The organism is Pseudoalteromonas sp. 20-92, assembly GCF_030847595.1.
GTDB classification, from domain to species: Bacteria; Pseudomonadota; Gammaproteobacteria; order Enterobacterales; family Alteromonadaceae; genus Pseudoalteromonas; species Pseudoalteromonas fuliginea.
This window is the reverse complement of sequence record NZ_JANJGQ010000016.1, coordinates 1-57,671: the sequence shown is the minus strand read 5'-3', so window position 1 is coordinate 57,671 and position 57,671 is coordinate 1. Positions and strand designations below refer to the sequence as shown.

Sequence of the window (57,671 nt, the reverse complement as noted above, 5' to 3'; positions counted from 1 at the left end):
GCGAATGGGAATAACTCAACTTCAACTAAATCTTCTAATAAAAGTTGATTAGCTCTGTCTTCGATCCATTTAGTGACGTCGGTATCAGCAGGTCCGCCATTAGGTGGGTTGTACTTAAAGCCACCATCTTCAGGAGGGTTATGCGACGGGGTAACTACAATCCCGTCTGCAAGCTCATTTGGGTGTAGCTTGTTATGACTTACGATGGCATGACTGATTACAGGTGTTGGTGTAAAGTCACCGTTTTCTTGCGTTATCACTTGCACTTCGTTAGCAACTAAAACTTCAATAGCTGAATTAAATGCAGCCTCACTCAATGCGTGCGTATCTTTACCTAAAAATAACGGACCAAAAATATCATTTTGTTTTCTGTAATCACAAATAGCTTGAGTAATCGCCAAAATGTGTGATTCGTTAAATTTAACATCGTAAGAACACCCACGGTGGCCTGATGTACCAAAAGCAACGCAATGCTCAGGGTTCTGCTCAAGATCTGGTTCATTTAAATAATAGGCAGATACTAATTTTGGAACATTAACCAGTGCCGATTGTGGAGCAGTTTTACCTGCGCCTGAGTGAATAGCCATTATATTTCCTTACAGGTAATCGCGAATTTTTTCAGCTTGCTCTGCACTGTAACCAAGGCAAAGAGCCACTTCATGAAGCATCATTTTTTTACGCGTTGTATTAGAATTCGTCATAACCCAATATTCACTATCAGTTATGTTTTTAGGATTCATGCTACTGCCGCTATTAACTAAGTCTTCTTTGCTGGTAGCAAAGTAAACACGGTCGCGGCCTTTTATATCTAATACAGCCGAAAAGTCAGTTTTATGTGTACGGTAAAATGCACTTAAAATAAACAAAAAACGTCCAACAACGCCCTTTTGCATTGCCAGCTCTTCTTTATTTAGTACATTAAAAATATTATCACTTTTTTGCTGCACAGGTGCGTGAGCTACAGGTGTTTGTTTTTTTGTAGTCTCAGCAGCCGTTGGGTCTGAGCTTTTTAATGTGGCAGTGGACGTAGTCGCAGTTTGATTGTTTTGAGTTAGTTCTACGTTTGCGGTTAGAATTTTTTCGCCGCTCAGATTTAATAAACGACGTAAAATAGTGGATGCACTTTCACCAATACTTTGCGTATTGCTTGCAATATATTGATATAATTCGTCGTCTATGTCGATTTGTTTCATGTTATTCCTGTCATTACGGGTCACATTTCTTTCTCCCGTGTGATTATACCCAAACCAATCAGAAATGCGAGTTACAACAAGCACTCCCGTAAACATATTAATATTTACTTGATTGTTGTTGATTTAACAAACAAAAGCCCAATTGAATAAATAGTCGCTGTATTTTTTGCTTTTTAGAGCAATGCTCGGCAAACTATGGCCAAATTTTCAGGAGGCGTGTATGCAGTTAAATTACAAGCAACAAGGGCAAGGTCCTAACGTTATTTTGATCCACGGGCTTTTTGGATCATTAGAAAACTTAAATGTTATTGCAAAGCCATTAAGTGAACACTTTAATGTTATAAACGTTGATTTGCGTAACCATGGTCTGTCACCTCATAGCGATGAAATGAATTACCCAGCAATGGCACAAGATATTGTTGAGTTATTAGCCCGTTTAAACATAGACAAGGCCCATTTAGTTGGCCACTCTATGGGTGGTAAAGTGGCAATGGAATTAGCGCTTACCCGTCCTGAGCTGGTAAATAAATTGGTTGTACTTGATATTGCACCTGTTAGTTACCCCGCTCGCCACACAAAAATACTGCAAGCATTAAAAGCAGTTTCAGCACAATCAATCGACGATCGAAAACAAGCTGATGCAATTATGCAGCCTTTTATCGAAGAGCTTGGAGTTCGACAATTTTTACTTAAAAGCCTCGCTAAAAATGAAGAAGGTCGTTTTGCGTGGCGATTTAACTTAAATGTGCTTAATGAAAAATATTCGACAATCACATCCAATGTTAATGAAAACAATTCTTGTTTATGCGATACTCTTTTCATTAAAGGCAACGATTCTGACTATATTTTGCCCGAACATCGTACTGCAATTACAACACGCTTTAAAAACACCAAGGCTAAAATTATTCATGGAGCAGGTCATTGGCTTCATGCTCAAAAGCCCCTTGCTGTTAATAAAGCGATAAATGACTTTTTAACTGCGATTTAAAGTAATTTTAATCGCGTGTTTTTGATTCTGCGCACTAAATATATCAATATTTATATGCTATAGTACGCGCCGTTTAATTTAAAGGTTATACGTTGATGGTCAGTCAGTTAATTAACGAATTTGATACCCTAGGGTTGTATTTTGGCTTAGCCGGTATTTTCATATTCATCGGCATGGCAATTAAAGACGTACTAAAAAGTGGTAATGTACCAAAGTTCGGACAATACATTGTCTGGGGCGTGCTCTTTTTAGGTTGTTCAGGCTTTATTGCTAAAGGGCTTATTCAAGTATTTTGGCAAGGCGCAGGTGTAGGTTAAGCATGGCGAAGTCAGAAACAGATAGAACTACACTCGATTTATTTGAATACGAAAAACGCCCAGGCAGGCCTAAAACCAATCCCCTTTCACGGGATATGCAGTTAAAGGTAAATAAACGTAATCAAATAAAAAGAGATAAAGCACGTGGTTTAAAACGTGTTGAATTTAAAGTTTCATCACAGTTATATCAAGCATTAAGTGATATGGCAGATGCACAAAATATTAGCCGCAGTGCGCTGATTGAAACGATTTTACAAGAAAGATTGGCTATTGATACATAAAAGGTTTTAAATCCATGGCAAGTGTAGGCATTTTTTTCGGAAGTGACACAGGTAACACAGAACACGTAGCAAAAATGATCCAAAAAGAATTGGGTAAAAAGCTAGTGGCTGTTCATGATATTGCAAAAAGCTCTAAAGAAGAGATAGCTGAATTTGATTTAATCTTATTCGGTATTCCGACTTGGTACTACGGCGAAGCGCAATGTGACTGGGATGACTTTTTCCCTGAGCTTGAGGAAGTGGACTTCGAAGGTAAGCTTGTGGCTATTTTTGGTTGTGGAGACCAAGAAGATTACGCAGAGTACTTTTTAGATGCAATGGGCATGATCAACGATATCGTTACTGAGCGTGGCGCTATTGTTGTGGGCCATTGGCCAAGCGAAAGCTATGACTTTGAAGCGTCTAAAGGCATGGCTGATGAGAAGCACTTTGTAGGCCTGGGTATCGACGAAGACCGTCAACCAGAGCTAACTGAGCAACGTGTTAAAGCATGGTCGGCTCAAGTGTATGAAGAAATGTGTTTAAGTGAATTAGCTGACTAATTTTCTACATATATCGCGAGCTGTTTAAATAACTATCAAACAGTTAGCGATTTAAGCTTTAATAGCAATATAAATCAATTGTTCTTTGCACTTAACGCTTAGGCACGTTATCCTGTTTATTGCTAATGTGTCGTGTACATCTTTGCAAGATGTCTAGTATAACCAAATAAAATTGAGACAGATTTAATGACTGATCATAACTTGGAACTTAAAAAAGCCGGTTTAAAAGTAACTTTACCGCGTATAAAAATATTAGAGATTTTACAATCTCCAGATAACCAACACATCAGTGCTGAAGATGTTTACAAAATTCTTTTGGATCTAGGTGAAGAAATTGGTCTTGCAACTGTATACCGCGTACTTAACCAATTTGATGATGCAGGTATTGTAAGCCGTCATCACTTTGAAGGTGGAAAATCAGTATTTGAACTTTCAGGAAGCACGCACCACGATCATTTAGTATGTCTGAAATGTGGTAAAGTTGTAGAGTTTGAAGATGATATGATTGAACGTCGTCAACTTGAGATTGCTGAAGAAAATGGGATTACCCTTACAAATCATTCTTTGTATTTATACGGTGAGTGTAATGATAAAGCAGCGTGTAAAGAGTTTAGCGACGCAAACAGCTAATAGCGCTTTTTAAAGCAATAAAAAACCTGCTAATTGCAGGTTTTTTTGTGTCTAAATTACGATAGTATATAGTGAGCCGGTATAAATACAGGCTCATTATTAAACGTAGCTACTGTGTTTTAGACCATGAATCACGAAGACCCACTGTTTGGTTAAATACAACGTTCTCTGATTTAGAATCACGAGAGAAATAACCCGTACGCTCAAACTGAAAGCCCTGCTCTGTTTGAGAATCAGCAAGCGATGGCTCTAATTTAGCGTTTGGCAAAACAACCAATGACTCTGGGTTTAGTGTTGTTTCGAACTCATCAGCAGCTGCTGGGTTTGGTACGCTAAACAAACGGTCGTATAAACGCACTTCTGCAGTGATAGACTCTGGTGCTGAAACCCAGTGAATAACGCCTTTTACTTTACGTCCATCACTTGGGTTTTTACCAAGTGTTTCGCTGTCGTAAGTACAGAAGATAGTTGTGATTTCGCCATTTTCGTCTTTTTCAACACGCTGCGCTTTAATAACATAAGCACCACGTAAGCGTACTTCTTTATCAAGTACTAAACGTTTGAATTTGTTATTTGCTTCTTCTTTGAAGTCTTCACGTTCGATATAAATTTCACGCGTAAACGGTACATCACGACGACCCATTTCTTCTTTATTTGGGTGATTAGCCACAGATAAAATTTCAACCTTGTCTGCATCGTAGTTTTCAATAACTATTTTAACAGGATTGAGTACAGCCATTGCACGTGGTGCATTTTCGTTTAAGTCTTCACGGATACACGCTTCAAGCATGCCCATTTCGACCATATTCTCTTGTTTTGTTACACCAATACGCAAACAAAATTCACGAATTGAACCTGGTGTATAGCCACGACGACGTAAACCTGCAATTGTAGGCATACGTGGGTCGTCCCACCCTTCTACATGGTTATTAACCACTAAATCACTAAGCTTACGCTTAGACATAATTGTATATTCAAGATTTAAACGTGAGAACTCAATTTGCTGCGGGTGACATTCTAAACTGATGTTATCAAGTACCCAGTCGTATAAACGGCGGTTATCTTGAAACTCTAATGTACATAACGAATGTGTAATACCTTCAAGCGCATCAGAAATACAGTGCGTGAAGTCATACATAGGGTAAATGCACCACTTATCAGCTGTTTGATGATGGTGAGCAAAACGCACACGGTAAATAATTGGATCGCGAAGCACCATAAATGAGCTTGCCATATCAATTTTAGCACGCAGAACACATTCACCCTCTTTGAATTCACCAGCACGCATTTTTTCAAATAACGCTAGGTTTTCTTCAACTGACGTGTCTCTATATGGACTGTTTTTACCTGGCTCTTTTAATGTACCACGGTACTGTCGCGCTTCGTCTGCAGTTAAAAAACAAACGTACGCTAAGCCTTTATTTATTAGCTCAACTGCGTAACCATATAAAGTATCAAAATAGTTAGAAGAATACTTTATATCGCCATCCCAATTAAAACCTAACCACTGTACATCCTCTTTAATAGAATTTACGTAGTTAATGTCTTCTTTTTCAGGGTTTGTATCGTCAAAACGTAGGTTACATAAACCGTTGTAGTCTTTTGCGATACCAAAATTTAAGCAAATTGATTTTGCATGACCAATATGTAAAAAACCATTTGGTTCAGGTGGAAAACGTGTATGCGTTGTAGCATGTTTCCCGCTTGCTAAGTCTTCATCAATTCGGGTTCTAATAAAGTTACTTGGGCGATTCTCAATTTCCGCCATAGGAGTGTGATCCTCTAATATTACGTAATAACAAAACTAATGCATTATTACAAAAACATACACTAACATACAGCAATAGATTAAGGTTTATTTTAGATATTGATTAACTTTAATCCACAGGTTCCATTGTTTACGAATAAAATTTGTTTTAACGCAATATTTAAGTCATCAAAACCGATTATAGTAATCGAATAACCTACTTTATAAGGATCCGAAGATGGCTACACTTAATCAACACCGCGTATATATTCCAACAAACGCACGCGCTAATCACTATTTATTGGCTGAAATAACACCTAGTGAAGCGTTTTACAGTAGTTTTACCACTATAGATTGTTGCTACGAGCGCATTGCGCGTCAACTATTTGCATGTTGTGATGAATATGAGCTTCATAATGTACATTTACTTGCCAACGATAAGCTACCGGTTGTACGATTTCATGATGAGTCATACCAGTTAGAAACGGATAAGCAGATGCTGTTTTTTTATAATCCTCGCTATCACGAAGCGCATAAACTTTATTACACACCAAACACGAAAAGTAAAAAAATACGTTTACTTTTTTTAGCCACCGGTGAGGACTTACGTGCGAATTCAGCTTTGTTTCACAATAAAGTACAAAAAGTATTGACCCTTTTACAAGAGCAATTATTTCTAAATCAACCTCAATTTAAACTTCGTGATCACCAGCATCTTACTTACGATTTGTTTGCTAAAGACAAAGGCAATAGAGAAAGTTATGGTTATAAGCTAAGAAGCCTCTACCCTCGTTATCAGTCGAGGCAATGCAATATACCGGGTGACTATGCTGAAATGACTTACACGACTTTTACTATTCCAATTTCTCGTGCAATCAAAACACAGTTTCAAACAATGGTAAACGATCAGGATTTTAAAAAGTTTTATGACTACTTTGCTGATAGCTTTAAACGCGCATGTGAAATTAATAAACTAACGCATGGCGCAATGGTTGCCAATGGTGCAATACCAATTATCCGTAACAGTAAAATAGATAAAAATGAAGGCAATGTAGAATTGCAGAAATTAAGTTTTGATGTTGAATCAAATGAAAGTCAGATTAAATATTTTTATGATGAAACTAAACTAGTAGAAACCATCCATTTCGTTGTCGTTGCGACAAACCAAGATAAGCATGAGATTGGGTATGGGCGCTTCATGAACCAAGTAGAAAAAACGGTTCACGCTTTATGTGAAGAGCTTGCTATAAATAAACAACGACAAGATTTGTCTGTGCGCTTCTTTCAGCACATTAGTTATCCATTCTAAATTTAACCCAATAACAAAAAGGCCCGCATAAGCGGGCCTTTTCAGAGGGAACAAGCAATTACCAGCCTGTTTTCTCTTTAAGTGCTTTACCGATTTCAGCAAGTGAACGTACAGTTTTTACGCCCGCAGCTTCTAATGCAGCAAATTTCTCATCAGCAGTACCTTTACCGCCTGCGATGATTGCGCCAGCGTGACCCATACGCTTACCTTCTGGTGCAGTAACACCAGCAATGTAAGATACTACAGGTTTAGTTACGTTAGCTTTGATGTACTCTGCAGCTTCTTCTTCTGCAGTACCACCAATTTCACCAATCATTACGATTGCTTCAGTTTGTGGATCTTTTTCGAACATTTCTAAAACGTCGATAAAGTTAGTACCTGGAATTGGATCACCACCAATACCAACACACGTAGACTGACCAAAACCAGCATCAGTAGTTTGCTTAACCGCTTCGTACGTTAAAGTACCAGAGCGAGAAACAATACCTACTTTACCAGGTTTGTGGATGTGACCAGGCATGATACCAATCTTAGTTTCACCAGGAGTAATAACACCTGGACAGTTAGGACCGATCATGCGAGTACCTGTTTGATCTAGTTTAACTTTAACGTCAACCATATCAAGTGTAGGGATACCTTCAGTGATACAAACAATCAGCTCGATGCCAGCATCGATAGCTTCTAAAATTGCATCTTTACAAAAAGGAGCTGGTACATAGATAACTGAAGCAGTTGCGCCAGTTTCTTGAACAGCATCACGAACTGTGTTGAATACAGGAAGACCAAGGTGCGTTTGACCGCCTTTACCAGGGCTTACACCACCAACCATTTGTGTACCGTACTCAAGCGCTTGCTCAGAGTGGAAAGTACCTTGGCCACCAGTGAAACCTTGACAGATAACTTTTGTATCTTTATTGATTAATACAGACATTATTTGCCCTCCGCAGCAGCAACAACTTTCTCAGCAGCGTCTGTTAGTGATTCAGCAGCGATGATGTTAAGGTCAGAATTAGCTAGAACTTCACGACCTAGTTCAGCATTAGTACCTTCTAAACGTACAACTACAGGTACGTTTACGCCAACTTCTTTAACTGCGCCAATGATGCCTTCAGCAATCATGTCACAACGAACGATACCGCCAAAGATGTTAACTAAAACAGCTTTAACATTGTCGTCAGAAAGAATGATTTTGAATGCTTCAGAAACACGTTCTTTAGTAGCACCGCCACCAACATCCAAGAAGTTAGCCGGCTTGCCGCCATGTAGGTTTACGATGTCCATAGTACCCATTGCTAGGCCTGCACCGTTAACCATACAACCAACATTGCCATCTAGGGCTACGTAGTTAAGCTCAAAGCTTGCTGCATGCGCTTCACGTGCATCTTCTTGAGATGGATCGTGGAACTCACGGATTTTAGGTTGACGGTAAAGTGCATTACCATCAATACCAATTTTTCCGTCAAGACAGTGAAGGTTACCTTCGTCTGTAATTACTAACGGGTTGATTTCAAGTAGTGCGAAATCAAAATCAGTAAACATTTTACCAAGACCCATAAAGATCTTAACAAACTGCTTCATTTGTACTGGGTTAAGACCCAATTTGAAGCCTAGTTCACGTGCTTGGTAAGCTTGAGGACCTACTAACGGGTCGATTTCAGCTTTGTGGATAAGCTCTGGTGTTTCTTCTGCAACAGTTTCAATTTCAACGCCGCCTTCAGTAGACGCCATGAAAACTACTTTGCGAGATGCACGGTCAACTACTGCACCTAGGTACAATTCGTTAGCAATGTCAGTACAGCTTTCAACTAAAATTTTAGCTACTGGCTGGCCTTTCTCGTCTGTTTGGTAAGTAACTAGGTTTTTACCCAACCAGTTAGCTGCAAACGCTTTTACTTCGTCGATAGTTTTTACTAGCTTTACACCGCCAGCTTTACCACGTCCACCTGCGTGAACCTGAGTTTTAACAACCCACATATCACCGCCGATTTTTTCAGCAGCTGCTGCAGCTTCTTCAGGTGTATCGCAAGCGAAACCTTGAGAAACTGGTAAACCATATTCGGCAAAAAGTTGTTTTGCCTGATACTCATGCAAATTCATGATGCTTTATCCAATTTTTTATACTAAAAGAGCTGAATATTTTTGAAAATAAACAACTATCCCAAATTGCGCACCTAGTATAGATCCCAAGGCTTAACATGAAAACCCCAGTACGACCAAAGGCGCAAAAAAAAAGCTGTGAATGTTCATTCACAGCTTACATTTCATACAACTAGATTAAACATCTAGCAATAAGCGTGTTGGATCTTCAAGTAACTCTTTAATAGTTACTAAGAAACCAACAGATTCTTTACCATCAATGATGCGATGATCATAAGAAAGTGCTAAATACATCATAGGTAGTATTTCAACTTTACCATTTACAGCCATTGGACGATCTTGAATTTTATGCATACCCAAGATTGAAGACTGTGGCAAGTTAATGATAGGTGTAGATAGTAATGAACCAAATACGCCACCATTAGTGATAGTGAAATTACCGCCAGTCATATCTGCAAGCGTTAGCTTACCATCACGACCTTTAAGTGCTAATTCACGAATACCCTTTTCGATTTCAGCAACAGATAGTTTGTCACAATCTTTAAGTACCGGAGTAACTAGTCCACGTGGAGTAGATACTGCAATGCTGATATCAAAATAGTTATGGTAAACAATATCGTCACCATCAATTGATGCATTAACATCAGGGAAGCGTTTAAGTGCTTCAGTTACCGCTTTCACGTAGAAAGACATGAAACCTAAACGAATACCATGGCGCTTTTCAAATACTTCTTGGTACTGCTTACGAAGGCTCATGATTGGTTCCATGTTCACTTCGTTGAATGTTGTTAACATTGCAGTTGAATTTTTAGCTTCAAGAAGGCGTGTAGCAATCGTTTTACGTAAACGAGTCATAGGAACACGTTTTTGAGTGCGGTCGCCCATCGGTGCTGCAGGAGCTGAAGCTTCTGCTTTTTTAGCCGCTGGTGCTGGTGCTTTTAAGAATGTATCAACGTCTTCTTTAGTTACACGGCCATTTTTACCCGTGCCGTTAATTTTAGAAGCGTCTAGGCCTTTCTCAGCTATTAAACGACGAACTGATGGTGTTAACACATCAGAGCTTTCGCTTGAATCTGCTGCTGGCGCTGCGTCTGCTTTTGCAGCTGGAGCCGCTGGTGCACCGCCTGCTTTAACCGAACCAATTACTTGCTCGCCTAGTACAGTATCGCCTTCGTTGTGAATGATATCACCCATGATGCCATCTTCTTGAGCTACTACTTCAAGAACAACTTTATCTGTTTCAATATCTACCAAGTTTTGGTCGCGTGTTACTGCGTCACCTGGTTGTACATGCCATGTAGCAATTGTTGCGTCTGCAACTGATTCTGGAAGTACAGGTACTTTAATGTCCACTTCTTTACCTTCTGGTGCTGGTGCTGATTGCGCCGCTGGCGCGTCTTCTGATTTAGCGGGTGCTGATTCTTCTTTAGATGAACCTTCACTTGCTGGCGCTGCATCAGCATCACCAAGTAAACCCATAACTTGATCGCCAAGTACGGTTGCACCTTCTTCTTGTGATATTTCTGTAATTACACCGTCATGCTGTGCAACAACTTCTAAAACCACTTTATCTGTTTCAATGTCTACTAAGTTTTGATCGCGAGTTACTTTGTCGCCAACACTTACATGCCATGTAGCAACGGTAGCATCTGCAACCGACTCAGGAAGAACAGGAACTTTAATTTCTGTGCTCATTGCTTATCCTTTATTTTCTATAGTAAGCGCGTCGGCAACGAGCGCTTGTTGTTCTTTAGTATGTACTGACATGTAACCACACGCTGGTGATGCAGACGCTTTACGCCCTGCATATTTTAATTTAGCACCTTGTGGGATTGCATCAATAAAGTGATGTTGTGAACAGTACCATGCACCTTGGTTTTGTGGCTCTTCTTGACACCATACAAAATCAGTTACGTGTTGGTAACGCTCCATAATTGTTTGCATTTCGTCGTGTGGGAACGGATATAACTGCTCAACACGAACAATAGCAACATTATCTTGTTCAAGTTTGCGACGCTCTTGTAATAGCTCGTAGTAAACTTTACCACTACAAAATACAACACGTTCTACTTTCTCAGGGTTAATATCATCAACTTCGTCGATCATATTATGGAAAACACCGTGCGAAAGCTCTTCAAGCGATGAAGTAGCAAGAGGGTGGCGCAGTAACGACTTAGGCGTCATAACAATCAGTGGACGACGAAGTGGTCGAACTGATTGACGACGAAGCATAGCGTAAACTTGTGCCGGAGTAGACGGAACACAGACTTGCATGTTGTGATCAGCACATAATTGTAGAAAACGCTCTAAGCGTGCTGAACTATGCTCTGGACCTTGACCTTCGTAGCCATGTGGTAACAAAATTGTCAGACCACATAAACGGCCCCACTTTTGCTCACCAGAACTTAAAAATTGGTCAAATACAACTTGTGCACCGTTGGCAAAGTCACCAAATTGCGCTTCCCAAAGTACTAATGACGTAGGCTCAGCAGTTGCATAACCATATTCAAAAGCAACGACAGCTTCTTCAGATAAAACAGAGTCGAATACTTGGAAAGTACCTTGATCTTCACTTAAGTGCTGTAGAGGTGTATAAGTAGCACCATCTGATTGACTGTGAACAACAGCATGACGATGAAAGAATGTTCCACGACCTGAATCTTGACCCGTCAAACGGATGTCAGTACCTTCAGTTGCAATTGTTGCATAAGCAAGTGTTTCTGCCATACCCCAATCAAGAGGCTTCTCACCAGAAGCCATTAACTTACGATCATCGTAAATCTTTTTAACGCGTGACTGTGCTTTATATTGCTCAGGATAAGAAGCAATTTTCTCACCAAGTGCCTTAAGCTCTTCAACAGGTACGCTGGCATCGTAATCAACATCCCATTCATGGCCAACATACTTTGCCCAATCTGAAGAATGTGATGTCTCTGGCTGAATTTCTGAAACAACACAATTTCCTTCATCTAATGCGTTACGATACTCATCGGCTAAGGCTTTTATTTCTTGTTCAGAAAAAGAACCTTCAGCAATAAGTTGATCGGCATAGATTAAACGTGGAACTGGATGCTTTTTAATTTTTTGGTACATTAAAGGCTGCGTAGCATTAGGCTCATCAGCTTCGTTGTGACCATGGCGACGGTAACACACTAAATCGATTACTACGTCACGCTTAAACTGGTTTCTGAAATCAAGTGCAAGTTGAGTAACAAATGCAACTGCTTCAGGGTCATCAGAATTAACGTGGAAGATAGGTGACTGAACCATTTTAGCAATATCAGTACAGTAATCAGTAGAGCGAACGTCGTCTTGTTTTGATGTAGTAAAACCAACTTGGTTATTTACAACAATACGAATACTACCACCACAACTAAACGCGTTAGTTTGTGATAAATTAAATGTTTCTTGTACAACACCTTGACCTGTAACCGCAGAATCACCATGAATTGTGATTGGTAGCGCTTTAATACCAGAGCTATCACCTAAGCGATCTAAACGAGCACGAACTGAGCCCATAACTACTGGATTTACAATTTCAAGATGAGACGGGTTAAACGCAAGCGCCATATGAACATTGCCACCTTTAGTAGCAAAGTCAGATGAATAACCCATGTGGTATTTAACATCACCAGAACTTAATGTTTCTTTGTGTTTACCAGCAAACTCATCAAACAACTCTGATGGATTTTTACCTAGTACGTTCACAAGCACATTTAAACGACCACGGTGAGCCATACCTATAACAGCTTCTTGTTGGCCGCTTTCACCAGCGCGGTGAATAAGCTCTTTTAACATTGGAACTAATGCATCGCCACCTTCAAGTGAGAAACGCTTGGCACCTGGGAACTTAGCCCCTAAATATTTTTCAAGACCATCAGCTGCCGTTAATCCTTTTAGGATGCGCAGCTTTTCTTCTTTTTCGAATTTAGGCCTAGACTGAACAGATTCTAAACGCTGTTGTAACCAACGTTTTTCTTCTGTCGATGTGATGTGCATATACTCAGCGCCAATCGAACCACAATATGTAGTTTTTAGTGCTTGGTATAGTTCACCTAAAGGCATAGTATCGCGGCCAACGGCAAACGATCCTACATTAAATTCGCGGTCAAAATCAGCTGCTGATAAGTCGTGGTAATCTAGCTCTAAATCTCGTACACGTTCTCGTTGCCAAATACCTAATGGATCTAGGTTTGCATTTTGGTGTCCACGAAAACGGAAAGCATTAATAAGTTGTAGAACTTTAACCTGTTTAAGGTCACCGCCACTACCCTCTGCTACCACTACTTCTCTATGCTTGTTTTTGGCAAGCTGTGCAAACTGCGCTCGAACTTCTGAATGTTTTACTTCAACATCCACACCATCAACTTTAGGTAATTGTTCGAACACTTCTCGCCATTCTTCTGGCACAGAAGTCGCATCGTCTAAATACGCTTCATAAAGCTCTTCTACATAAGCAACGTTACCGCCGTTTAAATGTGAAGATTCTAGCCATGCCTTCATCACACCTTCGTGCATTTATAAGCCCTTTTCTTTAGCGCAGAAATTAATAGTTATCATAACAAGATGGCTAATAATCTGTATTAGCCATCTTACGTTTACTAAGTAATCAAACCGCTCGGTTTAATAACATAGATTTGATTTGCCCAATTGCTTTAGTCGGGTTAAGACCCTTAGGGCAAACGCTAACACAGTTCATGATACTGTGGCAACGGAACACACTGAACGCATCGTCTAAATCCGCTAAACGTTCTTCAGTTGCTGTATCTCGGCTATCAGCCAAGAAACGGTAAGCGTGAAGAAGCCCTGCTGGACCAATGAACTTGTCTGGATTCCACCAGAACGAAGGACACGATGTCGAACAACATGCACACAAAATACACTCATAAAGCCCATCTAATTTATCACGCTCTTCGATGGTTTGAAGGCGTTCGCCTGCAGCAGGCTGATCATTAATTAAATAAGGTTTTACTTTTTCGTATTGAGTGTAGAACTGACTCATGTCAATAACAAGGTCACGAACCACAGGTAAACCTGGTAATGGACGTACTACGATTTTACCTTTGCCATTTTTTTGTAGCGTAGATAAGGGAGTAATACATGCTAAACCATTTTTACCATTCATGTTAACACCATCAGATCCACACACACCTTCACGGCATGAACGACGGAAAGATAATGTAGGATCTTGTTCTTTTAAAAGAATGAGTGCATCCAACACCATCATGTCGTGACCTTCCTCTGTTTGCAAGGTGTATTCTTGCATACGAGGAGCGTTGTCAACATCTGGATTATAACGATAAACTGAAAATTGTACTTGTGCCATCGTCTATCTCCTAGTAAACACGTGCTTTAGGTGGGAAAGCTTCACGCGTTTTAGGCGCATAGTTTACATCACGCTTGCTCATTTCATCCGTTACAGGATTGAATACTGAGTGACATAACCAGTTTTCGTCATCACGATCTGGGTAGTCAAAGCGAGAATGTGCGCCACGGCTTTCTGTACGGAAGTTTGCAGCTACTGCAGTTGAGTAAGCTGTTTCCATTAAGTTATCTAGTTCAAGACATTCGATACGCTGCGTATTGAAGTCTGATGATTTATCATCAAGACGAGCATGTTGCAGGCGTTCACGAATTTCTTTAAGTTCTTGAAGACCTGCAGCCATTGAGTCACCTTCACGGAATACCGAGAAGTTAAGCTGCATACATTGTTGTAGGTCTTTTTTGATTTGAACTGGATCTTCACCTTGGCCAGCCGTTGAATTTTCCCAACGATTGTAACGTGCAAGAGACGCTTCTAAGTCTGATTCTGAAGCAGCTTTAGATATTTCAACGTCATTTAGGTACTTACCTAAGAAGTTACCCGCAGCACGACCAAACACAACTAAATCAAGTAATGAGTTACCACCTAAGCGGTTTGCACCGTGTACAGATACACATGCAATCTCACCTACTGCAAATAAACCTTGAACTACTGTTTCGTTGCCTTGAGCATCGATTTGTAGCGCTTGTCCATTTACATTAGTAGGAACACCACCCATCATATAATGACACGTTGGAATTACTGGAATTGGCTCTTTTGCAGGGTCAACGTGAGCAAATGTTTTAGCAAGGTCACATACGCCAGGAAGACGTAAGTTAAGTGTTTCTTCACCTAAGTGGTCAAGTTTTAACTTAAGATGTGGACCCCAAGGACCATCACAACCACGACCTTCACGGATTTCAGTCATCATTGAACGTGCAACAACGTCGCGAGACGCTAAGTCTTTTGCGTTTGGTGCGTAACGTTCCATGAAGCGTTCGCCATCTTTATTTAAAAGATAACCGCCTTCACCACGACAACCTTCAGTTACTAGCGTACCAGCACCTGCGATACCCGTTGGGTGGAACTGCCACATTTCCATGTCTTGCATAGAAATACCAGCACGTGTTGCCATACCAACACCGTCACCAGTGTTAATGTGAGCATTAGTGGTTGATGCGAATATACGACCTGCACCACCAGTAGCTAATACAACAGCTTTAGATTTGAAGAAGGTAACTTCACCTGTCTCAATCTCAATTGCAGTACACCCTACCACATCACCATTATCGTTTTTAACTAAATCAAGTGCATACCATTCAGAGAATACATTTGTTTTGTTTTTAACGTTTTGTTGATATAGAAGGTGTAATAGCGCGTGACCAGTACGGTCAGCAGCTGCTGCAGTACGTGCGGCTTGTTCACCACCAAAGTTTTTCGATTGACCACCGAAAGGACGTTGGTAAACACGGCCATTTTCAAAACGAGAAAATGGTAAACCCATGTTTTCTAATTCGGTAATCGCTTCTGGGCCAGTTTGACACATGTATTCAATAGCGTCTTGGTCACCGATAAAATCGGAACCTTTAACGGTATCGTACATATGCCATTCCCAGTTGTCTTCGTGTGAATTACCAAGCGCTACTGTAATACCACCTTGTGCAGATACAGTGTGTGAGCGAGTTGGAAATACTTTAGAAATTAATGCACACGTTTTGCCAGATTCAGTAATTGCTAAAGCAGCGCGCATACCTGCACCACCTGCACCAATTACTACGGCGTCAAATTCACGAACAGAATATTTCACTTAAACACCCCATAATACAATTAGACCAATAGCTACGTACGCAACGGCCATTAGGTTTAATATAAAACCTAAAACAGCACGTAACTTCGCACACTTAACATAGTCTGTAAGAACTTGCCAAAGGCCAATGCGGGTATGAACCATAACGCACACAAGGGTAATTAATGTAAACCCTTTCATTGCTAGGTTAGAGAAGAGGCCTGTCCAGGCTTCGAAAGTGACTTCTGGCGTCGCTAAAAAATAGCCGATAATAAAAATCGCATAAGCGCTGATTATTAATGCCGTGGTACGTAAAGATACGAAATCTTGTACACCATCACGTTTAAGAGTTGCTTGATTTAAAACCATATCCACACCCCTGCCAATACGGCAAACACAACACCAAGAGCCATTGAAACTTTAGCGCTGAGGTTTCCTGATTCGAGTTCTTCCCAATGTCCCATATCCATAATCATATGACGGATACCACCAATAAGATGATAACCTAATACAGAAACAGTGCCCCAAGCTATAAATTTGGCAATGAATCCGTTAAACAGACCCTTGACGAATTCAAAACTTTCAGCTGAAGAGAGAGACTCAGACCAAGCCCAAATGACAAACGTTAAAGCAAAAAATAATGCAACACCGGTGACGCGGTGAAATATTGACGCTTTAGCCGTTGCCGGCATAGATATAGTTGTTAGATCTAGATTTACAGGTCTTTGCTTTTTCACAGTTACTTGCCCATCTTGCTCGCAGTGGAGCTCATCTACTTGCTTTTCTAAAAACCCACCAAATATTACTGGTGGAACTATCAAAGTAAACGTATTAAAACAGTTAAAGTTCACATTTAAGCAAAAGTTAAGCTGTAAAAAAATGTTTACCCAAATACAATGCGGTTTAAAACCACTGTTAGTATATATACCCACAGGGCTTTTTACAATTCTTGTTTATTTATAGATGTTTGCGAATTAGCCAATGGTATTATATTTAATTAATACAGAATATTTATTATACATATATGCATAATGTTTATAAAAATTGACTTTACACCCCTCTTTCACGTTAAAATGCAAAGATGTGCTTAAAACAGATTTCAGAACTTTAAAAATCTAAAAATCAGAATAGATATCTTAATAGGAGATACATAACGATGGCAGATAAAAAAGCCACAGTCCAAATTGATGGACTAGATCCAATCGAACTTCCAATTTATCAAGGCACTGCTGGCCAAGATGTAATCGACGTACGAACGCTCGGTTCACATGGTCACTTTACTTATGACCCAGGTTTCATGTCGACTGGTTCTTGTGAATCTGCAATCACCTACATTGATGGTGGTAAAGGCATTTTACTTCACCGCGGTTACCCAATCGAACAATTAGCTGACGACTCAAACTACATTGAGTTATGTTATTTACTGTTAAATGGTGAATTACCTTCTAAAGAACAATACGAAGTTTTTAAGAATGAAATCACTACAAGCACTATGCTTGACGAGAAGATTGCTAACTTTTTCCAAGGTTTCCGCTTTGACGCTCACCCAATGGCAATGCTTTGTGGTGTAGTGGGTGCGTTATCATCTTTTTATCATGAAGATCTTGATATTACTGATGCAGAACAACGTAAAACAAGCGCAGTTAAGCTAGTTGCTAAGTTACCAACTATTGCTGCAATGGCTTATAAAACAAACATCGGCCAACCGTTTGTATACCCACGTAATGATTTAAGTTATGCAGAAAACTTCTTACATATGATGTTCTCTGTACCTGCTGAAGAATATAAAGTTAACCCTATAACAGCTAAAGCAATGGATAAAATATTCATGCTTCATGCTGACCATGAACAAAATGCATCAACGTCTACAGTACGTCTTGCAGGTTCATCTGGTGCTAACCCATACGCTTGTATTGCTGCTGGTATTGCTTCTCTTTGGGGCCCTGCTCACGGCGGCGCTAATGAAGCATGCTTAAACATGTTAGAAGAAATCGGTTCTGTTGACCGTATCGATGAATATGTAGCAAAAGCTAAAGATAAAGCTGACCCGTTCCGCCTTATGGGCTTTGGCCACCGTGTTTACAAAAACTTTGACCCACGCGCTACAGTAATGCGTCAAACGTGTCATGAAGTTTTAGCTGAGCTTAATATCCAAGATCCATTGCTTGATATTGCAATGAAACTTGAGAAAATCGCGCTAGAAGACCCGTACTTCGTAGAGAAGAAACTTTACCCTAACGTAGATTTCTACTCAGGTATTATCTTAAAAGCGATTGGTATTCCAACAAGCATGTTCACTGTTATTTTTGCAATGGCACGTACTGTTGGTTGGATCACTCACTGGGACGAGATGTTATCTCAACCTGGTCATAAGATAAGCCGCCCTCGTCAGCTTTATACTGGTTACACTGCACGTGACTACGTATCAACTGATAAGCGCTAATCCGCTTTAGTATTGTTTGAATATTTTAAAAGGCCGCTTTGCGGCCTTTTTTATTATTTGTTACTTGAGAATAATAAAAAAGTGTCTACAATTCTCGCCTTAAAATGACTACATTGATGAAGCTAATGACTGTTTTAGAGTTTGACATAAATAAAATTCGAAGTGACTTCCCTACCTTAAATCAAACTATAAACGGCTACCCGCTTGTTTATTTAGACTCAGCTGCAACCTCGCAAAAGCCTCAATCAGTTATTAATGCAATTACTGAGTTTTACACTTCTCAAAACGCAAATGTACACCGTGGCCGTCACTCGCTCAGCGAACAGGCTACTAATTTATACGAGCAAGCACGAGATAAAATGGCTCAGTATTTTAATGTGTTCAGCCACGAGATTGTTTGGACAAAAGGCGCTACAGAGGCAATAAACTTGGTCGCTAACGGCTTAAAAAAGCGTTTAGATAAAAGTCATACCATAATGATATCTCCACTTGAGCATCATGCAAACATAGTGCCTTGGCAAATAGTGAGTCAACAAACAGGTGCTAAATTAGTATCGCTGCCGCTTAATAAAAACGGCACGCTAAACACACAAGAATGCTGTGAATTTATAAAAGAAACAGAACCTGCCTTATTAGCTATTACACAAGTATCTAACACACTTGGTAATATCACTGACTTATCGCCATTGATTAGAGTAGCAAAAGAGGTAAATTCACTTGTTTTAGTCGATGGTGCGCAAGGTGCACTGCATTTAAAGCCTGATTTACGGAAATTAAACTGTGATTTTTATGTCTGCTCAAGCCATAAAATGCTTGGTCCAACAGGCTTAGGTGTACTTTATGGTCGATATGAGGAATTAAACGCCTTAGATATATATCAATCAGGCGGTGAAATGATCGATAAAGTATATTTAACCCACAGTACTTATCGCCCAGCACCTGCAAAATTTGAAACCGGCACACCGAATATTTCCGGCGTTTTAGGCTTTAGTGCTGCATTAGACTATTTAAATGAATTAGACCACGGTAAAATTCAGCGCTACGAGCAAAAATTATTTAATTATGCAGCAAAAAAATTGGTAATGATTGAGGGTATTACAATATATAGTAACCTATCTGACAATATTGGTACGCTCTGTTTTAACTTTAATAATGAACATCCTTACGATTTGGCAACTTTACTTGACGGATATGGGGTTGCAGTAAGGAGCGGACACCATTGTACACAACCTTTAATGGCACATTTAGGCGTTAATGGAACAGTTAGAGCTAGTTTAACCTTTTACAATACCTTTGAAGATGTAGATATATTTATCCATTCGCTTAAAAAATGTATCGCTTTATTGGATTAAACGTCACTTTAATAGAATTAATTAGGATAACTCATGACAAATACGTTTAAAAAAGTCACTGAATCTATAAAAAATGCACCCGCTTGGCAGCAAAAATATCGTGAAATAATGCTGTTGGGTAAAACATTACCTATATTACCAGAATCGCTGAAAATTGATGATGCCCTTGTACCAGGCTGCGAAAGTAAAGTGTGGATGTTTGTAGAGTTTGATTTAACAGAGAGCTCTTTAGTCGTTATAGGTGACTCAGATACACGTATTGTAAAAGGCTTACTAGCCTTAATATTAGCGCTGTATAACGGTTTAACACCAGAGCAGGTAATTAAAATTGATGCGTATGAAGAGTTTGAAAAATTAGGCTTAATTAGTCACTTAAGCCCTTCTCGTGGCAATGGAATTAAAGCCATGATTGAAAAAATAAAAACCATGGCACAACAAAAAGTGCTCTAAGCTCTATCACAATCAAGCGTTGTAAGTAGACGCTGCTTTTTATCCAAATATTTTCGAACAGCTTTTGCCGCAACAAAAAAGCCGAAGCTTCCTGTGATCATAGTCACAGATCCAAAACCGTTATTACAGTCCATATTCATCGAGCCATCAGCACTTTGCTTAGCATGACATACACTGCCATCGCTTCCTGGGTAAACCAATTGCTCTGTTGAGTAAACACAATCAATATTGAACTTACGCTTAGGGTTATTACTAAAATTATACTGCTTGCGCAAAATATAGCGCACTTTTGCAAGTAATGGGTCTTGCGTAGTTTTAGCTACATCACCAAAAGTTATTTGGCTAGGATCAGTTTGCCCGCCAGCACCACCGGTTGTAATTATAGGGAGTTTATTACGTTTACAATGCGCTATTAATGCCGCCTTTTCTTTAACTGCATCAATACAATCAATCACATAATCAAAACCTTGAATATGTTCTTGAATATTATCAAGTGTAATAAAATCATCTATTACACTAATTTGGCATTCTGGGTTAATAAGCTCGCAGCGCGCTTTCATTGCATCGACTTTAGCTTGACCAATAGTGCCCGTTAACGCATGAATTTGCCTATTTACGTTAGTGGCGCAAATATCATCCAAATCAATCAATGTTATTTTACCAACACCAGTACGCGCGAGCGCTTCAGCCGCCCAGCTTCCTACACCACCAATACCTACTACACAAAAGTGTGCTTCTTGAAGCCAATCAAACTGTTGATGACCATATAAACGTTTAATACCGCCAAAACGTATATCTGTAACTTTTTCGCTCATTTACCAATCCAGTTGCCATGGCGATTGCCATGCTTGAAAATCTTGATGTTTAATTAACGCCAAATACTCATCACCACTATCGGGTAATAAAGTTAGCTGTATTTGTTCACCTTGCCATAAAAAGCTTAACGCATATGCATGTAAATAGGTACGATTTGAAGGCGTGCCTGAATACATTGCATCGCCAAAAATAGCTGCGCCCACACTTTTTAGTGCCACTCTTAATTGATGCGTCTTTCCTGAATAAGGTTTTAAAATATACCCTCTAAATCCTGGCTTATAACTCAGAGAATAGAATCGGGTGATTGCAGGGTTAAGTGTACTCGTTAGTAACTTAAATGAGCCACGGCGAGATTTAGCCATATCGCCTTTTATCCACCCTTGCTTCTTTTTAGGTTTAGCATCACTAATCGCTAAATAAAATTTATTAATCGCATGCTCAGTAAACATAACAGTAAAGGCGGCTGCAGAGGCTTTGTTTCTTGCTAAAATAATAAGCCCTGATGTCACTTTATCTAAACGATGAACACCATAAAGTTTTTGCGATAATTGTTGTTCGGCTAACACAACAAAACCAGGCCCCTCCTCTGAATGAAAATTAAGACCTGCTGGCTTTTCTAAAATATAAAAATCGTTATGTGTATAAACAACGTTTAATATCTTACTTACTTGCTCACTCACACGTTTTTACTTTTAATATGCGCTATCACTTTAGCTAAGTCATCGGGCGTATCGACACCTGCATGGGGAGCTATTTGAGCTTGTTCTATTTTGATTTTATAACCATGATACAAAACACGTAACTGCTCAAGCGATTCAAGCAATTCAAGTGGTGATACACTCAGTTCTATATATTGTTTAATAAAACCCGCTCTGTACGCATAAATACCTACATGGCGTTGGAACGGTGATAAATTAAGAGCAGTGCTATCATCCATCATTGTATTTCTATCAAACGGTATACTTGCACGAGAGAAATACAGGGCATTTTTATTTATATCACTCACCACTTTAACGGCATTAGGATTAAATACTTCATCACGCTCTTCAATAGCAACACTTAACGTTGCCATTGGTGCTGTTGAATCACTTAATAGTGCAGCAATTTGAGATACGTTTTCTGGTGCAAGTAATGGCTCATCGCCTTGTACGTTAACCACAATTGTATCGTTATCAAGTTCAAGTAAATCAACTACTTCTGCTAACCGTTCAGTACCAGACTGGTGATCTTCGCGAGTCATTACTACGTCGCTAGTAAATAAACTTACTGCATCAAATACTTTTTGATGATCGGTTGCTACAATAACTTTGCTAGCCCCTGATAAACATGCTTTTTCGTAAACATGTTGAACCATTGGCTTACCGCATATATCGGCAAGTGGTTTTCCTGGTAGTCGGGTTGATGCAAAACGCGCAGGTATAACAACTACGAATTCCACTTTTCAACCTCTTCTAAAGATAACTCACGCGCTTCATTTTCAAGCAATACTGGAATATCATCTTTTACAGGATAAGCAAGTTTAGCTGCCGTGCTAATTAGTTCGTTATTTTCTCTATCAAAACGTAATTTACCCTTGCCTACTGGGCAAGCAATTATCTCGAGTAGTTTTGTATCAAAGGCCATTGAGTATTCCTTTTTCTTTTAATAATGAATTTAGTTTATTTATAACGCTATCGGTAGGTTGTGCATCTACTGGTAAATAATACCAATTAGGTTTGGCAAAGGACTGACATTTAACGGCGTCTTTTTCGGTCATTATAATGTAATCATCGCCAAACTGGACAAAATCATCGGCTGTATAAGCATAATGATCTTTAAAATGATGAGTCGATAATAACGTAATGCCTTGTGCTTCAAGTGAGTTTTCAAAGCGTTTAGGATTACCAATTGCACTTATTGCATGTGCATGAGCCACTGTGTGTTTTACATCATCACTTGAATTAACTAATCGTAAGTTACTTACTTTTAGCGTGTAGCTATTATTAGCCTCACCACCATTTTCAATTACTATATCCACATTTTGTAAGCGTTTAGTTGTTTCGCGAAGTGGCCCTGCTGGCATAACAAAGCCATTACCAAAACGGCGTTCACTATCAACAATACAACACTCAATGCTACGTGGCATTTTATAATGCTGCATTCCGTCATCAGAAATAATGACATCTAGCGTATAGTTATTTTCTAATAAATCGATATTGTGTTGTCTATTAGGACCAACCGCTATTGGGCATTTTAAACGGTGGTATAAAAGTACAGGCTCATCTCCAGCCTGTTGGGCGTTAACAACTGAAGTAACTAACAGCGGGTAATTATCTGATTGCCCACCGTAGCCTCTACTAATAATACCCACTGATAAACCTTGCTCGGTCAAATACTCATACAACCACAAAACAAAAGGTGTTTTACCATTGCCGCCTACACTTATATTGCCGACTACAATAACAGGCGTTTTACACTCAAACGCTTTAATTATTTTAGCGCTGTACAAGCATTTTCGAAATGTCGATACAATCCAAAACAGAGCACTTAATGGTAATAACAATAAAGTAATTAGACCAAATGGTTTATACCAACTTTGTTCTATTTTGCTCACGCCTGATCACCAAACTGCATTTTGCAAAGGGCTGAATACGTACCGTCATTTGCTAATAAGCTATTGTGATCGCCACTTTCTATTACACGACCGTTATCAATAACATAAATTCGGTCACTGTTTTCAATAGTAGATAAGCGATGCGCAATAACAATTGAGGTTTTGTCTTTCATTAGCGTTTCTAACGCTTGCTGAATAAGCTTTTCAGACTCTGTATCAAGTGCTGATGTTGCTTCATCTAAAATCAAAATAGGTGCATCTTTTAATATTGCACGCGCTATAGCTATTCGCTGGCGTTGACCACCAGAAAGCATTACGCCATTTTCACCTACCATGGTGTTTAATTGTTCTGGAAGATCTTTAACAAACTCCCAAACATGCGCTTGTTTTGCTACTTGTACTAATTCGTCATTAGTTACATCATGCTTTATGCCATAACAAATATTGTTGGCAATCGTATCGTTAAATAACACGACTTGCTGAGAAACCAAAGCAAATTGGCGACGCAAATCTGTTAATTTATAATCCTGCAGGGCTATGCCATCAAGTAATATTTCACTCGGCAGATCTAAATCATAGTAACGTGGCAATAAATTAGAAATAGTTGATTTACCCGAACCTGAGCGCCCTACTAAGGCAATACTTTCACCCGCTTTAATCGTTAGCGACAAATCGTTTAATACGGCTTCATCTTTAGTTGGGTACTTAAAGGTTACATTTTTTACTTCAATTAACCCTTTAACTTTATCAACAGCGACTGTGCCAGTATCTTTCTCTACGTTTTCATCAAGTATTAAAAATATACTTTGAGATGCAGAAATGCCACGTTGCATATCGCTATTAACATTAGCCAATTGTTTAAGTGGGCGCAGCAACATCATCATTGATGATATCAAAACAACAAAATCCCCAGAGCTTATAGTATCAATCATAGAAGGCATCGATACCACCCACAAAATAACAGCCATAGCACTTGCGGCGAGTATTTGAATAATGGATACACTTAAGGCTTTTGTCGCATCCATTTTAATGCGCTGCTGACGGTTATGATTATTAATTTTAGAAAATTTATTTATTTCTTGCTCTTGTCCACCAAACCCGTGAATTACTTTATGTCCGCTAAGCATTTGTTCAGAGCTACGTGTAACCTGCCCCATAGCTGATTGGATACTTTTAGAAATATGACGAAAACGTTTCGATACAACCGCTACAATAATAGCGACAAGAGGGATGATGACTAGAAATATAAGTGAGAGCTTCCAACTGGTATAAAACATTACACCAAGTAAAAAGACGACAAAGGCCCCTTCACGTACAACAATAAGTAGCGCTTTAGTTATTGCTTGTTGAACTTGCTCTGTGTCAAAAGTGATTTTTGAAATTAAATCGCCCGTAGAGTTTTTGTCATGAAAAGAAACGGGTAAATGCAATATGTGCTCAAATAACTCTTGGCGTAAAGATCGTACAACTTGTGAACCTACATAGCTTAAACAATACGATGACATAAAATTAAAAATACCACGCCCAATCACCAATGCAATAACAACAAATGGAGCATACTTTAATACATCGCTGTTTCGTTGGTTCAAACCTTCATCAATAAATGGTTTCATTAATTGAATAAATAGCGCGTCCATTCCTGAATAGCCAATCATTCCTATAATAGCGACGAAGGCTACACTCTTATATGCACCGACGTAAGAAATTAACCGTTTATAAATTTGTGTAGTACTTTGATCCATAACACTCTCTTCATACAATTACAGACTCTATTGTATCCTTAGGCACACTAAAACAAAACGTCAATTTTTGATAAACCAGTAACTTTCATCCTCGCGAGCCGCTTTTACTCGAACATTATCATTGTAAAATTCAATACTTATTTGTCCTTGTTGACCTGTCACATATTGAGTTGCCTTTATTTTGTCGTAACGATCAACAACCTCCTCCTTCGGGAAGTGCCATTGTCCTTTGTAAGCACTAGAATGAATAACAATTTTAGGATTTACATCACTTATAAACTCATTACTAGACGATGTATCACTCCCATGATGTGGGCTTAGCATAACGGTACTTTTTAAAAAATAGTTCTCTTGCAATAATTGCAACTCTCGTTGTTTAGATATATCACCCGTTAATAAGACACTGTGGGTTTTATCAGCAACACGAATAACGCATGAATCATCATTCTCATTTTTGAAGTTTAACGTTTTAAAGCTTTCAATTTGAAGGCCAAAAATATCTATTTTGGTTACTTTGCAAATGTCTTGTAAGTTATTGGGATGAAATGTGGTAAAACGAGTTTCGTAGCCTGCTTTTATAAAATGATCTACACCGCCCGCATGATCGTTATCTTCATGACTTAAAATAGCTGTTGATACAGTAAGATTGTTTGACTCAATAAAGGGCAGTAAAATACTACGGGTACGACTAAAACGATTAAAATAACTAGGCCCAAAATCATAAATTAGTGCATGTTTATCTTTTTCTATTAGCACCATTAATCCATGTCCTACATCAAAAACATGTAATTGCCATTTTGGCTTATCCACTATTAAGTAGTTAAACAATATGACACTTAATGGGATACCTGCTAGCCATTTATATGGGACTAAATAAAAAATCGAAATAGTAATGTATGAAAAAACAACAACAATAGCGTCAATATTACCTATATTTAACCAACGAATATAACTAGGTATTTTCAATAGCCATTCGAATAAATAACTTAAGCTTTCATCAAAAACACTAATAATTATGCCTATATCAAGTAAGCTGCTAATAAATGTGATAATAATTAGACAAGGCATAACGACTAAAGAAAGTAATGGGATAGCAATTAAGTTCAGTACTAAACCAACTAAGCTCACGCCATTAAAGAAGTATAATGAAAGTGGTAATAAACCAATAAATAAAGCAATTTGAACGACAGTTAATGCAACGACCTTATTTAGAAATGATGTATTAAAAATCGGTATTTGCTTAACAACTAGAAATATAATAACCACAGCAATAAACGAGAAATACAGCCCAGCGTTTAATACATTAAAAGGATTAATTATAAGCAGAATAACAAGTGCATATAAAATACTTCGCCAACGTAATGGTTGTTTTGCCAAAAAGTAGAGTGCTAAATAACACCCAAGCATGATTAAGGCGCGTGTAGCTGAAACTAAAAAGTCACTCAAATATACATAGATAAACGATCCAATAAAGCCAACTAGACTATAAATAACAGACAGGTTTTTAGTCTGCTTACCAGCGTATTTTATTTGTTTAAATAAAAATCGCGTAATTATATAGCAAAAACCAAATATTAACCCGATGTGTAATCCGGATATTGCCAGTAAATGGCTCAACCCCAATGATTGCATTAATTGCTTATCTGTAAAGCTCATTAACGACTTATCACCCGTTAATAGTGCATAATATAGCCATTTAAGTTTTGTATTACTGTAAGTCCTTTTTATATATTCCCTATAATTTATAAGGTGGCTGTGTTTTTTATTACGCGCAACAATAAGTTCTTTATTGAGTATTTTTCCTTTAAAAAATATTCGTTGTGTAAAAGCATATCTCTCGTTATCAAATACATTAAAATTTTTAGTACTTCGAAAGTTTTTTATAGCTATTGTTGCTTTAAAAGTATCACCAACAAAAAGTATTTGTTCAGAATTCACACTCAGCATTGCACTCGGTGCCCTAAAATATGCGTATTGAGCAGTATCAAGTTCTATTATTTTTACTCTTATGTATTGAGGTTGCTTATTTGAAATTATATCTTCGACAATTAGATCAGCTGCATATGCATACTTTTCATCCTGTTTTGGGCTTTCAAAATTATAAAAAGTATAATAATGCAGTGATACACAGCAAATAGCGCAAATAAAGCCTAACAATACATTTAAAAACGGCTTAAAATACAAACTCACAATAAGGACTGATATTGTGAATATTATAAATTCGAGAGTTTGATAATAAAATACGGTTGCGATACAGCCAATTACAAACCCAAGACTTATCCACACTGATGTAAATGGTTGCTTTAAATGGCTAAAAAAACGATCCAAAGATTTTTACCTGATCCAAATAAAATTAGACATCATAAATATCTAAGAATTTTTGGGCACCTTTTGCAAGATGCAAATCTTTGGCACTTAAATAGACGGTCCGCTCGAGGAGCATTTGCTGTTGGGCTATTTTTTGCTTTCATCCCTGTTCCCTTTCAAATGGTCTTAGCCGCAGCTGGAGCTATTGTATTTAGAGTTAACTTACCTATTTCGGTTGCTTTAGTTTGGCTTACAAATCCATTAACTATGCCCCCTATATTCTACGGGTCGTATTTAGTTGGTACATTAATTTTAAACCAGCCAGAGCAACACTTTGCCTTCGAACCTAGCTGGGCTTGGTTTCTAGAAAGTATAGAAACCATTGGACCCGCTTTTTTAATTGGCTCATTGGTATGCGCCTCTATCGCGAGCATAATTGCTTACTTTAGTATAGATATTATTTGGCGACGTTCGGTAGTCAAAGCGTGGGCAACACGCAACAAATAACCAAATATTTATAAGCTCTAATTACTATAGACGAAAAAAATCCCAACTTAATGAAGTTGGGATTTTTTATGCAAATCACTTTAGTTAATTAAAAACGGAATATACGTCTTATGCCAACTAAGGGTAGTAATAATAATGTGAACCAAGGAAAGCTCGCAGAGTTACGTTCATAAACTTCTGCTTCAGGAGGTGCACAGTTTTCAACTTCACCATTAGCAATAGGAGTTAACTTTACTGCAACTGCGACACTTTCAAATTCAATATTGCCTTCAATATCAGTAACAATTCCACCTAACGAATCACGTTTTTCAACTGTTTTGGTTGCTACACCAAAAATCTCATTATTTTCGTTAATTACTTTAGCTTCAGCCATTGTATAAGCATAATTTGTCTCACCATCAGTTTCATAGCATGGTAATAAGTCATTTAGGTTGGTTATTTTATCTTCGCCAATCTTGTATACAAATGCCTCTTTACGACGTGAGCTATCTGAAACACCTACCTCACCTTCCCCAACAATATAACCTTGGCTATTTATATCATTACCATAAGAACTTGAACTAGAAAAATAGTCATTAGGAAATACCGTATTGCCTGTTGCTATATCATGATAAAAAAACTTATTTCGAAGTGTTCCTTCAATTCGTTTAATAGCATAACCCGTAACAACATCATTATTACTTATTGCTAATGCTTTACCGCCTTGCCAATCATCTTCTTGATTTATAAAATCAACTACCGCACCATCTTTATAATAAACGGGCATGGTTAATATAATGTCATCATCTTTGTAGTATCGCGTATGCGATGAACCTACAGCAACACCATTACTATTAACCGCAAGTGCAGTACTTATAAATGCATCATCTTCAGTTTCACCTTCATCAGGTGTCAGTGCTAAACCAAGTTCTTCGACAGAAGTAATATTTAACGATTCATCAAGTTCCCATTTAACAGCACGCTTATTAAATAAGCCTCGTGAAATATTAGAATTTAATAAATTAACACATACAGATATAGGTTCATCTTCATTATCACAACTATCTTCAATATTTTCTAACCTATCTGCTGGAATATCTATTGATATATTTCCAACAACCGTGTATCCGCTGTTTGTCTTTATAATATCGTTAGCACGACTTGTACCGCCATGTTCATTAAACTCAGGGATTAACGGAACTTGTAAACCATCTGCGCCAATTACGATGCCTCGTTCAATAAATTCATGAGTGAACCATGTTTCAGCTTCGTCATCTCCATCAGGAGTGAATAAAACTTTATCGTAGGGTGCACTGCCCCAACCAACTGAAACACCATCTTCGCTAACAGCATTATACAAATTCGTAGTAGAGCGCGTTAATCCATCGTAATCAACTGAAGCTATATCAAATAAAGGCTGCTCTGTTAAAGTAGAATCATTAAAATTAACGCCTATTAATGAACTTATTTTCTGATACTCAAAATTTGTAGAAATCGATGATAAAAAGCTAATCATAAAACTATGAGCGTCAGAGTTAGTCGCAACAGCATCATTGTTTTCGATATCATCAAGCGTAAAGGTAATTACTTTATCGCTTAACTCAAATACATCTTCTGTATTACTGTAACTATTCTTGATAATACTTTCTGAAAAATCTATATAGCTTGTATCAATTGGTAAATTATATAAACCATTAGCGACACCAATAATATGGCCGCTTTCACTAACATCGGTAACGTAAGAGTGTTTAGCGTTTTCAGAAGACCCTAACTCAGTTAATTGATATGTCGCACTTATTGCTGAAGTGCTTAATGTCGCTAAAATACTGGCAGCGAGTAATTTATATTTCATTTTAGTCCTTACTACTGATTCTGTAATTCTTCAAGTTCTTCCCAGCGCTCAAGGGCAGCTTCAAGGTCAGACTCAAGTTGTGCTAAATGGTTCAATGCTTTAGTTGTTACATCACTCTCTTGTTTAAAAAAGTCTGCGTCACTCACTACAGCTTGTTGAGCTTCAATTTCAGCTTCTAGTTTTTCCATTTTATTCGGTAGTTGCTCTAATTCAAGTTTTAATTTGTAAGAGAGTTTATTTGTCTTAGCTGCAGGTTTGGCAGCTGGAGTTACTACTTTTTCAACTTTTTTTACTGGTTGTTGCTGAATTTTTTTTTCTTGTTCAGCTAAGTAACTAACATAAGCTTCATAGTCGCTATAACCACCAACGATATCTGTTACTTTACCATTGCCTTCAAATGCCCATACACTAGAACATGTATTATCAATAAATTCTCGGTCATGGCTTACAATCAGCACTGTACCTTGATATTGATTAATAATGTCCTCTAGTAACTCTAACGTTTCAATATCCAAGTCATTCGTTGGCTCATCAAGAACAAGTATATTAGATGGTTTTAAAAACAGTTTAGCTAATAGCAGTCTATTTTTTTCACCACCAGAGAGTGCTTTAACCGGTGTACGAGCGCGTGCTGGCGGGAATAAAAAGTCTTGCAGATAACCTAAAACATGACGTGAACGACCGCCCATCATCACTTCTTGTTTACCTTCGGCAACGTTATCTTGAACTGTTGCTTCTTCGTCAAGTTTTTCACGGTACTGATCAAAGTAAGCAAATTCTAAATTAACACCTTGCTTAGTTATGCCGCTATCTGGTTCTAAATCACCAAACATTAGTTTTAATAGTGTTGTTTTACCAATACCATTTGGACCTACTAAGCCGATTCTGTCACCACGCATAACAAGTGTCGAAAAATCATCAGCAATAACTTTGTCTTTAAATGCATGGCAAAGGTGCTGAGCTTCAAATACTAATTTACCAGAGCGGTCTGCTGTTTCAATATTAAAGTCAGTTTTACCAACTTGATCAACACGTTGTTTACGCTCATTACGTAGCTGTTTTAGCTCTCGAACACGCCCTTCGTTACGTGTTCTTCGCGCTTTAACACCCTGGCGAATCCACGTTTCTTCTTCAGCTAAACGCTTATCAAACAATGCATTTTGCGCTTCTTCTACTTTTAAATCATGCGCTTTTTGCTCGAGATAAGTCGCGTAATCACCTGGGTACGAAATAAGTTTACCGCGATCTAAATCTAAAATACGCGTAGCAACAGCGCGAATAAACGCACGGTCATGTGATATAAATACAATGCCGCCTTTAAATTCTTTTAAAAACTGTTCAAGCCACATGACACTTGCCATGTCTAAATGGTTTGTCGGCTCATCTAGTAGCAATAAATCAGGCTCACTTACAAGTGCACGCGCAAGTGCCACTTTGCGTAACCAACCACCAGAAAGAGACTCAAGTTTAGCCTCTGGCGTTAGTTCTAATTGTGTTAAGACTAATTGAATTCGGCTATCAAAGCGCCAGCCATCAGCGGCTTCAAGTTGGTTTGATAAACGTTCAAGCTTGTTTAATAACTTATCAGTACACTGTGTTTGCAATTCGTTACTAACATGATGAAAGTCAATGAGTAAGTTAGCAATTTCTGGCATACCTTGCGCAACGTAATCAAATACAGTGCCACTTGCACCTTTTGGTGGATCTTGCTCTAAGCGAGAAATTCGAATGCCACCGAGTTGATTTATTTCGCCATCATCTAAAACAACTTGTCCATCAAGTACTTTTAGCAGCGTTGACTTGCCCGCGCCATTTCGACCAACAACACACACTCTTTCGCCACTTTCTATAACCGCATCTGCTTTGTTAAGCAAAGCATGTGTACCAAAAGCAAGTTGTGCTTTTAAAATTCTAATTAAATCCATAGTTCTTATTTGCTCTTATTCTGCTTGTGCTAAAAATTCGCGCACAGAGTGTAAAGTAAAAGGCCAATATAATTTCTCGCCTTTTTCACTTTTTAATACAGGAATAGTAATTTGATACTCAGCAATAAGCTGCTCATCAGTCATAATATCGATTAGTAATAACTCACTGTTGTCATTTAGTACATCAGTGATAAGTTGCTCAGCTTGCTCGCACAAGTGGCAACCATCAGTATGATATAAAATCCATTTAGCCATGCGTAATTAGCCAGCTATTATGGATTTTTTTATTACGTTTGAAGTCTGGTGATAGTGTTTTATCTGAGATATTAACGGCTTTTAAACCTAAACCAATCAGGCCAACTTCATCCATTACAAAACCACGTTTGTTATTAGAGAAAATCAAAGTACCTGATGGACTTAAAATCTTTTTAACCCACGTTAATAATTTAATGTGATCGCTTTGCACATCAAACGCGTCTTTCATACGTTTTGAGTTTGAGAACGTTGGAGGGTCTAAAAATATCAAATCATATTGTGCTGTCGCATGCTCTAACCACTTTAAACAATCTGCTTGTTCAAAACGGTAACGTGTATTACTGATATTGTTTAAATCGAAGTTATCTTGGCCCCATTTTAAATAGGTTTTAGATAAATCAACTGTTGTAATTGCTTTAGCGCCACCAAGTGCAGCATGCACAGAGGCAGTACCTGTGTATGCAAACAAGTTTAAAAAGCGTTTATCTTTTGCATTTTCTTGAATATAACGACGCATTAAACGGTGATCTAAAAATAAACCTGTGTCTAAGTAGTCGAATAAATTAACTTTAAACTTAGCACCAAACTCTTCAACTATCATAGTTCGGTTTTGTTTAGACATAGCGGTATACTGGTCTTCACCCTTTTGCTTTTTACGCACTTTTACAGCAATATTTTCAGGTGAGATATCAAGTTGTTGCGAAGTCAATGTTATTACGTCTTGCAGGCGTTTTTCTGATGTTTTTTCATCAATTTCTTTAGGCGCTGCATATTCAAAAATAACCGCTGAATCACCGTAAATATCTACAGCAACATTGTACTCAGGGATATCCGCTTCATAAACACGATAAGCGTCTACTTTATTTTGTTTAAGCCAGTTTTTTAAGCCTTGCTTATTCTTTTTCAATCTATTTGCGAATGACGTAGAGCCTTCAAAATTAAGCGCTTTTTTATCATCGGTGGTCAAACTTACTTGCTTATCATCTAATTGATATAAGTTAAGTTCAACATCAAGTGGGCCATTTTTAAACTTATAACGCTTAAGACGCACAAGTTTTAAAAGTTTAAATAAGCTCTCGTCCATACCCAGTAAGGCAAGTTTCCAATGATTAAAGTGCTTTTTAAAGCCAACACCTAAATTACGGTGTAAATCAACAAGCTCAGCCATAGAACCAATACGCTCACCATAAGGTAAGTTTGAAATTACCACACCAGGTAACTTAGCAACGGCTGTAAGTTTAGTGGCATCACTTTGCTTAAACTTAATAACATCATCAAGCTCAGCCCGTTTGGCATTATCAATCGCTTTACTTAAAACTTGTTCATCGTAATCGTGGCCAATTAACCACAATTTAGGGTCGGTAATGTTAGCAAGTAACTCTTCTTTAAGTTCTTTAAACTTAGCGGCTCTAAAACTGGGTAAACGTTCAAAAGCAAAGCCTTCACGGAATAATCCCGGCGCTTCGTTTCGTGCCATGCCGGCCGCTTCGATTAAAATAGTACCCGCACCACAACAAGGATCGAATAAAGGCTGTTTTACATTATCAAGCCAACCACTTCGCTTAATTAGTGCAGCAGCTAGGTGCTCTTTAATTGGCGCTTTACCTTGGCCTTGACGGTAACCACGTTCAGACAAACGAGGGCCAGAATAGTCAATATACATAGAAACGCCGTAACGATTTAGTCGTGCAACAACACGTACGTTAGCGTCTTGCTTATCAACGTTGGGACGCTGCTCGTATAAATCATTAAAATAATCAACAATCGCATCTTTTATTACAAGACCAGAAAATTGTGTGTTTTTTAATGAGTCATTGGTACCGTTGAAGTCGACAGCGAATGTTTGAGTAGGTCCAAACCACTCTTGCCAAGGTTGCGATCGCGCAAAATTATACAGGCTACTTTTGTCATCTACGCCTTCTTTTTCTTCAATAAGCATAAGCACACGCGTTGCAAAACGACTTGATAAACAAACCTTTTGCGCCAGTAATGAGTCAGCCTCAAAACGAACAGAACCAACAGTTTGCTTAGACACAGTTGCGCCAAGTTCTGTTAGTTCATCAACCAATAAATTTTCGATTCCGATAGAAGTAAGTGCGATAAATTGCAAAGTAATAACCCTTAATAGCTAATTGCGCAGGATTATAACATAGGTTGAGTGACATACACGCCATAAAGACACGCTTAAAAACTTAAATTTGATGAGGGTCTGTTGAACTTTCAAGGTTGAAATTGCAGCAGTCTGTTTGGTATTTAGGCAAGGCAGAGCCTATGCAGTGTGGTCATTCCCCATAAATGGGCGATAACGTAGCATTAATGCCAAACAGGCGCTGCCCAAACGGTTCTTCCTAGGGGCTATTTACTCTTTGTTGCCTAAGTGGATGTAGGTAAGGGGCGTGAGCAGGACGCGGAAGCTTTGCTCGGTTTTACTTATTCTTACATGGATGTAAGCCAGTATGGTAACGAAGGAGCAGTTACCGAGCCCACTAGGTTACAAATCTCGCGCTGCGATTAAATAGCCGCTAGTTTGAACAAATTTCAATCCACAAAGATCAGCAGACCCTAGGCGGTTTGACTTTGGTATTGCTGATTTAGGATGGGGTGGACTCGATTATTCAAAATACGGATTACTTCAAATTGTGCTAAAGATAAGTTTTCGTCCAATTTAAATGTTTCACTTAGATTCAAACAAATAGATGCATCAGAGCAGTGCTCTACAATTAAAAAATCACCTGACTGCGCTTTAGATGTTAATTTTACTATTGCCTCTACGCTTGGCTCTGTCCCTGTGTATTCTTCAAAAAACCAACTTTTTGCTAAAACGGGTTTTAAGTGATACTTAACAGCAGTTGCATTTAGCGATATTTGACAAATTTGAGCCGCAGACCACAATTCAAATCCATCCAGATAATTATAAACTTGTTCGTAAAATGCAGCATCTTCGAGGCTAAAGCGTGGATTCTTAAAAACAGAATCCGTTAACTGTCTTAACTTATAAGGCGTACATAATTGCATATCGTCATTTAAATCAAGTAATAAACGGTTTTTATTAGGACAAGTAATCCACTGCCATTGCTTTGATGCTTGTAACATTTACTCCTCCTTGGGTTTATTAAAATAATTAGACGTTGCTTAGAGTATAACCGCTTCTGACCATTTTTTAAATATTTGTTTAGAACATTTATCGAACGATCAAAAGCTTAGATAACTGATCCTTATAAGCCGTTAACGATCGTCTTTACCAATTGTGGACCTTTGTAGATGAACCCAGTATAAACTTGAACTAAATTTGCGCCTGCATCTAACTTTTCTTTTGCAGATGTAGCATCGTCAATACCGCCTACTCCGATGATTGGCAACTTACCTTGTGTTAAACGCTTTAATTCGCTTACGACCTCTGTAGAGCGCATTCTAACAGGATGACCTGACAAACCGCCGGCCTCTTCTGCATATTGCTGCCCCATAACTGCAGCTCGTTCAAGCGTAGTGTTAGTTGCAATCACACCATCAATTTTATTATTTAAAAGTGACTCACTTACTTGCTCTATTTGTATTTGATCCAGATCCGGCGCAATTTTTATCAGCATCGGAACTTGCTTATTGTGTTTAGCTGCTAGATCAAGTTGCTCGCTTTTAAGGCTTTGCAGTAAATCATCAAGCGCTGCACCATATTGTAAATCACGAAGTCCAGGGGTATTTGGTGATGAAATATTTACCGTAATGTATGAGGCATGCTCAAATACTTTACGCATACAGTGAATGTAGTCATCTTTACCTTGCTCATTAGGTGTATCTTTATTTTTACCAATATTGATACCGAGTATCCCACTGTACTTTGCCGCTTTTACGTTAGCGATTAAGTTATCAACGCCTTTATTATTAAACCCCATGCGATTAATAATTGCATTTGACTCTGGCAACCTAAAAATACGAGGTTTATCATTACCCACTTGAGGGCGCGGTGTAACCGTACCGACTTCGATAAAACCAAAGCCCATTTGGCTAAATGCATCTATACATTCAGCATTTTTATCAAGCCCTGCAGCAAGCCCAACTGGGTTTTTGAATTCAAGGCCTAAAAAATTAACTGGTTTGTCTGCAATACTTTGCGACCAAGCGGCACTTAACGGTGTGTTAGCGAAGCGACGTAAGTTACTTAGAGCAAACTCATGCGCCCACTCCGCATCACGGGTAAACATAAAACGGCGAGCTAAATCGTAAAACATGAATATAATCCTCTATTAAAATACAGACAAAAAAATACCTCAGACAAGGCTGAGGTATTGTATAACAAAATAATCAATTCATTTATTTTTTGTGGAATAAAAACAAATGAAAAGCTAAATTATTTTCCTGAAGTATTACAATTATGGCTCAATAACATTAATTCACGAAGTGCTACAGAGAACTTAGCAAAATCATGACTTTGTGAAGTTTTAAATTCAGCCAACATCTGTTTCCAACGAAGTAATAATAACTCTTGGTTATCCATCCATTCATCTATTTGACTATCAACATCTTTTTCATCAGCTTCAAAGCTATTTAATACTACTTCAGCTAACGTACGTTGTTGCCAATCTAGCTCTTCACGGTAAGAAGAACGAGCAAGCGCTTGCCAATGGTTTGCAACCGGTTGATGGGTAATTTGATCTAAGAACCAATGCAGACCCATTCGCGCACCAAGTTTAAAGTACGTATTAGATACCATTGAGATACCTCGGCCCGAACTATTCGCAATTTCCGCTAAGTCCATTACCGAGAACAAACTTGATAATGCCACAATTCGCTTAGCAATAGCTTCCGGTACACCACTTTCAATTAGCTTATTAGCTTCTTGTACTATGCGATCATTTTCTTTTTCAACAATATAAGTATTTAAGTTTTCACTTAAATCTTTGAATGTTGGTGCAAAGTACTCAATTCCTTGCTCAATCGTTTGCGCCTTATTACGATGACGTAAGAACCAACGTGTAGTTCGACGCACAGTACGACGAAGTTGGTAAAGCATCTCAGTTTGTACAGCTGCTGGAATCTTATTATCTAGTGCGCTTATAGAAGACCATGTATCGCGCATTTCAAAAATTTCACTGGCAATTGAATAACACATTGCTATTTCAGCTTCGCTTGCGCCAGTTTCTTCATGCATACGTACCATGAAGTTTAAACCCATATCATTAACGATATTGTTAGCAAGTTTAGTTGCAATAATTTCTTTACGTAGTGGATGGTTGTTCATCGCATCGTTAAACTTCTCACGTAATGGCCGTGGAAACGATTTGACGAGCAGCTGGCGGTAATATGGGTTTTCAGTAATTTCATCACTTACTAAAGACTCTTTTAATACCATTTTAGCGTAAGACACGAGCACTGAAAGCTCAGGGCGAGTTAAGTCTTTACCTGCGGCTGCACGTTCTGCCAATTCTTCATCACTAGGAATGAACTCGATAGCACGGTTTAGCTTGCCGTCTTTTTCAAGCGCATGAATAAAACGTATTTTTTCTTTAAGAGTAGACGTGCCCTTCGATTGCGTAATTGAAATCGTATGCGTTTGACGATAACAATCTTTAAGCACTAATTCAGAGACTTCATCAGTCATTGAATAAAGTAGCTCATCACGTTGTTTACGGGTTAAATCACCTTCCGCAACTAAGCCATTAAGTAAAATTTTAATGTTAACTTCGTTATCAGAACACGCAACACCCCCTACGTTATCGATAAAGTCAGTGTTGACACGCCCGCCTTTTGCTGCAAACTCTATACGGCCAAGTTGAGTTGCGCCTAAGTTACCGCCCTCACCTATAATTTTTGCACCCAACTCATTACCATTAATGCGAAGTGCATCGTTTGCACGATCTCCAACATCTGCATCAGTTTCTTTAGAGTTTTTAATGTACGTTCCGATACCGCCATTCCACAGTAAATCGAAGTTCATCATTAATGATGCTTTCATTAATTCGTTTGGTGTCATACTTGCTTTTTTAGTGCCAAGCATTTTTTTCATTTCAGGGCTTAATGTTATTGATTTAGCCGCGCGAGAAAAAATACCTCCACCTGCAGAAATAAGGTCTTTGTTATAATCTTCCCAAGATGAGCGCGGCATATTAAATAGACGTTCGCGCTCTGGGTAAGATGTCGCTGCATCTGGGTTAGGATCAATAAAAATGTGCATATGATTAAATGCAACTTGTAAACGAATATGCTTAGACAACAACATACCATTACCAAACACATCCCCTGCCATATCGCCTATGGCGACCACTGTAAAGTCGGTAGTTTGACAATCGATATCCATTTCACGGAAATGACGCTTAACTGATTCCCATGCACCTTTAGCAGTGATACCCATTTTCTTGTGGTCATAACCAACAGAACCACCTGAAGCAAACGCATCACCTAGCCAGAAGTTATATTCATTCGCAATACCATTTGCAATGTCTGAGAAGGTGGCTGTCCCTTTATCAGCCGCAACTACTAAGTAAGCATCATCTTCGTCATGACGAACAACATCTCGAGCTGGCACTATTTCACCACGTTCAATGTTATCTGTAATATCTAATAAGCCGCGAATAAATATTTTATAACATTCTTGGCCTTCTTTTATAAACGCTTCGCGTTCAGTCGGTAGCTGTTTACATACAAAACCACCTTTAGAGCCAACAGGTACAATTACTGTATTTTTAACTTGTTGCGCTTTTACCAGACCAAGGACTTCTGTACGGAAATCTTCACGACGATCAGACCAACGAAGTCCACCACGAGCCACCTTACCATAACGTAAATGCACGCCTTCAACACGTGGGGAGTAAACAAAAATCTCAAATGCAGGAAGTGGCAATGGTACATCAGGAATTAGACTAGGTTGAATCTTAAATGAGACATAAGATTTAAACTGACCTTGTGCATCTTTTTGATAATAATTAGTACGAAGCGTTGCAACAATCATATCAACGTATAAACGTATAATTCGGTCATCATCAAGGTTGGCAACATTTTCAAGTTCTAGGTAAATTTGTACTATTAATTTCTCAAGTGTTTTAGCACTAGCCGGGGCTTTAATTGAGAACTTTTTAGCGAACAAATTAACTATTTGCGCAGCAATATTTGGGTAATTAGCAAAAGTACTTTCAATATACGTTTGCGAGAACGTAACACCAATTTGACGCATATATTTAGCATAAGCACGTAAAATAGAAGCTTCACGACCTGCTAGGCCACCCATTAAAACTAAACGGTTAAAACCATCGTTTTCTAGACGGTTGCCCCAAACATTTGTTAATGCAGCGCGAAAACGTGCTGAAATTTTATCAAAGTCAGCCATTCCTTTGCTGTCTATTAGCATAGAAAAATCCATGATCCAATTAATACGACCATCACTGGTTTTAACTGAATATGGCGTTTCGCCAACAACACGTAGACCAAAGTTTTCAAGCATTGGCATAACATCAGATAAATGAATTGGCTCATCTTTATGGAATAAGCTTAATCGTACAATATTGCTATTAGCTTCTTCTTGTGGACGATAAAACAACATTTCTAGTTTATTTTCGTCGGTCAATAATTCTAGTTTTTCAATATCTACAACTACGGCACTGGGAAGCACTTCATCCTTATATGAACGTGCAAACGCATTACAGTATTTACGGTTTAAATCGTTACCGCGTGCTTCACCAGCTGATTCTAAAAGCGCAGACTGCAACTTGTCTTCCCAAGTACGCGCAGCTTCTATTAAATTATTTTCGATGTCTTTCACGTTATATTCAATATTGTTATCGGTCACACGAACAGTGTAATGGGTACGCGCCAGTGTTGACTCAGAAAAGTAAGTAGTAAATTCGACTTTGTTGTCAGAATTAAATGCGTTGCCTAAAATATCTTGCGTTTCACGACGAAGCGCTGTGTTGTAACGTTCTCGAGGAACATAAACCATACATGAGAAAAATCTGCCGTAAGCATCTTTACGAACGAATAAGCGACACATGTCACGCTCTTGTACTTGTAAAACCCCCATGGCAACTTCAAGTAGTTCGTTTTCACGCGCTTGAACTAGCTCGTCGCGGGGATAGGTTTCTAAAATATTTAAAACCGCTTTGTAAGCATGCGTGCCTTTAGCAAAGTCACATATCTCCATGATGCGGTTAATCTTACTCTTTAATACAGGGACATCCGCGGCGCTATTATTATAAAAACTTGAAGAAAACAACCCAATAAAACGGTCTTCGCCAATTACATTCCCTTCATCGTCAAAACGCTTTATACCAACATAGTCAATATAAGCGGGGCGATGTACACGAGAAAGTGAATTGGTTTTTGTTAAAATTAATAAATTACTGCTACGCGCTTCTTGGCGTGCTACTTCTGGTAATTCTGATAATAATCGTGTGTGTTCTTCAGTTGAATTTTTCATCAAGCCAAGGCTAGTGTCCATTTTGCCTTTTAATTGGTAGTCACCTTGCACAGGGCTCAATTCATATTCGCGATAGCCCATTAGTGTGAAATTATCTTTAACTAACCAATCTAAAAACTCTACCGTTTCGGCAACTTCGTTTTCATTTTTATTGTGGCGACGCTTAGGTAGCTCTTTGGTGACCGCAATTAATTTTTTACGAATAGGCTGCCAATCTTCAACTGCAACGGATACATCAACGAGTACTGATTCTAATTCTTTTTTGAAAGACTCAATTACAGAAGAATCTGTTTGACGATCAATTTCAATAAAGAAAACCGTTTTAGTCGACGTCGATTCTTGCTCTGCTTTTAAATTAGATAAACCCGATATTTTCGTGTTTTTGTCACGTTGAATTTTAAGTGGGCTATGAAGTAATAAGTGAGAGGCGATATTTTCACGAGTCATGGCCATACGCACTGAATCTACTAAAAAAGGCATATCTTTAACAATAATTTCAACAATTGTATGCGATGACTGCCAGCCATCTTTAGCCACTTCGGGATTGAAAACGCGGATAACAGCATTATCAGTTGTATTCTTTTCTAGCGAATTCCAAAGGCTTAGTGCAGCGCCATATAAGTCACTATCGTTACGATTAGCCAAATCCTCTTTAGACATGTTGCTGTACAAGGCTTTGGCGAATTTTTCAACGAGTAACACATTATCAGCGTGAACTTTTTTTTGGATCAGCTTACAAACATTATCTAGGATAACCGAGGCTTGGCCTTCATTTCGTGTCATTGTATGTTCCTTAATCTATTACTGCCTAGTGGCAGAATATTTGTACAGCCATTTATTAGCGTGGAGTCAGTTAAATTCTAACCCTTTTACAGCTAATAAACAGCTTTTTCGATGAAAACATTTTAAGCTTTTCAGCTATTTGGTCATCTATTCACAAATTATAGATATAAATGGCCATTACTGGCCATTAAGGAGCAAAATTATTCACTTTATTTCTTCTGGTCAGTCCAGAGTAAGCTTCCAATCGCAGGTAATAACAGTACTGCACCTAACATATTTACTAAAAACATAAAGGTAAGCAGTATTCCCATGTCTACTTGAAATTTCAAATCAGAGAAAATCCATGTGCTAACACCAATTGCAAGCGTAATACCCGTAAATAACACGGCACTACCACGTTCAACCAATGCATTGCGATAAGCAACACTCAGTGGCACGTTTTGTTTAAGCTGCCCCATCATTGATGACAGGATATAAATGCCATAATCAACACCAATACCGACTCCTAAAGCAATCACCGGCAATGTAGAAACCGTTAAGCCTATTTCTAGTTGAACCATAAGTGCTTGTGCAAGTGTTGATACAATATAAAGTGGTAATACCACGGCTATTGTTGCTTTTAGGCTTCTGAAACTTAGTAAACATAAAATAATTACTGCACCATAAACGTATATCATCATTGGTATTTGTGCTTCAGATACTGACTCATTTGTTGCAGCCATTACCCCAACCGGCCCTGACGCTAATTTAAAGGCTAATTTATCAGTGCCCTCTTCTATTGAAAACTGTTTAACGTTTTCAATTACGCGGTCAATCGTTTGTGCTTTGTGATCATCTAAAAAGATAATAACAGGCATAACAGAACAATCACCATTGAGTAAACCCGTACTCGTTTCTACTCTTGAAGTGGATTGCACTAAACTAGCAGAATTTCGTGGAAGACTTTGCCACTTAAGGTTACCTTCGTTATAGCCTGCATTCACTGACTGCGCAACGGAACTCAAACTAACAACTGATTGCACGCCGGCTACATTTTCAACTTTATATTGAAAGCGACTAATACGCTCCATAACATCATGTTCAGTACACGCTGCAGGATAGGCCTCAACAATGACCTTTAAAATGTCAGATGAAATTGTATATTTATCTGATATTAAGAAAGTATCTTGATTATAGCGAGCGTCTTGATGAAGGGAAGGCGCTCCGGCATGTAAATCACCTATGCGCATTTTATCTGCTTGCCAATAGCCCAAAGCAAATAACACCAAAGTAAAGCCTATAATCATTTTAGCAATTTTAGGATCGGTTGCTTTAACGAGTATGTCACGAATCGCATCAAGCAGATTTGGTTTATCCGCATCACCTGATTGAATATGCACACTGCCTTCAAATTTCATGTAAGAAGCCCAAACAGGCAATAAAATTAAATTAGTAAATATAATAACCGCAACACCTAAACTGGCTGTTATTGCCAGCTCACGGATAATACCAATATCAATAGTCAATAATGTTAAAAAGCCAACAGTGTCTGATAAAAGTGCAATACCACCTGGAATAAGTAACGTTCTAAAACTTGATTGACAGCAAATCCTAGTACTTTTCCCTTCACCTACTTTTTTGCCTATTGCATTGATCATCTGCACACCATGACTTACGCCAATAGCGAAGACTAAAAATGGCACCAAAATAGACATAGGATCAAGGCCAAAGCCTAAACTCGAAAGTAAACCTAGCTGCCAAATAACAGCAATGATGGAACACGCAATAGGTAAGATCGTTAACTTTAAACTACCACAAAACAGCCAAACCATAATAAAGGTAAAGGCGATAGCAATGGCAAAAAATACGACTACCCCTTTTGCGCCTTCAGCTATATCACCAGCCATTTTTGCAAAGCCAATAATATGAATACTTACTTTGTCTGTGCTTAAAGGCTCTCTTAAATCACTTTCTAGCTTTTGTGCAAAAGCTAATGTGTCCAATTTTTGTTGTGTTTGAGGATCTGTTTCTAAAAGTTGAGCCGTTACCATCGCGCACGAATAATCGCTGGCAATCATACGCCCTACAACTTTTGCTTTTTCAATGTTTTCCTTTACTACACCTAAACCACGCGTATCTGCTTTAAAGTTTGCAGGAATAATTGGACCACCTGCAAAGCCATCTTCGACTACTTCAACAAAACGAGCGCTGGGGGAGAATATAGAATTTACTAATGGACGGTTTACTCCAGGTATAAAATAAAGCTGATCATGAACCGCTTTTAGCTGAGTAAAAAATTCTGGATTAAATATATTACCACTGTCGTCACAGACTGAAATAAGAATACTGTTTGCACCACCAAACTGCTTTTCATGCTTGGTATACACTTTCATATAATCGTGGTTTAACGGGATATTTTTATTAAACGATGCATCAAGTTGAATTTGCGTTGCTTTAAATACAAGTAAGCACGTTATGAGTGCAAAGCTTATAAGCATGATTAAGCGATGTCTAAAAATCGCTTTTTCTATTAAATCTAAAATCTTATGCATTAAGGGGTCAACTCCTTCACTTTAATGCCATCTTCTGTAGCCATGATTAGGTTATTATTTATAATCACACCATCAAGTATTGCTTTACCATCAGCGAGTTGCTCGTGAGTAAGTAACCCATCTTGTAAATGAAAAATAACTCCACTGTTGGCCAGCATTAACCATTGTTCATTGTTATAATTAATGATGCTGTTAACGGTTGCAGCTTTTACATTTTCTAAATGCTGCCACTCTTGCTCCCCTCGTTGTTTCGTAAATACGTTACCGCGTAGACCTGCAACAACTTCTTGTTGTTCATCTGAATTAAACGCAAAAAAGGAACCAGGGTAAATTTCTTCTAAACGTTCCCAAGTAACACCATTGTCAGAACTTCTGGCCATTAACCCCATTTCACCAACGATTATTAATCCGTTAGTCGTTTTTTCTATACGATTAAAATGCGGTAAAATTGAAGCTGTTTCAGCCTCATAACCTTCAGGATCATTTTCTTTTAAATCATTTAAATAATCGCGATCATCACTAAATAACAAAGAGTCTAAAAAACGCTTTTGCCAATGCTTTCCACCATCTGTGGTGTGGTAAAACATACCATATGCGCCAACGGCAAAGCCTTGTAAATCGTTTTCAAATAAAATATCTAAACACGGTTTATCTAATTCAGGTTTTACTTGTTGTAATTGCCAATTAAGACCACCATCAGTGGTATTAATAATTGTTGCATCGTGGCCACACGCCCATCCATTATTTTCGTTACTAAAATCAACGGCAGTTAAGAGCACTTGAGTTGGAACTAGTTCAGCTTGTTGCCATGAATCACCCGATGTACTTTTAATAACAGTACCGTGTTTACCAACAGCAATTAAGCCATTACCCGTGTTAGTTATATCGGTGAGTAAGGTTTTAGCTGCATTTGTTGCACTGATTGCATTGTTAGGGGCTTCTTGTGCAACACTCGCACCGCTTATTATCAGGCTGGCATATACCAAATACTTCATAAATTTTAATCGCCTTGTACGAGAGAGTTGTTTGTCTTTTTACTAGGGAGTGCGTTGCGCGCTGTAAGACAAACGCGATGAGAAAGGAAAAGGCACTTAACATATTGTTAAGTGCCTAGTTTAATACTATCTACCTGCGCGACGTAAAGCACTTGAAGTAAATTCGTTATCGTTAAATGACTGTGAAAAATCGTACATTTTTTCTTGGTTGTCTAAACCAATTGCTAAATAACGACGAGAGTTCAAATCATGGTAAACCTCAAGCGTACTCCACTGTGTAGGTACTTCGTAATAGTTAAGGCCATAAGCCATTGCTACACGATAAAGTTGGTCGCGGTTATCATAAATATCAGTGACCTGTACCTGCCAGCTATCTTCATCAATGTAAAATACACGTTTTTTATAAATATGGCGTGTATCATCTTTTAAGTTAGCTTCAACAACCCATACACGGTGCTTTTCGTAACGCGTATGTTCTGGATTAATATGACCTGGTTTTAAAATGTCATCATATTCAAGTTTGTCACTATGTAGCTTATAGCTATTATACGGCACATATAATTCTTGCTTACCTTTTAACGTCCAATTATAACGATTAGGCGAGCCATTAAACATATCAAAGTCATCGGTAGTACGTAAGCTATCCGCTGCAGTACCTGGTGCATCATATGCCACGTTAGGTGCGCGACGAACACGTCGTTGACCTGAGTTATACGTCCAAGCTTGGCGTGGTGTTAATATTTGGTCCATTGTTTCATGAACTAATAACGCTGTACCCGCTAAACGAGCAGGCTCTGTTACTTTTTGTTTAAACTTAAACAAAATGTTTGAGTCTTGTAGCTCAGCTGGTGTTGCGCTTGGGTCTGAATATTTAACTAATAATTGCTCATCAAAGCCAACATAATTGTAAGAACCTGATGCTGTTGGTGCAGCTTGTCCACCAAAACGCTCAATAGATTGGCCACGATAGCGCAATAAATGATTCCAAATTGCCTCTAAACCAGTTTTAGGGATAGGGAAAGGGATACCAATTGCAGTATTTTTAATCCCGTTACCACCTTCAACTAGCTCTGCCGTTGCTGCAAACTTTTTCGTTGCATCATAAACAAATTGAGGATACGAAGCAGAACGACGTGTTTCGTATACTGGCATTTTGAACGTGTCTGGATACGCTTTAAATAAAGCAATTTGCCCGGGGCTTAAATTTGCTTTGTATTTTTCAATATTGCTTTTATCAATAGTGAAAAGCACTTTATCTGTTGAAAACGGGTCAAGATGATGCATACCAGGTTCATAACCTGCTGGCGCAGATGTAATCCCGTTATTCCATGCAGGAATAGAACCATCAGCATTGGCTGATTTTTCTGCACCCATTGGCGTTAAATCTTGGCCTAAGTGAGCAACTTCATCAGCACTTAATTTGGCTAATGCCGCGCTGCTTGCAAACAAGCTACAAAAAGCAGTAGCAATGAGGGTAGGTTTTTTAATCATAGTAATGTTACCCCTAAATAGAATATTTTAAATTGAAAGAAACGTAATCGCGGTCTGAGAATGTATTAACACCACCGCCGCCCCAAAATGAGTTATAGCTCACATCAAGTGACCATGCATTTTGGTAATTAAAGTTCATGGTGGCACCTAAAGATTTACGGTCTTCAATAAACAAGAACATAGGATCTGGTGTATTACCATTTACGTCATGAGAGAAAACAAAACGTGGTGAAAAGTTAATACCATTGTAGAGATTAAAATAATCACCTTTAGCAATTAAGCGGTAACCCCAAGAAGAAGCGGTTGCAAAAGACTTTTCTTCAGCACCATTTGATAAACCAAGCTGTAGCGTTGAATAATCGGTAGTACCTGGACCCGTAATTGTTCCACTTCGGCCAGTGCCAGATACATTTAAGCGCATTTCATCGTATTCAGGCATATTGTGAATTTTTACAGCGCCCACTTCACCAACAACAGCCCAGCTATCAGCACCTAACGAAGGGCCAAATAAATGGGTCGCAGTGAACTGAATCTGTGATGTATCACGTTCAATATAACCTTGGGCAACTTCACCTGGGCCAACTGAGCTTATAGCATCACCAAAACTCATTTGCGAAATACCCGCAAAATCAGGACGAATACCTGCAACAGCTAACTGTTCAGGCATTGCTGTGTAGAGTAATTCTACGTCATCAATTTGCAGTGGTTCATCTTGACGAAAAGCAAATTCACCGGCAAAGGCTGTTTCGCCTATCGTGGTATTAAAACTTAAACCGTATAATTTGATATCTTCAGGGTAATCGTTTTCCGCTTTAGAGAAAGCAGTTAAATCAGCAACATTATCAGACGTAATTTCTGTTGTCATAATCATTGCTAAATCTTGTGCAATAGCTGCTTGAGTAAAGTTTGATACACGACCAGATATAAGCGGACGACGACTATGATAATTCACATGATACAGTGCAATTTCAGTATCATTAAATTCAGGCAAAAATACACCTAAACGTAAACCGTATTGGCCGCCATCTTCAGGTTCTGTTTTACCGTTACCGCCTTTACCTTTAAGTGCAACTTTAGTGGGGTAAGCAAGGTACATTTGAGCAAGTAAAGCACTGCCTTCAGCACTAGATGGATCAATCCCCTGTGCAGCTGCCGCTAAAGCAAAGTCAGATGTTAGGTTGTTTAGACTATCAGTTAAAAATGCAACATCAATATCAGGGTTAGATGTAAAACCTAACTGAACATTTTGCTGATAACCATTTTCTGCCGCAAAGTCATTAGTAGAAAAGTACGTACCTGCTGCAGGCAAACGCGTTTCTTGCCATTGATACTGATAAAAACCTTCAAGCGTAATATTGTCTGTTATACCCAATGAAGCCCATAACATGCCCACCGGAATGAATGCCTCTTTAAGCTCAGCACCAGGTGCTTTTAAACGATCTATATCTACAGGGTTTACATTAATACCATGAGATATAAGCGTACTTTCGCCCCAGTTAACAACTTGCTGACCTAAACGCACTGATAATGGGTTGTTACCATCATTTAAATCAAAATCAGCCCAAACAAACGCATCTAATAAACGAATGTCGGCGCAGCTTTGTGCTTTAGTATCTTTATCGTCACATGGGTCAACACCTTGACCTGATGTAGGATTAGCATATGCATGATTGCCATCCATTAAGGCAAAATCATAAAAATACATAAAACGTGTAAACAAACCGTAGTTGTCTTTATTTATTGAAAGGTCGTGTGTACCTTTTAATAATTTAGAAAATGAATCACCACTATCGAAATTCAAATTACCCGCGTCACCATTATTTGAGTAAGAGCCTGGTTGAGCCCACACATCTTGAGATGAATAAACGGTATTACTTAACGCAGGATTGTAACCTGCCCAGTTAAACGCGGGGTTATTACTTTTACCAATTAAGCTAAAGTCTCGGTCTTCTACACGGACACTTTGCCCATATGAAAAGGTTGAATCGAAGGTAATATCAAACCCTCCGGCTTCAAATGTTGCAGCTTGTACATTAGCTGTTGATAAACCAAGGCTAGCGACTGCTAAACCTATAGCGATTTTATTTTTAACAAAAAGCGATCTTCTTATCATTTTTGGTTCCCCCCTGTCGCGGGTCATTTTGTGTGATCAAGTTATTGTTTTTAGTGTAATCGTAACGATAGAAGCGAAATGGATAAATTACAAATAGTCGCATTCAATCTGTTATATATTTTCATTCTGGTTGACGTTTACGTATTGGTAAGACGTCGTACCAGATAATTTATACACGTAATTTAACAATAGAACAAATTGAAATTAACAAAAAGACAATATTTTATGATTTTATAACATAAAAACAGCGTACTAAGCCACTCGTTCAATACGAATAAATTTATTTTCAAGGGTTAGTAACATTCTGAAACGCCCTCTTATACCTAAGCTAGTAATAAATGGCCTTAAGTGATTAGCAGAAAAACGCACTGTTTTCCCGCCATCTTCGACAACCTGCAATGAGCTAAAACGACCATGGTAGTAATCCATGCATTCGCTGTAGCTCAATCTTAAATTAAAATAATATTCGATCATTTACTTAAGTGCTTTTTCAACCTTTTCAAATAAATCGGCGCTTAACCCATCTAAATTAGCTAAACGTTCTAGTTGCAGTCTCATTGCTGTTGAACGTGTATTATCGTATCGCTTCCACGACATAAACGGCGTTAGCATACGAGATGCATTTTGAGGGTTTATAGCATTTAATTTAATGAGTAAATCACCTAAGAGCGCGTAACCTTTACCATCAAGGCGATGAAACTGAGACGTATTGAAATGGCTAAAGCTACCTACAAGTGCTCGTACACGATTGGGGTTTGAAAAATCAAAACACGGATGTTCGTAAAGCGCCTTAATATTATCAATTGCATTGTCACCAGTTTGCATCGCTTGCAAAGCAAACCATTTATCCATTACTAATACATCGTGACGCCATTGACTATCAAAGTAGTTTAACAATTCTTCACATAGCTCATGTGACGCTTTAACAGCGGCACTTAGTGCACCTAAAACATTCGTCATATTTTTTGAGCTTGCAGCATGTTTAATAAAATCAGCAGCGTGCGGGTCATTAGTTTTAGCAAGGTAATGAAGGCATAGCTGCTTTAAAGACCGAATTGCAACGGCACTTGCATTTACACTGCCATCATCGATTAACGATTCAAAACACGTTATAAACTCGTTAGTTAACTCATCCGCTATTTGCCTTTCAAATTGCTCAGCAATATTGACTATTTCATCTACTGGAATTACTTCAAATTCAGCAGCCAACGTATCAAAACTTGGTAATTTTAATAGCTCTGCAATAAGCGCTAGATCGCCCTGTTTTTCATTAACTAATCCACGAAGCGCATTAATTATCTCATCACTAAGCCCAACACTTTCAACACTGTTTAGATTCGCTTTCATTGCTTTAATAAATAGCTGCTGCTGTGCATCCCAACGAGAAAAGTCACTGCGTGCGAAACGCATAATATGAAGTAGCTCATGTTCATCTGTTTCTTGGTTTAAAATACATGGAGCAGAAAAGTCTTCAAGTAATACTGCAACAGGTTTAGCAGTCATATTATCAAAGTGAAATGTCTGTGATGGTTGAGTTACATTTAGAACGTGGTTAACTTTTTCGCCTTGGTACTCAAGCTCAATACTTTGTCCATTTACATCTAACAGTTCAATTGCAAATGGAATGTGCAAAGGTGCATTACTTTGCTGGTTCAGCGGTGCAAATTGTTCAATTGTTAAACTGTATGTATTTGAATCCAGATCAAAGTTTTGAATAGCATTTAAACGAGATGTACCTGCTTGACTATACCAACGTTTAAACTGATCTAAGTTAACGCCTGATGCGTCGCTCATTGCACTTACAAAATCATCACAAGTAACAGCTTGTCCGTCATGGCGCTCAAAATAGAGTGCCATACCTTTTTGAAAGTTTGGCTCGCCTAATAATGTATGCATCATTCGGATTACTTCGGCGCCTTTATCGTACACAGTAACCGTGTAAAAGTTATTCATTTCAATAACTTTTTCTGGACGAATAGGATGAGCCATAGGGCCAGCATCTTCGCTAAACTGGTGTGTGCGCATTACTTTTACAGCGTCAATTCGATTAAGCGCACGAGAGCCTAAGTCACTACTAAACTCTTGATCCCTAAATACAGTTAAACCTTCTTTAAGCGATAACTGAAACCAATCTCTGCACGTTACCCGATTACCTGTCCAGTTATGGAAATACTCATGCCCTACTATAGATTCAATCGTATGATAGTCTTTATCTGTCGCTGTTTCTTGGTTGGCTAAAACACATTTACTATTAAATATGTTTAAACCTTTATTTTCCATTGCACCCATGTTGAAAAAATCAACGGCTACAATCATATAAATATCTAGGTCATATTCTAAATTAAAACGCGCTTCATCCCACTGCATTGCTTTTTTAAGTGAGGCAATAGCATGTGGTGTTTTAGATAAATTACCTTTATCTACAAATAGAGCAAGTTCAACATTTTTACCGCTTTGAGTAATATAGTTGTCTTTTAATACATCAAAATCACCTGCAACCAAAGCAAACAAATAACTTGGCTTTTTAAACGGGTCTTGCCATTTAGCAAAATGACGCCCATCTTGAGTTTCACCACTGTCTACTTGATTACCATTAGATAGGAGCTGAGAAAATTTTGTATCTGCAATTACGGTCACATCAAATGTAGATAAAACATCGGGGCGATCCATGTAATAGGTTATTTTTCTAAACCCCTGCGCCTCACATTGCGTGCAATACGCACCACCTGATAAATATAAACCTTCTAGTGAAGTATTAGTCTCAGGTGATATCTCGGTGACAATACTTAATTGGCAACTATCCGGTAGATTATTAATTATTAGTTGCTCGCCAATAATTTCATAATCCGTTATATCAACAGTATCAATTGATAAAGAGAGCAGGCGTAAATCAATACCATCAAGCACTAAGGGTGCTTTGTTATCACCTACTCGTGTAAGTGTTAATAAGGAACTTACCTTCGTTGTTAATGGCTGTAAGTCAAATGTTAGCTCAGTGTGGTCAATTAAAAAGTCTGGGGCTTTGTAGTCTTTAAGATATTGTGCTTGAGGTTTACTTGATTCAGTCATAGATGCTCCAAAACAGCTCCTTTAAATTTAAAAGAGCTGTTTAAAATTAGGCCGATTGTTTTGGTGTGATACGTAAAATTTTAATACCTAAATAGGCATAAACAACCGCTAATACAGGGTTAATTAAATTAAAGAAAGCGTACAGTGCATAGTCAAACGGATTTATGAGTAAAACGCTTTGCATGTAAGCGCCACAAGTGTTCCACGGAATTAGTGGGCTAGTAATTGTACCGCCATCTTCCAATGTACGAGATAAGTTAACAGGCTTCAAACCACGTTTTTTATATTCATCTTTAAACATACGGCCGGGTACAACAATAGCAATATATTGATCAGCAGCTATCACGTTAGTACCAATACACGTTGCTATTGTTGCCGCAATTAACGATCCCGTACTTTTAGCTATTTTAAGAATACTTTTAACAAAAATATCAAGAAGACCTGTTTTTTCCATGATAGCACCAAACATAAGTGCGGTCATAATAAGCCAGGTCGTTGTAAGCATTCCAGCCATACCACCACCACTAAGTAGCGAGTCCATTTTATCATCGCCGGTGTTTATGCTAAAACCGTCAAAAAAAGTGGTCCAAACAAGCTTAAAGTAGCCTACTAACTGTCCTTGAGAGACATCAATTTGGCTAGCAATTAAATCAGATTGAAACAACATGGCCCAAACAGCGCCCACAACAGCACCAATAGAGATAGCAGGAAAGGCTGGCATTTTTTTAATTGCTAAAACTAACAATACAATTAGTGGTATTAGCATTTCAAAACCAATATTAAAATTTTGTTGTAAAATAGCTGTAATTTCGTCAATACGCCCTGCTTCACTTGAAGCCGTTGCATTAAAACCCATAACTATAAATATAATCAGTGCAATAACAAAGCTAGGTACTGTCGTCCATAACATATGTTGGATATGCTCAAATAAATCAGCCCCAACAACTGCAGGTGCAAGATTTGTAGTTTCTGACAGTGGGCTTAACTTATCACCAAAGTACGCGCCCGATATAACCGCGCCGGCTGTTACTGTTTGTTCAAGCCCAAGACCGGTTGCTACGCCAAGTAAAGCAACACCTATTGTTGCAGCCGTAGTCCACGAACTACCAATACTCATTGCAACAATGCCACAAATTAAGCAGCTAGCTGCATAAAACCAGCTCGGATTGATAACCTGTAAGCCATAATAAATTAAGGTCGGTACAGTTCCTGATAGTAACCAAGTACCAATTAATGCACCTACCATGAGTAAAATTAGAATAGCACCAAGTGAAAGCGTTATGCCTTCAATCATTGCTTGCTCTAACTTTTTCCAAGTATAACCATTTTTAAGACCAATTAAAGCAGCTGCAAAAGTTGCGAACAAAAGTGCAATCTGGTTAGGACCTGATGAAGAATTATCACCAAATAAGTATACGGCAGCGCCGAGTAGGCAAATTAATACAGAGATAGGAACTAATGCATCAAAAAACGAGGCAGGCTTGATTGGTTTATCTTCCAATGGCTTCAAAGTAGAGACTCCTACACACTCAATGTGTGTTTAATTATTATTTTTAGCACGTAAAGCGCATTAATTGAACTTTAATGATCTAGCTCAACTTTATGTAATGGGAGATTATAACAATTTAGTAAATTATAGGTAGCAAAAAAGGCGCAAAAGCGCCTTTTTTATAGAGGTAAAACCAGCGGTTACTTCTTAGCTATGCGACCATAGTTAATATAATCTTGGGTAATTAAAGCGGCTTCTTCTAAAAATGGATCAAGCTCTTCAATAACCTCAGGTAAATCATCTAAGTTTTCTACCGGATCTTTACCTAAACGCTTAAGACGTTCATTAGTACGTACAAGTGCACGTGCCTCACCTTCGTCTTTTTCTTTAATGCGGTCTGCTTCAACTAAAGAGATCGTTTTACGATCTTTCTCTTCGTTGTATAAGGCAATATCATTAAATACATAACCAAACTCAGGTTCTGATTTAATTCGTACCTCATGTTGCTTCTCAAGATAGGTAATAACTGGCGTTAAATTACCAAGTTTTTTATATTTCGCTTTAACAATGCTATCCCAAGGCAGTGCATTGTCTTGTTTACTTTCGCCCCATTCTGCAGGATCGATTGCTGATGGAAACGAGATGTCTGGAATCACACCTTTGTGTTGCGTACTACCACCATTGATGCGGTAAAATTTAGCAATTGTATATTGCACGCTACCCAATGCATTATCATACAAGTCATAAGCACGGCCTAAGCCTTTGTGCTGTTGAACCGTGCCTTTACCAAAGGTTTGCTCACCAATAATAACTGCGCGGCCATAATCTTGCATTGCCGCTGCAAATATTTCTGATGCTGACGCACTGTATCTATCAACTAATACCGTAAGTGGACCATCATAATAGGTAATGCCATCGCGGTCTCTTTGTTCTTCGATACGGTTATTTAAAGTGTGTATTTGAACAACAGGTCCTTGGTCAAAAAACAATCCTGAAAGTTGGGTAGCTTCATATAATGAACCACCACCGTTTTGGCGTAGGTCAATAATAATCCCATCAACCTTTTGCTCTTTAAGCTTAGCAAGTTCAACTTTTACATCTTTCGAAAGATTATTGTAAAAGCCAGGGATTTCAATCACACCCACTTTGCTTGTTAAATCTGAATATTTAGCTTCAAAAACTTCTGATTTAGCGGCTCTGTCTTCCAATCTGATTTTATCACGGGTGATTTCAACGACTTTTGGTGTGCCGTGAGCATCAGCGCCTTTTAAATACTGAAGACGTACTTTAGTACCTTTAGGGCCTTTAATTAAATCAACAACGTCATCTAAGCGCCAGCCAATAACATCAACAAATTCTTCACCATTTTGAGCAACACCAATGATTCTGTCATCGGCTTTAATTTGCTCTGTTTTATCCGCAGGACCACCAGGTACTAAGCTGCGAATAACTGTGTAATCTTCATCTGGACTCAATACTGCACCTATGCCCTCGAGCTCTAGGTCCATATCCATTTTAAATTGTTCAGCACGACGCGGCGATAAATAAGACGTATGCGCCTCAATACTGCGTGCTAAAGAATTTAATACTAATTGAAATGCATCTTCTGGATTTGATTGCACTAAACGCTTTTCTGCATTTTTATAGCGTTTGGTCAGCACTTCTTTAATGCCTTCCCAATCTTTACCTGTCATTTTTAAACGCAGTGCATCGTACTTAACACGTTCGCGCCAAATTTCATCAAGCTCGGCTTGAGATACAGGCCACGCAGCATCTTCACGATCAAAAAAGTATTCATCTTCTTTATCAAAGGTCATTTCTTTTTCAAGTAATGCTAGGGAATACTCGTAACGTTCAAAACGGCGTTTAAGGCTTAAATTAAAGATATCAAATGTGAAACCCAATTTGCCGGTAGTTATAGCGTTATCAAAGTCATCGCGGTATTGGTCAAAAGAAGCAATATCGCTTGCTAAAAATACGCTTTTATTAAAATCAAGGGATTCGATATAACGATCGTACACTTTACTAGAAAGCTCATCGTTAAATCGAACCGGGATATAGTGTGAACGAGTAAATAAGCTAGCCACGCGTTTGCTGGCAGTACCATGTTGACTTTCTTGCTTGAGCAGAGGTAAATCGTCAATAGTGACGGCTTCTACAGCAGCAAATAATGAACCTGAGAACAGGGCAGCAACTAACGGAATGAGCGTAAACTTTTTACTCATACAAACTCCTTAATTTATTTACAGTTTAAACGATGTATAAACTGTCAGCTTTGGTTTTAACTTGCATGCCTGTCACTAATTCAACATGAACGTCATCTTTGTTCACTTCAGTGATTACTGCATTTACAAGTGCTTGGCCAAGTTTAACCTTAACCTTATTATTAACCTTGACCTCAGTAGCTGGTAAAGGTTCAATTTTTCCTGAACGTTTAGCAGGAGCTGCTTTGGCAGGTTTATTAGCTGCAGAAGCGTTTTTATCACCTGTTTTACTAGCATGCGCTGGTTTTTTCTTAAAAGATTTAGAATCTGAGTCTTGGCGTGGACGTTGTTGTTTTTTACGTTTTGCCATTTTAGCGCGGCTTTCTTCCAATGCTTTTTGTGCATGGTCGATATGCTCTTGCTCAACTTTTTCACCTTGATTACCATCAAGATCAATACGAAACTCTGACTTAGTTACCGCTTCTAAATAACGCCAGTTAGACGTGTATTTTCTGAGCGCTTGACGAACTTGAGTCTTGCTTACTTTGTCAGAGCCTTCAATACGCTCAGCGATATCTTTGAAAATACCTACTTTAAGCGGCTTGATGCCATCTTTTTGTTTAAAACATTGTGGGAATTCTTGATACAAAAATTCCAATACTTCGTTAATATCTTTTAGCTTGTTTGTGGTTTCCATTTTAGAACCTATTTTTCACATCTTTTCATCAAGGGACGAATCGACGTAGTGTGTTACCCAGTCGACCAGCTCTTCAAAGTCGGCTTCTATTACAGCCATATCGCCTCGAAGGTGTTCCCAAATACCATTAATCGTTTCATCAATAAATTCACATTCAGAATCGTCCGGAAGACGATCCCAGGCAATATGAATCAAATCATTGAGCGTTTCCGCTACATGTTCTTCTTCGCCTTCCCAGTCGCCAACATCTTGCACAGCAAACAGGTAGTCTTGAACATTTAGCAAATCTTTCATTACAGGCTCGCCTCTAAGCATTTCACTAGCGCTTCAAGTCCGGCTTTATCGTCAGTATCAAATCGACCAACACTTGGACTATCGATATCAAGAACAGCAAATACTTTACCATTTTTCAAGATAGGTACAACAATCTCAGAATTTGACGCCGCATCACAGGCAATATGACCGTCAAAAGCGTGAACATCTTCAACTAATTGTGTTTCTGCGGTTGCCGCAGCAGTTCCACATACTCCTTTTCCTACTGGAATACGAATGCATGCAGGATTACCTTGAAACGGGCCTAGTACTAATTCAGTAGGAGAATCCATAAAGTAAAAACCCGCCCAATTCACATCTTCTAAAGAGGTAAATAATAACGCGCTTATATTTGCCAAATTGGCAATTACATTAGATTCACCAGCTATTAGTGATTCAGTTTGCTTAACTAATGACTGGTAAAAATCGTACTTTTGCATACCAAACTACTTCTTATTAAACAGACAGTAGCTAAAGGTACTCTTTGTCGTTAAAAATTGGAACCTTTAAAGGGTAAAAAAAAGGAAATTGCGCTGTTTATCAGCGCGCTTGGTCAATAATTCTGCGATTATTTTTTTGCACAATTACGAAGGCCAAATAAAAATAGTCCTGCGGCGAATCCAGACATCACACTATTAATTAAAAATATCTCGCCTGTTGAAGCACTTAATAGATAACTAAAAATAGCCCCACCTAATAACCCAAGTGTTAAAACACCTGAATAATTAACTTTTGAATACTTAAACATGAGTAAATAACCCGGCACAACAAAAGCCGCCATTGTTAAACCTACAATATGTGCATTTGATATGGCTGTCATCAATAGTTGAAAGAACACTGATAGAAAATCACCCTGCAACGCTAGTGCATAATACAAACCTAATAAACTGCCAACAATCACCGGGGACAATAATGAAAGCGCGACGCTTTTTGCAAGTTGATGTTTCATCTAATAATCCTTAATACAGCGTATAAAATTTAATGTATTAAGCATGCACCAAGATCTAAAGCTTAGAAATAGAGACTATGGTCGTAACTTATGATGATAAAACATACAACATATAAGCTAGGTAATTTAATAAAGTAATAAAAGCCAGGGCAAGAGCATGAAAAAAGTCTATGCGTTCAGTACCTTTTCAAGGTAGGCTGTACTGCGCATAGCTTTTTTCT

At 38.4% G+C, this 57,671-nt stretch carries 47 protein-coding genes (1 of these 47 running past the window's edge); 10 read left to right on the top strand and 37 right to left on the bottom strand.

Annotation, left to right across the window (positions count from 1 at the left end):
* A protein-coding gene (pgm, locus tag NRL14_RS13845; RefSeq protein WP_306724900.1) for a phosphoglucomutase (alpha-D-glucose-1,6-bisphosphate-dependent) crosses the window boundary here: on the bottom strand, window positions 1-587 show its 5' portion. 1,051 nt of this gene lie to the left of the window's left edge; 587 of the gene's 1,638 nt are visible here — the first part of the coding sequence; the start codon lies at window positions 585-587; the stop codon falls past the left edge of the window.
* 9 nt (window positions 588-596) lie between these two features.
* Window positions 597-1,193, bottom strand: coding sequence for a replication initiation negative regulator SeqA (gene seqA / locus NRL14_RS13840; protein WP_007375759.1), 597 nt, complete (start codon window positions 1,191-1,193; stop codon window positions 597-599).
* A 220-nt stretch (window positions 1,194-1,413) separates the two neighbouring features.
* On the opposite strand from seqA, the gene NRL14_RS13835 reads away from it, so the two are divergent.
* The 5 genes from NRL14_RS13835 to fur all read left to right on the top strand — a co-directional run bounded on the left by NRL14_RS13835 (window position 1,414) and on the right by fur (window position 3,951).
* Window positions 1,414-2,181, top strand: a complete 768-nt coding sequence (locus tag NRL14_RS13835; RefSeq protein ID WP_306724899.1) for an alpha/beta fold hydrolase — start codon at window positions 1,414-1,416, stop codon at window positions 2,179-2,181.
* Between the two features lie 95 nt (window positions 2,182-2,276).
* The gene (locus NRL14_RS13830) at window positions 2,277-2,498 is read left to right on the top strand and encodes a DUF2788 domain-containing protein (protein WP_002962930.1); all 222 of its coding nucleotides are present in this window, start codon (window positions 2,277-2,279) and stop codon (window positions 2,496-2,498) included.
* Window positions 2,499-2,500: 2 nt separating this feature from the next.
* On the top strand, window positions 2,501-2,779 hold the full coding sequence (gene ybfE, locus NRL14_RS13825; RefSeq protein ID WP_002962928.1) for a LexA regulated protein: 279 nt from the start codon (window positions 2,501-2,503) through the stop codon (window positions 2,777-2,779).
* A 14-nt stretch (window positions 2,780-2,793) separates the two neighbouring features.
* A complete protein-coding gene (fldA, locus tag NRL14_RS13820) occupies window positions 2,794-3,321 on the top strand; it encodes a flavodoxin FldA (RefSeq protein WP_007375757.1) in 528 nt (175 codons plus the stop codon).
* Between the two features lie 186 nt (window positions 3,322-3,507).
* Window positions 3,508-3,951 carry a ferric iron uptake transcriptional regulator gene (fur, locus tag NRL14_RS13815; RefSeq protein ID WP_002962922.1) on the top strand — a complete coding sequence of 148 codons (444 nt, stop codon included), beginning with the start codon at window positions 3,508-3,510 and terminating at the stop codon, window positions 3,949-3,951.
* 109 nt (window positions 3,952-4,060) lie between these two features.
* Here the strand turns inward: fur and glnS are convergent, their stop codons facing one another.
* Entirely contained in the window at window positions 4,061-5,719 is a 1,659-nt protein-coding gene (gene glnS / locus NRL14_RS13810) for a glutamine--tRNA ligase (protein WP_306724898.1), read from the bottom strand.
* A 217-nt stretch (window positions 5,720-5,936) separates the two neighbouring features.
* On the opposite strand from glnS, the gene NRL14_RS13805 reads away from it, so the two are divergent.
* The gene (locus NRL14_RS13805; RefSeq protein WP_149614220.1) at window positions 5,937-7,007 is read left to right on the top strand and encodes a DUF3083 family protein; all 1,071 of its coding nucleotides are present in this window, start codon (window positions 5,937-5,939) and stop codon (window positions 7,005-7,007) included.
* A 58-nt stretch (window positions 7,008-7,065) separates the two neighbouring features.
* Here NRL14_RS13805 and sucD read toward each other — a convergent pair whose 3' ends face one another.
* From sucD to sdhC, 8 genes are all read right to left on the bottom strand, one after another.
* The gene (sucD, locus tag NRL14_RS13800) at window positions 7,066-7,938 is read right to left on the bottom strand and encodes a succinate--CoA ligase subunit alpha (protein WP_002961811.1); all 873 of its coding nucleotides are present in this window, start codon (window positions 7,936-7,938) and stop codon (window positions 7,066-7,068) included.
* A complete protein-coding gene (gene sucC / locus NRL14_RS13795; RefSeq protein ID WP_306724897.1) occupies window positions 7,938-9,104 on the bottom strand; it encodes an ADP-forming succinate--CoA ligase subunit beta in 1,167 nt (388 codons plus the stop codon). The genes sucD and sucC overlap by 1 nt, the downstream gene beginning before the upstream one ends.
* Window positions 9,105-9,281: 177 nt before the next feature.
* Complete coding sequence (gene odhB, locus NRL14_RS13790; protein WP_007375753.1) at window positions 9,282-10,799, bottom strand: 2-oxoglutarate dehydrogenase complex dihydrolipoyllysine-residue succinyltransferase; 1,518 nt, start codon at window positions 10,797-10,799, stop codon at window positions 9,282-9,284.
* Between the two features lie 3 nt (window positions 10,800-10,802).
* A complete protein-coding gene (sucA, locus tag NRL14_RS13785; RefSeq protein WP_149605432.1) occupies window positions 10,803-13,622 on the bottom strand; it encodes a 2-oxoglutarate dehydrogenase E1 component in 2,820 nt (939 codons plus the stop codon).
* Between the two features lie 91 nt (window positions 13,623-13,713).
* The gene (locus NRL14_RS13780) at window positions 13,714-14,430 is read right to left on the bottom strand and encodes a succinate dehydrogenase iron-sulfur subunit (protein ID WP_007375751.1); all 717 of its coding nucleotides are present in this window, start codon (window positions 14,428-14,430) and stop codon (window positions 13,714-13,716) included.
* 10 nt (window positions 14,431-14,440) lie between these two features.
* A complete protein-coding gene (gene sdhA, locus NRL14_RS13775) occupies window positions 14,441-16,213 on the bottom strand; it encodes a succinate dehydrogenase flavoprotein subunit (RefSeq protein ID WP_007375750.1) in 1,773 nt (590 codons plus the stop codon).
* Window positions 16,214-16,561 (bottom strand): succinate dehydrogenase, hydrophobic membrane anchor protein, encoded by a 348-nt coding sequence (sdhD, locus tag NRL14_RS13770; RefSeq protein WP_007375749.1) that lies wholly within the window; start codon window positions 16,559-16,561, stop codon window positions 16,214-16,216.
* Window positions 16,552-16,929 carry a succinate dehydrogenase, cytochrome b556 subunit gene (sdhC, locus tag NRL14_RS13765; RefSeq protein ID WP_076914908.1) on the bottom strand — a complete coding sequence of 126 codons (378 nt, stop codon included), beginning with the start codon at window positions 16,927-16,929 and terminating at the stop codon, window positions 16,552-16,554. The genes sdhD and sdhC overlap by 10 nt, the downstream gene beginning before the upstream one ends.
* Window positions 16,930-17,348: 419 nt before the next feature.
* On the opposite strand from sdhC, the gene NRL14_RS13760 reads away from it, so the two are divergent.
* From NRL14_RS13760 to NRL14_RS13750, 3 genes are all read left to right on the top strand, one after another.
* Window positions 17,349-18,635, top strand: coding sequence for a citrate synthase (locus tag NRL14_RS13760; RefSeq protein ID WP_007375747.1), 1,287 nt, complete (start codon window positions 17,349-17,351; stop codon window positions 18,633-18,635).
* A 125-nt stretch (window positions 18,636-18,760) separates the two neighbouring features.
* Window positions 18,761-19,987 (top strand): aminotransferase class V-fold PLP-dependent enzyme, encoded by a 1,227-nt coding sequence (locus NRL14_RS13755; protein WP_306724896.1) that lies wholly within the window; start codon window positions 18,761-18,763, stop codon window positions 19,985-19,987.
* Between the two features lie 33 nt (window positions 19,988-20,020).
* Complete coding sequence (locus NRL14_RS13750) at window positions 20,021-20,437, top strand: SufE family protein (RefSeq protein WP_007375745.1); 417 nt, start codon at window positions 20,021-20,023, stop codon at window positions 20,435-20,437.
* On the opposite strand, the gene tcdA is transcribed toward NRL14_RS13750, so the two are convergent.
* From tcdA to NRL14_RS13715, 7 genes are read right to left on the bottom strand one after another with little or no spacing between them, the layout of a single operon-like run.
* Window positions 20,434-21,252, bottom strand: coding sequence for a tRNA cyclic N6-threonylcarbamoyladenosine(37) synthase TcdA (gene tcdA, locus NRL14_RS13745; RefSeq protein WP_096793187.1), 819 nt, complete (start codon window positions 21,250-21,252; stop codon window positions 20,434-20,436). The two genes, NRL14_RS13750 and tcdA, sit on opposite strands and share 4 nt — an antisense overlap.
* Window positions 21,253-21,933: a TIGR01621 family pseudouridine synthase gene (locus NRL14_RS13740; RefSeq protein ID WP_007375743.1), complete on the bottom strand. Its 681-nt coding sequence runs from the start codon at window positions 21,931-21,933 to the stop codon at window positions 21,253-21,255.
* A complete protein-coding gene (gene kdsB, locus NRL14_RS13735; RefSeq protein WP_306724895.1) occupies window positions 21,930-22,691 on the bottom strand; it encodes a 3-deoxy-manno-octulosonate cytidylyltransferase in 762 nt (253 codons plus the stop codon). Before kdsB ends, NRL14_RS13740 begins: the two co-directional genes overlap by 4 nt.
* Entirely contained in the window at window positions 22,679-22,876 is a 198-nt protein-coding gene (locus tag NRL14_RS13730; RefSeq protein WP_007375741.1) for a Trm112 family protein, read from the bottom strand. The genes kdsB and NRL14_RS13730 overlap by 13 nt, the downstream gene beginning before the upstream one ends.
* Window positions 22,866-23,846: a tetraacyldisaccharide 4'-kinase gene (lpxK, locus tag NRL14_RS13725; RefSeq protein WP_306724894.1), complete on the bottom strand. Its 981-nt coding sequence runs from the start codon at window positions 23,844-23,846 to the stop codon at window positions 22,866-22,868. The genes NRL14_RS13730 and lpxK overlap by 11 nt, the downstream gene beginning before the upstream one ends.
* Window positions 23,843-25,588 (bottom strand): lipid A export permease/ATP-binding protein MsbA, encoded by a 1,746-nt coding sequence (gene msbA / locus NRL14_RS13720; protein WP_033014902.1) that lies wholly within the window; start codon window positions 25,586-25,588, stop codon window positions 23,843-23,845. The genes lpxK and msbA overlap by 4 nt, the downstream gene beginning before the upstream one ends.
* Window positions 25,589-25,648: 60 nt before the next feature.
* Window positions 25,649-27,916: a DNA internalization-related competence protein ComEC/Rec2 gene (locus tag NRL14_RS13715; protein WP_306724893.1), complete on the bottom strand. Its 2,268-nt coding sequence runs from the start codon at window positions 27,914-27,916 to the stop codon at window positions 25,649-25,651.
* On the opposite strand from NRL14_RS13715, the gene NRL14_RS13710 reads away from it, so the two are divergent.
* Window positions 27,896-28,402, top strand: a complete 507-nt coding sequence (locus NRL14_RS13710; RefSeq protein ID WP_033014898.1) for a DUF2062 domain-containing protein — start codon at window positions 27,896-27,898, stop codon at window positions 28,400-28,402. The genes NRL14_RS13715 and NRL14_RS13710 overlap by 21 nt on opposite strands.
* Window positions 28,403-28,490: 88 nt before the next feature.
* Here NRL14_RS13710 and NRL14_RS13705 read toward each other — a convergent pair whose 3' ends face one another.
* The 19 genes from NRL14_RS13705 to NRL14_RS13615 all read right to left on the bottom strand — a co-directional run bounded on the left by NRL14_RS13705 (window position 28,491) and on the right by NRL14_RS13615 (window position 57,450).
* Entirely contained in the window at window positions 28,491-30,233 is a 1,743-nt protein-coding gene (locus tag NRL14_RS13705; RefSeq protein ID WP_306724892.1) for a DUF3466 family protein, read from the bottom strand.
* Window positions 30,234-30,244: 11 nt separating this feature from the next.
* Complete coding sequence (locus tag NRL14_RS13700; RefSeq protein WP_033028381.1) at window positions 30,245-32,158, bottom strand: ABC transporter ATP-binding protein; 1,914 nt, start codon at window positions 32,156-32,158, stop codon at window positions 30,245-30,247.
* A 15-nt stretch (window positions 32,159-32,173) separates the two neighbouring features.
* The gene (locus NRL14_RS13695; protein ID WP_002961779.1) at window positions 32,174-32,413 is read right to left on the bottom strand and encodes a glutaredoxin family protein; all 240 of its coding nucleotides are present in this window, start codon (window positions 32,411-32,413) and stop codon (window positions 32,174-32,176) included.
* Window positions 32,406-34,523, bottom strand: coding sequence for a bifunctional 23S rRNA (guanine(2069)-N(7))-methyltransferase RlmK/23S rRNA (guanine(2445)-N(2))-methyltransferase RlmL (rlmKL, locus tag NRL14_RS13690; RefSeq protein WP_033039018.1), 2,118 nt, complete (start codon window positions 34,521-34,523; stop codon window positions 32,406-32,408). Before rlmKL ends, NRL14_RS13695 begins: the two co-directional genes overlap by 8 nt.
* A gap of 452 nt (window positions 34,524-34,975) precedes the next feature.
* Window positions 34,976-35,506 carry a cell division protein ZapC gene (locus NRL14_RS13685; protein ID WP_149605441.1) on the bottom strand — a complete coding sequence of 177 codons (531 nt, stop codon included), beginning with the start codon at window positions 35,504-35,506 and terminating at the stop codon, window positions 34,976-34,978.
* A gap of 122 nt (window positions 35,507-35,628) precedes the next feature.
* Window positions 35,629-36,639: a quinone-dependent dihydroorotate dehydrogenase gene (pyrD, locus tag NRL14_RS13680; protein ID WP_149605442.1), complete on the bottom strand. Its 1,011-nt coding sequence runs from the start codon at window positions 36,637-36,639 to the stop codon at window positions 35,629-35,631.
* A gap of 119 nt (window positions 36,640-36,758) precedes the next feature.
* The gene (locus NRL14_RS13675; RefSeq protein WP_306724891.1) at window positions 36,759-41,600 is read right to left on the bottom strand and encodes an NAD-glutamate dehydrogenase; all 4,842 of its coding nucleotides are present in this window, start codon (window positions 41,598-41,600) and stop codon (window positions 36,759-36,761) included.
* A 209-nt stretch (window positions 41,601-41,809) separates the two neighbouring features.
* The gene (locus NRL14_RS13670) at window positions 41,810-44,131 is read right to left on the bottom strand and encodes an RND family transporter (RefSeq protein WP_007375730.1); all 2,322 of its coding nucleotides are present in this window, start codon (window positions 44,129-44,131) and stop codon (window positions 41,810-41,812) included.
* Window positions 44,131-45,126 carry a YCF48-related protein gene (locus NRL14_RS13665; protein ID WP_008133686.1) on the bottom strand — a complete coding sequence of 332 codons (996 nt, stop codon included), beginning with the start codon at window positions 45,124-45,126 and terminating at the stop codon, window positions 44,131-44,133. The genes NRL14_RS13670 and NRL14_RS13665 overlap by 1 nt, the downstream gene beginning before the upstream one ends.
* 126 nt (window positions 45,127-45,252) lie before the next feature.
* The gene (locus tag NRL14_RS13660) at window positions 45,253-46,617 is read right to left on the bottom strand and encodes a DUF1329 domain-containing protein (RefSeq protein WP_306724890.1); all 1,365 of its coding nucleotides are present in this window, start codon (window positions 46,615-46,617) and stop codon (window positions 45,253-45,255) included.
* Between the two features lie 13 nt (window positions 46,618-46,630).
* Complete coding sequence (locus NRL14_RS13655; protein ID WP_096793199.1) at window positions 46,631-48,730, bottom strand: DUF1302 domain-containing protein; 2,100 nt, start codon at window positions 48,728-48,730, stop codon at window positions 46,631-46,633.
* Window positions 48,731-48,982: 252 nt separating this feature from the next.
* Window positions 48,983-49,204, bottom strand: a complete 222-nt coding sequence (locus tag NRL14_RS13650) for a DUF2835 family protein (protein ID WP_033014893.1) — start codon at window positions 49,202-49,204, stop codon at window positions 48,983-48,985.
* Window positions 49,205-51,799, bottom strand: coding sequence for an aminopeptidase N (gene pepN / locus NRL14_RS13645; RefSeq protein ID WP_007375725.1), 2,595 nt, complete (start codon window positions 51,797-51,799; stop codon window positions 49,205-49,207). It abuts the gene before it with no gap.
* Between the two features lie 46 nt (window positions 51,800-51,845).
* Entirely contained in the window at window positions 51,846-53,309 is a 1,464-nt protein-coding gene (gene nhaC / locus NRL14_RS13640) for a Na+/H+ antiporter NhaC (RefSeq protein ID WP_149605446.1), read from the bottom strand.
* 179 nt (window positions 53,310-53,488) lie between these two features.
* Window positions 53,489-55,513 carry a carboxy terminal-processing peptidase gene (gene prc / locus NRL14_RS13635; protein WP_149605447.1) on the bottom strand — a complete coding sequence of 675 codons (2,025 nt, stop codon included), beginning with the start codon at window positions 55,511-55,513 and terminating at the stop codon, window positions 53,489-53,491.
* A gap of 25 nt (window positions 55,514-55,538) precedes the next feature.
* Complete coding sequence (proQ, locus tag NRL14_RS13630) at window positions 55,539-56,189, bottom strand: RNA chaperone ProQ (RefSeq protein WP_007375722.1); 651 nt, start codon at window positions 56,187-56,189, stop codon at window positions 55,539-55,541.
* Between the two features lie 15 nt (window positions 56,190-56,204).
* A complete protein-coding gene (locus NRL14_RS13625; RefSeq protein ID WP_002961910.1) occupies window positions 56,205-56,483 on the bottom strand; it encodes a hypothetical protein in 279 nt (92 codons plus the stop codon).
* A complete protein-coding gene (locus NRL14_RS13620; protein ID WP_007375721.1) occupies window positions 56,483-56,941 on the bottom strand; it encodes a GAF domain-containing protein in 459 nt (152 codons plus the stop codon). The genes NRL14_RS13625 and NRL14_RS13620 overlap by 1 nt, the downstream gene beginning before the upstream one ends.
* A gap of 128 nt (window positions 56,942-57,069) precedes the next feature.
* Window positions 57,070-57,450: a hypothetical protein gene (locus NRL14_RS13615; RefSeq protein WP_007375720.1), complete on the bottom strand. Its 381-nt coding sequence runs from the start codon at window positions 57,448-57,450 to the stop codon at window positions 57,070-57,072.
* Window positions 57,451-57,671: the final 221 nt, after the last annotated feature.

Bases quoted from the DNA above. Each gene is read 5' to 3' on its own strand.
- seqA (WP_007375759.1), bottom strand. From the start codon at position 1,193: ATGAAACAAATCGACATAGACGACGAATTATATCAATATATTGCAAGC.
- NRL14_RS13835 (WP_306724899.1), top strand. From the start codon at position 1,414: ATGCAGTTAAATTACAAGCAACAAGGGCAAGGTCCTAACGTTATTTTG.
- NRL14_RS13830 (WP_002962930.1), top strand. From the start codon at position 2,277: ATGGTCAGTCAGTTAATTAACGAATTTGATACCCTAGGGTTGTATTTT.
- ybfE (WP_002962928.1), top strand. From the start codon at position 2,501: ATGGCGAAGTCAGAAACAGATAGAACTACACTCGATTTATTTGAATAC.
- fldA (WP_007375757.1), top strand. From the start codon at position 2,794: ATGGCAAGTGTAGGCATTTTTTTCGGAAGTGACACAGGTAACACAGAA.
- fur (WP_002962922.1), top strand. From the start codon at position 3,508: ATGACTGATCATAACTTGGAACTTAAAAAAGCCGGTTTAAAAGTAACT.
- glnS (WP_306724898.1), bottom strand. From the start codon at position 5,719: ATGGCGGAAATTGAGAATCGCCCAAGTAACTTTATTAGAACCCGAATT.
- NRL14_RS13805 (WP_149614220.1), top strand. From the start codon at position 5,937: ATGGCTACACTTAATCAACACCGCGTATATATTCCAACAAACGCACGC.
- sucD (WP_002961811.1), bottom strand. From the start codon at position 7,938: ATGTCTGTATTAATCAATAAAGATACAAAAGTTATCTGTCAAGGTTTC.
- sucC (WP_306724897.1), bottom strand. From the start codon at position 9,104: ATGAATTTGCATGAGTATCAGGCAAAACAACTTTTTGCCGAATATGGT.
- odhB (WP_007375753.1), bottom strand. From the start codon at position 10,799: ATGAGCACAGAAATTAAAGTTCCTGTTCTTCCTGAGTCGGTTGCAGAT.
- sucA (WP_149605432.1), bottom strand. From the start codon at position 13,622: ATGCACGAAGGTGTGATGAAGGCATGGCTAGAATCTTCACATTTAAAC.
- NRL14_RS13780 (WP_007375751.1), bottom strand. From the start codon at position 14,430: ATGGCACAAGTACAATTTTCAGTTTATCGTTATAATCCAGATGTTGAC.
- sdhD (WP_007375749.1), bottom strand. From the start codon at position 16,561: ATGGTTTTAAATCAAGCAACTCTTAAACGTGATGGTGTACAAGATTTC.
- NRL14_RS13760 (WP_007375747.1), top strand. From the start codon at position 17,349: ATGGCAGATAAAAAAGCCACAGTCCAAATTGATGGACTAGATCCAATC.
- NRL14_RS13755 (WP_306724896.1), top strand. From the start codon at position 18,761: ATGACTGTTTTAGAGTTTGACATAAATAAAATTCGAAGTGACTTCCCT.
- NRL14_RS13750 (WP_007375745.1), top strand. From the start codon at position 20,021: ATGACAAATACGTTTAAAAAAGTCACTGAATCTATAAAAAATGCACCC.
- tcdA (WP_096793187.1), bottom strand. From the start codon at position 21,252: ATGAGCGAAAAAGTTACAGATATACGTTTTGGCGGTATTAAACGTTTA.
- NRL14_RS13730 (WP_007375741.1), bottom strand. From the start codon at position 22,876: ATGGCCTTTGATACAAAACTACTCGAGATAATTGCTTGCCCAGTAGGC.
- msbA (WP_033014902.1), bottom strand. From the start codon at position 25,588: ATGGATCAAAGTACTACACAAATTTATAAACGGTTAATTTCTTACGTC.
- NRL14_RS13710 (WP_033014898.1), top strand. From the start codon at position 27,896: ATGGCTAAAAAAACGATCCAAAGATTTTTACCTGATCCAAATAAAATT.
- NRL14_RS13705 (WP_306724892.1), bottom strand. From the start codon at position 30,233: ATGAAATATAAATTACTCGCTGCCAGTATTTTAGCGACATTAAGCACT.
- NRL14_RS13700 (WP_033028381.1), bottom strand. From the start codon at position 32,158: ATGGATTTAATTAGAATTTTAAAAGCACAACTTGCTTTTGGTACACAT.
- NRL14_RS13695 (WP_002961779.1), bottom strand. From the start codon at position 32,413: ATGGCTAAATGGATTTTATATCATACTGATGGTTGCCACTTGTGCGAG.
- NRL14_RS13685 (WP_149605441.1), bottom strand. From the start codon at position 35,506: ATGTTACAAGCATCAAAGCAATGGCAGTGGATTACTTGTCCTAATAAA.
- pyrD (WP_149605442.1), bottom strand. From the start codon at position 36,639: ATGTTTTACGATTTAGCTCGCCGTTTTATGTTTACCCGTGATGCGGAG.
- NRL14_RS13675 (WP_306724891.1), bottom strand. From the start codon at position 41,600: ATGACACGAAATGAAGGCCAAGCCTCGGTTATCCTAGATAATGTTTGT.
- NRL14_RS13670 (WP_007375730.1), bottom strand. From the start codon at position 44,131: ATGCATAAGATTTTAGATTTAATAGAAAAAGCGATTTTTAGACATCGC.
- NRL14_RS13665 (WP_008133686.1), bottom strand. From the start codon at position 45,126: ATGAAGTATTTGGTATATGCCAGCCTGATAATAAGCGGTGCGAGTGTT.
- NRL14_RS13660 (WP_306724890.1), bottom strand. From the start codon at position 46,617: ATGATTAAAAAACCTACCCTCATTGCTACTGCTTTTTGTAGCTTGTTT.
- NRL14_RS13655 (WP_096793199.1), bottom strand. From the start codon at position 48,730: ATGATAAGAAGATCGCTTTTTGTTAAAAATAAAATCGCTATAGGTTTA.
- NRL14_RS13650 (WP_033014893.1), bottom strand. From the start codon at position 49,204: ATGATCGAATATTATTTTAATTTAAGATTGAGCTACAGCGAATGCATG.
- pepN (WP_007375725.1), bottom strand. From the start codon at position 51,799: ATGACTGAATCAAGTAAACCTCAAGCACAATATCTTAAAGACTACAAA.
- prc (WP_149605447.1), bottom strand. From the start codon at position 55,513: ATGAGTAAAAAGTTTACGCTCATTCCGTTAGTTGCTGCCCTGTTCTCA.
- proQ (WP_007375722.1), bottom strand. From the start codon at position 56,189: ATGGAAACCACAAACAAGCTAAAAGATATTAACGAAGTATTGGAATTT.
- NRL14_RS13625 (WP_002961910.1), bottom strand. From the start codon at position 56,483: ATGAAAGATTTGCTAAATGTTCAAGACTACCTGTTTGCTGTGCAAGAT.
- NRL14_RS13620 (WP_007375721.1), bottom strand. From the start codon at position 56,941: ATGCAAAAGTACGATTTTTACCAGTCATTAGTTAAGCAAACTGAATCA.
- NRL14_RS13615 (WP_007375720.1), bottom strand. From the start codon at position 57,450: ATGAAACATCAACTTGCAAAAAGCGTCGCGCTTTCATTATTGTCCCCG.